This is a genomic window from Lysinibacillus sp. FJAT-14222 (genome assembly GCF_001278875.1).
Lineage (GTDB): Bacteria > Bacillota > Bacilli > Bacillales_A > Planococcaceae > Lysinibacillus > Lysinibacillus agricola.
Genome location: NZ_LIYL01000014.1, coordinates 1 through 57,671 on the forward strand (window position 1 = coordinate 1; position 57,671 = coordinate 57,671).

Here is a 57,671-nt window from a genome sequence, read left to right on the forward strand (position 1 = left end):
AGTCGAGCGATGCTTCTCCAAACAACGCAATGTATCACACTATTATTTTAGTCACGTTTTCCTTTATAATAAAAGAATTAATGTGCAGGTGGTGCCCCCGATGATTTCAAATCAAGAAACCCTTCATTTAAGTCCATATATGGCGATCTACGATATTGTTGTGCCAAAAGATAATATGCTTCGCCAAATCAATGAACTTGTTGATTTTTCATTCATTTTAGAAGAGTTAAAAACAAAATATTGTTTAGANTGGACGTAATGCCATTTCTCCAATTCGCATGTTTAAGTACTTATTATTAAAAGCGATTTATGATGTATCAGACGTCGACCTTGTAGAGCGTTCAAAGTACGATATGTCATTCAAATATTTTTTGGACATGGCGCCAGAAGACCCAGTCATTGATTCAAGTTCGCTTACAAAATTTCGTCGGATTCGTCTCCAAGACGTAAGCTTATTAGACATGCTCATTGGGAAAACAGTTGAGATCGCATTGGAGAAAAAATCATCAACAGTCAAACGATTATTGTGGATGCCACACATACAAAAGCACGTTACAACCAAAAAACGCCTAAAGAATTTTTACAAGAGAAATCAAAAAACGCTCGAAAAGCTGTCTACAAAATTGACGAATCGATGAAAGACAAATTCCCCGTAAAGACCACTTCTAACGAAGTAAAGGATGAATTAGCTTACTGTAAGGAAGTTATTTCAGTCATTGAAAAGGAACCACAAATTGCACAAATGCCAGCTGTCAAAGAAAAGCTGAATGTTTTAAAAGAAGCCGCAGAAGATTTCCAAGAACATCTAAATTACTCTTCTGATGCGGATGCGCGAAAAGGGCATAAGACGTCGGATTCTTCTTTCTTCGGGTATAAGACACATATCGCGTTGAGTGATGAACGTATTATTACAGCGGCTGTCATTACAACAGGTGAAAAAAGCGATGGAAAATATCTTCAAGAGTTAATTGAAAAAAGCACACAAGCAGGTATGAAAATTAATACAGTTATTGGAGACGCAGCTTACTCTGAAAAGGCAAACATCGAATATACTAAAGAAGAGAAAATCGCACTTGTGGCAAAGTTGAACCCTATTCTTACACAAGGACCACGAAAAGAAGAAGACAAGTTTGAGTTTAATAAAGATGCTGGAATGTTTGTTTGTAAGGCCGGTCATCTCGTGACAAGAAAAGCACGTACGGGTAAAAAAGGAACGAGTATGAATCAAAGTCAGACATATTATTTTGATATTGAAAAATGCAAAGTATGTCCAATGAGAGAGGGCTGTTATAAAGAAGGCGCAAAAAGTAAAACGTATTCTGTCACAATTAAGTCGGATACACATGCCGAACAAGAGGCATTTCAAAATACGGAAGCTTTTAAGCAATTAGCCACAAATCGCTATAAAGTAGAAGCGAAGAATAGTGAATTAAAAAACGGACACGGGTACGATACGGCATCGACTGCGGGTCTATTTGGCATGGAAATTCAAGGTGCTACAACGATATTCGCCGTCAATTTGAAACGGATATTAAAGCTACTAAACGAAAATGAATAAGGAATAGAGACAGAAATAAGGCACTTCCTGTTCAAAATTGAACAAGAAGTGCCTTATTATTATCTGAAAAAGGTTCGCTAATTTGAAAGCGTAAGTTTTTCAGTGCGCTCCATAACGGCTGCCCTTTTGGTAACAGGCTTTGTCGGGTTATTTAGTGAAACAGCAATCAATTATGCCTCGGACTGCCGTTTCACTTACGTTATATAAAACATCTGTACCTGTCGCTACGCTTTCGGCAAAAAACATTTGCTGAAAGATGTTAAAATTAGTTTAGTACTAGCTATGCTCAACGTTGTGCTTTCATTATTTATGAAGAAAACACAATAAACTGCCTTTTACAGCGCCGCTTATTAATCCAAAAACCAAAGTACCTTTTGTTCCAAGGTCTTTGGTTTTTGGATTACATTTCAATTCTTCTTCAAAACAAAGACTTTCGTTGTTGAATTTTACGCATTCTTCGGTACAATATTTATCAAAAGAAAATGTCTTGTTCCCTTTAATCTGAAAAAATATTTACCTATTAGTGAAAAAATTTGCTCATCTAGAGTTATTTGCATTACTTTGTTTCATATCCTGTATAATCATGTCATTATATTAAGAATAGGCGTTCCTATTCCTAGTAACTTTTTTAAGAAAAAAGCGTCAATACAACTAGATTATAAAGGAGAAAGTTTACTATGAAATATATCATCTTTGATTTTGATGGAACACTGGCAGATTCTACGGCTGTGTTTGCATCAGCTTGGAATACACTTGCGCAGAAATATAAATTTAAAGGAATAGAGTTAAAGGAAATTGAATCATTGAAAAAATTATCTATCGCGGATCGAAGTAAATTATTTGACTTTCCTATGTATAAATTGCCTATGATTTTACCACAGTTTTATCGATTATATCGACAGTCATTAAATGATGTTCATCTTTATGATGGTATTAAAGAAGTCCTTATGGAAATTGATAAAAGGGGCTATAAAATCCTTATTATTTCCTCCAATTCAAAGGAGAACATTTTAGAATTTCTAAAAATGAATGCCATTCATTGTGTGTCAAATGTTCTATGCTCAAACCGTATTTTCGGGAAGGATAAAGTGATTAAAAAATTTTTAAAGGACTCTAACATTACACCATCAGAAGTTTTATACATTGGTGATGAGCAAAGAGACATTGTAGCATGCAAAAAAGCGGGAGTACCTATTATTTGGGTTGGTTGGGGATATGACGCTATTGAAGTTATACAACAAGAGGAGCCCGAGTACAAAGTTGCTACACCACAGGAAATTTTAACTATCATATAAACGAAGAGGATAATGGCGATTCCCCCCCGCTATTATCCTTTTTAAATGTTAGGATTTTACCTCGCTAATATGCATTAATTTTTCTGCTGTGCTGTTAATCCCTTTATAAGCATCGGTTAATTCCTGCATACTCACAGAAAATTGTTGCGTAAACGTTGTGATTTGATTTGCTGATTCATTGACTTGATCAATAGATTGTTTAATGCTTTCTAATTGATTTGTAATGCTATTGGCACTTTCATTACTACTTTGCGACATTTTCTGTATTTCAGATGCTACTACAGCAAAGCCCCGTCCATGCTCACCTGAGCGAGCAGCCTCAATGGAAGCATTTAATCCAAGAATTTTAGATTTCATGGCTAAATCTTTTACTAAATTAACAATCGTATTGATTTGTTGAATATCGCCAGTCATTGATTCCGAAAACTTGGATAGCTCCTCCAAGCGATTTGATACATCTACACTTGCTACTGCTAACTCTTCATTCGTTGCGGTCATTTCTTCAACAGAACTAGAAAGTTCTGTCGCTAATAAACGCATACCATCCATTTTTTCATTGGAAATAATGGCACTTAACACACCAATTACTTTCCCACCATCAAAAATAGGCTGTGCTGAGGCAATATATGCCATTCCAAAATCCTCAGATCCTCGCTCTTCTCTAATAAACTTTTCTGAGCTAAGAGCCTTTTCAGTTGTTGTTCCACGATACTTCACTACAGGATCACCAACTCTAATCTTTAAGTCCACTTGTTTACCTGGCTTATAGGCAATGACTTTCTCAGTATCAGCAACTATAATACAAGCATCTTCTGGATATGTTACCTGATAAAAATCAATAGAATCTATTGTTGCCTGTAGTTTTGGGTGCATTGTTTTTCCCCTTCCTCATAACACAATTATACTGAAATACCTCAATTTAACTATATCATGACACCTAAAAAAAGACACCTGCGACATAAGTGTCTTAGAAAAAACTACTATGGCTTTTTTAAGATTTCTACATATTTTTCTGCTGTTCTTATTTCAACTGTAAGAGAATTTTTACCATAGTTAGCTTTTATTAAAAATGGAACGGCAGTTGTATTTTGAAATCTAAAATCTAAGCCACCATAGGAAACCGTGGCGTCTCTTCCTTTTGGAACATACCCAATATCCAAGGAATGGTGGTGACGTTCTACAAATTTTATTGGTATTTGATCAACCGCATTAAACAAGGTTGAAGACGTTTGACAAATACCTCCCCCAATGCCCATCACAACCTTTTTATTGATGATTTCGGGTGCGGGCTGATAACCATTCGCTTCATCTCTAGGCCCAACTACTGTGTTAAAGGAGAAATTATCTCCACTTCCAATGATAACATTATTGATTGCCTTTGCAGAAAGTTCAATATTTTTATTTCTTCCTACATCATAGGTATTGAAGTAAGTTGTATAAGATGCGACAATTACATCCTCCAAATAAGGAATATCTTCAAAATAATAACCGCTTTCTGTAATGTAAAGAGGCATCTCCACTTTACCACCGAGCGCTGATGCTTCTAAGATTCTCTCTACTAATTCACTTTCTTTTAAAACAATTAAAGGACTACCTTTAATTACTTTTCCTTGATTATCTAGTTTATCAAGTATCATACGCTTATCATAGCCGGCTGTTTTTTCATTTCCTCTCGCTAACTCTTTTGCCAATTGCTCAATTTGTTTTGTATACGATTGCATATCACTTTCATAGTCCATTTCTTTCGGTGAAATTGTCTGTATGATGGCTTTGGTAGAAGGGTCCACAATTTCAACAACGACGGGCTCTGCTTGTTGTTGTTCAAAAGTAACAGGCTTTTTTAATTCCTTATTTTCTTGCTCTAACTCTTGAACTTGTTTTTCTAGCTTTTTCTCATCCGCAGATTTCCACTGACAGCCAACTAGTCCAATTGTGCATACAATACACAGTGTGACCATCCACTTCTTTTTCAACATAAAACACCTACCTCTATCGTAATACTACAGAGACATCTTATTCGTGTATTGCTGATAGTGTGTTGCTTTTTGTTCATTTTTATTTGTCTATAAAGTGAAAACACTCTACAAAGTCGAGTGAATCACTTTGTAGAGTGTTTATTTTATAGTTAGTTTTGTAGTAAACGTGTTACTGGCTCGTCGAGGCTAAATTTACCGTTATAGCCAAGTGCAATACCGTAATCAGCTAATGCGGCAATATAATTATAGCTCCAATGCGTTGTTGGTACGTCTTGGAATGTGCTTGTCCCTCCTGCTGTTATAGCAAAGGCAAGAACTTTGTAAGACTTTGAAATCGAAGCATTTCTAGTTGCTGTGTATTTTGAAATGCATCTAATTGATTTATTATGTAAAACAGTAACTTGCTCATTTCTCTCCTGAGTCACCTTAAGCTGATTCGACATCCATACCACTTATATGAAAGAGTCCTACGGTAGCTACCGAAGATTTACCTGCACCCGTTAAAAACAGGTCTATTGCTACCCAGTAATAGTTTTTTTATCTTTCCATCTCCTTTTTCATTTTCACCAATGGTAAAACATAGATCCTTATATTTATTTTTATTCAAAGGTAAGCCTCCTTTCCTCTTCCAATATTAGAATAGAAAAAAACACTAGAATACTGAGGAATGTTAATGTTTTTCACTCCGAATTGTTAACAAAATAAGCAGGCTCATAAAAATGAACCTGCTTGCGTTTATTAAAATGGATTATCACTTGTAATAACTTCTTGATGAATCACAATTGGATCAGAAATTAAGCCGTATTTTGCATCTTCAGGATATGTAACGGCTATTGTTGGCTCACTCCCAGCAAAAAGATGGATAGCCTCCCACGATGACCAGACAGTACACAAAAAGAAATGTGCATAATGATCTTGCTCTATAATTTTTACATAAGCTCCTAGATTTCCATCTAGTGAAGTCGACTCTTCTATACCTGTTTTATGTAAATATGCTTCGAAATCTATCTTCTTTTCTAGCGGAACCATACCATGCCAAGTCCGTGATATCATAAATCCCCACTCACCTTTTATGAATATTTATAATAAAATAATTATTATTATTCATATATTATATGACGATATCGCTTACTCTACAAGAATAATGCTCTTTTGTTCTTAGGGTTTTGAACATCGCTGGTAGCACTAGCAATACCGCCGTTAGAATTCATAACGAAAAAAGAACTACCCTTCCCTCAGTAAAAGCTGAGTTCGAGGTAGTTCATCGTTGTTATTTTTGTATAAACATTTGTGCCCTGTAATTACCTTCTTTGACGTATCCTACACCGATATGTGTATAACTTTTGTTCAGGATATTCGCTCTCTGACCTGAACTGTTCATCCATGCTTTCACAACTTCCTCTGCTGAGCGTTGACCCATTGCAATATTTTCGCCAGCTGATATCGAAGTTTTTCATCACCGTAAATGGTGTACCGTAAGTTGGGCTTGTGTGATCAAAGTATTTTTTGTCATGCATGTCTTGAGATTTATATTTTCTACTCGCGCAGACTCCCAATCTTCTTTTAATGCTGGAATACCTGCTTTTGCTCGTTTAGCATTGACTAGTTTGACAACTTCTTGTTCTACACTTGCTTGTTCTTTAGTAGGTAGATAAATTTTTTTGGCCTGAATATATTTGATTTGGATTGGCTAGTTGAGGATTGGCATCTATAAGCGCTTGCACTCCTGTTTGTTTTTACAGCGATTTTCCAAAGAGAATCACCAGATACAACTGTATATGAATCGGCTGCCATAGCACCGACTGGAACTAATAATGATGCAGATAATACTGTTGCAAGTGCTGCTTAAATATAAGCCCTCCTCTCTTAAGGGTGGCTTCTACCGCAAAAGCGTGCAGATTTAAAGTTTTTTATTTAGCATATTTCACATAAAATCTATAGATCAGTACTATATAAACCCAATCATAAATAAAGATTGCAAGCGAAATAATAGTAATCAATGGTGTTCTAAAATACATATAGAAGCCAATTGCTGCAAACACAGTCCCGATCATTTTACAAACGGCTATGCCCATTGATTGGCCACTTAAGTTCCCTCTTTGTATGAATAAAGCGATAAAAAGCCCTGACATCATCAGATTTTGGAAAAATGCTGCATATATGCCTGCCTTATCATTGAATTCATGCATCAGCGCTAAAATCGTGAAAAAGCTTACTACGAGTGTTATGAAAAAAGATGAATAAAATATCTTTCTCGGAATAATTTTTTTATACTCCTTATAACCATAAAGTAAAAATTGCGCCATAATGAAGATATCCAAAAGAAACCATAGGAAAGTAAGGATCCTTTGCAAATCATTTAGCGGATACATAAATGAAAAAATAAATTCCCATGAAATATTGGCACAAATTGCGGCCATGGGCATCCCATATCTCTTATCCTTTATTCCCTGTTTGATGATTAATATATATGTAATAATCCAAAATAGCCACATGCCAAATTGGCAAATCAGTAGGAATTTTTCTTGAGTCATATTTACAAACTCCTTCCCTCTAATAATCATTCTTCGATACTATATGTGAAGAAATCTATTCTTTATGTCAAAAGAATGCAGGGGGAGTGTGAATATTTGGACTCTTAAAAATCTTAAGAGTAAGCGCCTATACATTCATTAACCAATCATATATAGTAAGATGAGGTGATGATATGAAAACTAAAATTTATTTTGATAATGACCAATTTATCTCAGGCACTACCTTAAAGGATGACATCGAGCTTGAACAAAACAACATGGCGCTACATACATGTGTGAATGCAACGGATGTGCTAGATAATCGAAAAAAATTAGCAGCTACTTTACATTGTGATTTAAATAATTTTATTTGCACTCAACAAACACATAGTGCTAATTTCCATAAAGTCACGATTTCTGATAAAGGACGTGGCGCAGAGCAAATGGACACTGCCATTGCTAATACGGATGCACTTTATACATTAGAGCCGAATTTACTTTTATGTAGTTTTACAGCAGATTGTGTACCTGTTATTTTTTATAATGAAGTCAATGGCCTTATTGGCGTGGTTCATTCAGGCTGGCAAGGCACTGTTAAGGAAGTAACATTAAAGCTTTTCCAACATTTAATGGAGCATGAGCATTGTAACCCACAAGATTTTCACGTACAAATCGGTATGGCACTCAGTCAGCAGAAATTTGAGGTGGATGCAGATGTTTATGAAAAATTTCATAAGCTAGGCTATGCTGAAGACTTTATGTATTACAATGCACAAACAAATAAATATCATATCGATAATCAACAAACTGTTAAAAAACAATGTGAGCTTACAGGCATTCCTTCTAAGCAAATTTTGATTGATTCAACCTGCACATATCTCAGCCCAGATGGCTTTTCCTACCGTCAAGATAAACAGGCAGGAAGACATTTAAGCTTTATTATGCGAAAAGAACAGTAATGAAAAGGGACAATTCTTAACGGATTGTCCCTTCATTTTATCACTATAAATTAGAGTGATATGCCAGAGGATACATGCTAAGTGGTTGATTGTAGGGAAGACTGGGCGATTCCTCGGGGATCAGCGTCACAGATAAGACCCTGGAGCACAGCGGATGTTTTCTATGCGAAAGCGTAGTGCTAACGTAGCGGCAGCAACAATGTTTTATCTGTGCGACAGCAAAGCGACAGCAACAATGTTTTGTCTGTGCGAAAGCGAAGCGACAGCAACAATGTTTTATCTGCGCGAAAGCGAAGCGTCAGCGGCAAAGCGCCCAGTCGGAACGGAAATCAACCCCACGTTAGGTGATGACCCTTATTTTTGGAATACATACACCCTTTTAACATTTCATTATTTATTAACTGGACGATCTTTTCCAATTCTAAAAACATAATAGCTAATGATAACAAGAGCTAAGAAAATAATTCCCACAATGAGAGAAACTCGTGTATCATCATTAAACCACATACCGAATAGCACCATGACTAAAAAGGCAATCGTTATATAGTTTGTAAAAGGTGCAAATGGCATTTTGAATGGGTGCTTTGACAGTTGCTCACCTTTTATTTTTCTAAAACGTATTTGACTTATTAAAATAACAAACCACGGAATCATCCCTGGTAATACACTTGCACTATATACATAAACAAATAAATTTTTTGGCGCAATATAGCTGAGAATAACCCCGATAACCAAACCAATTAGTACGCCTGCTGTACCGAATAACGGAACACCATTACTAGAAAGCTTCGCAAAAAATTTAGGTGCTTGTCCATTCATAGCAAGCGTATACAGCATACGTCCTGCACTATATACAAAAATGGAGCAAGAATTGCAAGGCATTTTTGTATTCTATCCGGCAGGTCGACTGTTCAGGCCGGTCTTGAAGGGTCTATCCATCACTTCGAAGGTTTCATTACAATCAGATTAGCTGTTGTAGCACGATTCTATCTTGCTTTATCCGAAAACGAATCAACGAAGAGTAAAGCTGTATTTTATTATATTAAAAAAACTCTATCCCATCATGTAAAGATGAATGGAATAGAGTTTACTTTGTTACTGTAATAACGTTTGTTCCTGGAGCTTTGCAGAGAAGTATTTGCGTGCATCTGCTGTTAGAATTTGCAACAGAATAACCTCTTCTTGACGCGCAAATTCTACAAACATTCCACTTAAATTTTCATAGACATTTTGGATTTTGAAGCCGCTATCTAAATAATGATCCACCTTTTTTATTTCCTCTGTGCTTTGTTGATATTCTGACATGCAATCACCTCACCTTTCCGTTAATCAACCTAGTGAAAATCTGTTTGGTGTCTTATTTATTCAGTACCTTTTATTTCTAACAGCGGATCTGGTTGCTCAACGATTTCTTCCTCATCTGGAACAACAGTTGGCACAGGCGTTTGTTGCTGTCCAAATAATTCATCTAAATTATGACCAACTGTAATCCCTAAATATTTTGCATCACTTGGATCTTCTAACTCAGCTTGAGGGTATTTTTTGAACCACCAATACTTCGCTAATACATAATATACAAGTGCCCCTACAAAGAACCCTACTAATGAAGAATAAGTGGAGAAAATATTTGCCACTACACCACCGATAATCCAAGCGAGTAAACCAGCTATGTTAAAGCCATTCCAATATTTAAATTGCCCATCTAAGTCATAAAGTGCTTTTACATGCACGCGACGTTTACGGATTAAATAGTAATCAGCAAATAAAATACCAACGATTGCTGTTAAAATTCCTCCAATAATTAAAAGTGCATTGACTAACACATCAAATAAGCTCCAAGGCTGTGCTAGAATACCAATTATTCCTGCAATAACAACCCCAACCCAAAACGGCACTTTTGGACCACCAATATTTGAGAAGATTGTTGCCGCTGGGATAACATTTGCAGAGGTGTTAGTTGACCATTGTGCTAATACAATCATTAACAGTAAAATCCCTAAAATAAAGCCACTTGCACTTTGCTGTAATGCATTGATAGGATCAGCTGAGGCAACAGCCATATAGCACACAGCACCAATTGTCACAATGAAAGTATTTGTAATCGGCATGACGATTAATGAACCAACCAGCTGTGTTTTGTTGCGTTTGAACCAGTTGCGTTCATTTTTTGGTGCTTTAAAGAAGCGTGAAAGTGAAGGCATGTCGGCAGCTAGCGTCGCCCAGAATCCCATATTTGCCATAATCACTACCATAAATGCAGTGAAGGCTGCAAATCCTGTTGTTGGCGCCTCTACCCACGTCCAAATATTTTTCCCTTGAGCTACTGCATGATCTGCCAGTGTATAATACATCCAGCAGGAAATTAAAATAATAACTGGCGCTGCTAAGTCTGCAAAACGTTCAATAGATTTAATCCCTAGAGATGTATTAAATAATTGAAGTGCTGCAAAGACAATGAAACAGATAAACCAATTATCAAAACTAAAAAGTAAATTCAAAATGCCGTTTATCGCTAATGCTCCAAAATAAGTGTTCAGACCGAACCAACAGGCAGCCGTTACACCGCGGACAAGTGACGGAATATGTGTGCCAAATGTACCGAACGGAGCACGCATATATACTGGGAATGATAAGCCATGCTCAATCCCTATATCACCAATTAACGTCATAAATACACCAATTAAACACGAGCCAATCAACGTTGCTAAAATTACCATTGGCAATGGTAAGCTCATGATTCCCGAACCACCGATTGCAAAAGCCGCTAAGACAATTGCCATCCCTATCCAAATTACTGCAAAACCAAATGTTCCAATATTTCTTTGTTGATGTGTCACTGGAAGTAAATCTGGGGATTTTAAATAATTCCCATCTCGTTCCATATAATCTCTCCTTCTTTTATCAAATTTCCGTGACAACTTACATTGGGGTTATTCCTTCCTCCAACGAAAATGCTGAAGGAAGGTGGAATTTCAGTTTATTTAAAGACATATCACTTAGATAGACTGCTAATCAGAGATTGACGTTCATTCCAGGTCATTGGCGGAACTGTAGATTTGCGTTCAACCATTGTAATAGCACCATCTACAGGACAAACAATTGAGCACAAATTACAACCTACACAGTCCTCTTCCCGAACTTTCAGAATTGGGCGACCATCTTCTGAATATAAGTCGATACATTGATGCGATGTATCCTCACATGCAATATGGCACTTGTTACAGTTAATGCAAACATCGTTATTAATTTCAGCCACGATTTTATAATTTAAGTCCAAGTCACCCCAATTGGAATATCTGGAAACTGATCGACCTACTAAATCCATGACAGAGGCAATGCCTTTATCATCTAAATAGTTATTGAGTCCATCGATCATATCCTCAACAATACTAAAGCCATGATGCATCGCTGCTGTACACACTTGCACGCCCGTAGCTCCCATTAATATAAACTCGGCAGCATCTTGCCAGTTGGAAATACCACCAATGCCCGAAATCGGTACATTGATTAATGGATTACGGGCACACTCTGCAACCATATTGAGTGCAATTGGTTTAACGGCAGGGCCACAATAACCACCATGGGCACCCTTTCCTGCTACATGAGGCACTGTATTCCATGTATCTAAGTCGACACCCGCTAAGCTGTTAATCGTATTAATCATACTAATAGCATCTGCTCCACCTCTTGTAGCCGCTTCTGCCGTTACCGTAATGTCGGTAATGTTTGGTGTTAACTTCACAATTACTGGTGTTTTCGCTGCCTCTTTCACCCAGTACGTTTGTTTTTCCACCAATTCAGGTACTTGACCAGAGGCAGACCCCATTCCTCGTTCTGCCATCCCATGTGGACAACCAAAGTTAAGCTCAAGACCATCAACACCCACATCTTCTACTCGTTTAACAATCTCATGCCACTTTTCTTGCTTTGGCTCCACCATTAAAGAAGCGATGATTGCGTGATGTGGAAACTTTTTTTTCGTTTCATAAATTTCTTGTAAATTTACCTCTAACGGACGATCCGTAATCAGTTCAATATTATTGAAGCCCGCTACTCTTTGTCCGTTAAAGCTAACAGCTGCAAAGCGTGAAGAAACATTTAAAATTGGATCACCTAATGTTTTCCATACAGCACCACCCCACCCCGCTTCAAATGCGCGTTGTACTTGATAGCCTGAATTCGTTGGTGGTGCTGACGCAAGCCAAAATGGATTCGGCGATTTGATGCCCGCTAAGTCAATGCGTAAGTCTGCCATATTAGTTCCTCCCTTATGCAATCTCACTTGGATTTCATCAATTATGCCTCGGCATAATTGTGTCTGGAATCGGCTTTGTGCAAGCACAAAGCACTCCTTTCCGATTCCATGACATCCGCCGGAGGCTTTGGGCCAACGTGATGTTGGTCACTCAGTCGTTGCCACAGGACGTGGCGTTCTTAGACTGAGTTCCTCTATTCAGCGGGTGTTTGGACACCTGCTGAAAAGTAGCTTAAACTTCTGTAGCTGACGCTTTGCTTTCGCTACAAAAGCGATTTGCTGAAAGAAGTTAAACGTTGATGGGTCTTGTATGCTGCGTCTTTTCCTTGCTGTACAGCTGTTACAACCATCGCCTCGCCCTGTCCATTTCCGAAGACGACATCTCCACATGCAAATACTTTGGCATTCGAAGTTTGCATTGTCGTTTCATCAATATCCACAACGCCATTTGTATGCTGCAAGCCAAAAGCTTCAATCAATGACACAAAACGTGTTTGCCCAATGGCCTTAATAACAGCATCCACTTCAATAATAAAGTTGGATCCCTCAATCTCTTCAGGTCTTTGTCGGCCATCTGCACCCGCTTCACCGAGCTTCATTTTCACACATTCAATGCCTACTACCACACCTGCCTCATTGCCAATAATTTTTTTCGGTGCTGTTAACCACTTAAACTCCACACCGTCCTGCTTGGCAAATTCATATTCAAATTTGTACGCAGTCATTTCTTTTTGTGTTCTTCTATAAAGAATTTGAACATTGTCAGCACCTAAACGCACTGCACTTGTAGCACCGTCAATCGCGGTATTTCCCGCACCAATGACAGCCACTCGCTTTCCAACAATATTTTTTGTAAGCGTTCCCATTTTTGTCTTTCTGACAAACTCTATCGCATCATGTACACCGTCTAAATCTTCTCCTTCAATGCCCAGATTTGGCACAGCTCCCATACCAACTGCTAAAATAACACTGTCATATTGCGCCAAGATATCTTCAGCAGAAATATCAACACCGACAGCTGTGTTCGTTTTGATTTCCACACCAAGTTTTTCAATCTGCTCAATCTCCCAATCAACTACTTCATTTGGTAGGCGGAACGATACGATACCATAGCTACCTAAGCCACCAGCTTTCGATTCAGCTTCATAGATTGTGACATGATAGCCAAAACGACTAAGTTCTCGAGCAGCCGATAAACCGGCAGGACCTGCACCAATAATCGCTACCTTCTGTCCATTGCTTTGCCCTTGCTTAAATAACTGAGCATTCGTTTCCATTGCCCAATCTGTTGCATAGCGCTGTAACTCTCCGATTTTAATTGGCTTTGTTGAGGAATTTAATACACACGCCCCTTCACATAGTTCCTCCGTTGGACAAACCCTTGCACAGCTTGCACCAATTGGATTTGCTTCTAATATAGTCGTAGCAGAGCCCTTCATATTACCAGAAGCAATTTTTTTTATGAAATTTGGGATTTGAATACTCGTTGGACAGGCTTTGATACATGGTGCATCATAGCAATAAAGGCAACGATTAGCTTCCTCAATTGCCTCATTCTTTGTCATCCTGCTAGTCAATTCCATAAAATTACGTTTTAACTGTTGGGACATTATATTTTCTTGATTCAGAGCCATTTCCACATCCCCCTCATGTGTTCATTTTTTCCTTCTTATCATGGCTCGTCACCATAATGTGTAGGTTGATTTCCGTTCCGGCTGGGCGCTTTGTTGCTGCCGCTTCGCTTTCGCACAGAAAACATCCGCTGCGCTGCAGGGTCTCGGGCCAACAGGATGTTGGTCACGAAGGCGTTATCACAGGACGTGATGCTTTTAGCCTTCGTTCCTCTATATCGCTGATCCCCAAGGAGTCGCCAGCCTCCACTCCAATCAACCTATATAAATGGCATACGTTTGAACATATGTCATCCACAACTTTTGGTGATGAGCCTTATTAGTTACACCATTGAAAAAAGAGCTACATTCAACATTCATCTCACCACGTATAGGGATAGATAGTCTTCTGTAGCTAAATGAAAATATTACGAAACCGATTGCTCTGCTCTCCATCCAAAGCAATCGGTCATAACGTTAACTAAATGTTTAGTGCTTCTGTAGCTGCTGTTTTTAATGGACGTTTTATATATTTCCCACTACCTAATACTCCTACAAATTCTTTATTTTTAATGACGTACTCTCCACGAACTAGTACACTGACTGGTTCACCAGTTACTTCCCATCCCTCATATGGGTTATAATCTACATTCATATGATGCGTTTTAGCCGATATTTCTCGTTTTGCCTCTGGATCAAAAATAACAATATCGGCATCAGAACCTATTGCAATCGTTCCTTTTTGTGGGAATAAACCAAATATTTTTGCTGCACTTGTGGAAATCATATCGACAAACTCATTAATAGAAATCTTCCCTTTAGCTACACCTTCTGAATATAAAATACTGAAGCGATCTTCAATAAATGGCCCACCGTTAGGAATTTTAGAAAAATCATTTAATCCTAACTGCTTTTTACCCTTAAAACTAAACGAGCATTGATCAGAGCCAATCGTTTGTAGTTGTTTTGCTTTTAGAGCATTCCATAAATGATCCTGATGGTATTTTGGACGAAGTGGTGGAGACCAAACATATTTTGCACCCTCAAAGCCAGGTTGTGCTAAAGCAGATTGATCCAAAGTTAAATAAGGTGGACATGTTTCACCGTAGACGTCATAGCCTTTTTCACGTGCCGCAATGATTTCGTCTACTGCCTCTTTACAAGTTACATGCACAACATAAAGCGTAGCACCAGCAATATGAGCTAATTCAATGGCACGCTTCGTTGCTTCGCCCTCCAATTCAGCAGGACGAGTGAGTGCATGATAAATTGGCTCCTTATGACCTGCACGTCGAGCCTCTTCCACAAGCTCATCAATAACAGAACCATTTTCACAGTGCACCATAACAACAGCACCAAGGTCTTTTGCTATTTTAAAAGCCTTAAAAAGGGTGCGGTCTGTTGCTTGAAATTCTTTTGCATAAGCCATAAATACCTTTACAGAAGTAATGCCCTCCTGCTCTAAAATTTGCGGTAATTCAACTTCCGTTTCAGGGGTTAAATCACCAATCATTAAGTGGAATCCATAATCGATGGCTGATTTTCCCTTTGCCTTGTCATGCCACTTTTCAACGGCAGCTGAAAGTTTTTCCTCACCTGCCGTTAAGCAGAAGTCCAAAATAGTAGTTGTTCCTCCAAAAGCCGCCGCAATCGTACCAGATTTCCAATCATCATCAGTCACAGTATTGTTAAATGGCATATCTAAATGTGTGTGCGGATCAATTCCTCCTGGCATCACGAACTTACCAGTAGCATCAATAATTTCTGCCCCTGCATCGGATAAATTTTTACCAAGTTGAACAATTTTTCCGTTTTCAATTAAAATATCTGCCTCAAAAACATCTGCAGCTGTCGCTACTCGTCCACCTTTAATAATTTTTTTCATTCTGCCCCTCACCCTTCGTAAAATAATGGAGAATGCTCAACCATGACAATGTAAGGAAAGATAATTCACAACACCCACCTTAATGTAACGTGTATGTCTCTCCCATACTGAATTTTGTTTGCAGCGTCAATACTGTTTCAAGTAATACATCTGCTCCTTTCGCACAATCCTCAAATGTTGTTTCCTCTTCCTCGCAATGACTTTTACCATTAATACTTGGTACAAAAATCATCGCTGAAGGAATGATGCTTGCAATATATTGCGCATCATGACCTGCCCCGCTAAACATTCGATGAGCAGTATAGCCGAAGCTTTGACAAGCCTTTTCCACTTCATTACAAATTTGTGTATCAAAATAGACTGTATCCCTACCCCAGAGCTTAACTGGCTTTATGCTACAGCCCATATCCTCTGTAGGAAGATTATTCAGTATATCCTCAACCTTTTGCATAATCTCTGGCTTTTGATGACGTGAATCAATCGTAAAAGTCACATTGTTCGGTATAACGGTATGAATATTTGGAGAGACATTCATTCGGCCAAAGGTAAACACTAGCTGTTCATCAATTTTTCCAAGCTCTTCATGTAAATACGTAATGATTTTTGATGACACAATCATCGGATCTTGACGCATTGTCATCGGTGTAGTTCCAGCATGATTGGACTGCCCTGTAACCGTAATTTCATAGCAAACCATGCCTAATACACCTTCAACGACTCCTATTTCCTGTTCCTTTGCCTCAAGAACAGGTCCTTGCTCAATATGCAATTCAATATAAGCAAGCGCTTCTTTTAAGCGATTTTCTTGATCTCCCTCATAGCCACTTGCTTGCAGTGCTTCTTTGAAACTAGTGCCATTTTTGTCGACAGATTGTAGCATTTTTTCTTTTTCAAATTTTGATGAGATGACACCAGAGCTCATCATTGCTGGATCAAAACGAGCACCTTCTTCGTTAGTAAAATTAACAATCATTAACGGTATATCTAGCTCAATCTCGTTTTCCTTTAACGTTCTTATTGCCTCTATGGCAGTTAAAACGCCTAATACACCATCGAATTTCCCACCTTTTTCAACGGAATCTAAATGCGACCCCATGACAATTGGAGGGACATCCTTTTTCCCAGGCAGAATGGCATAAATATTACCCATATCATCGACTTTGATGTCCATCTCTAATTCTCCGCAACACTCACCAAAATAGTTTCTTGCTAAAACATCCTCATTCGAAAGTGACAAACGAGTTACGCCACCATTTTCAGTAGCTCCAAATTGACTAAATTGTTCAATTAACTCTTGCAATCGTCTACTATTACACTTATACATATGCAAGTCCTCTCTTTCACAGTAGTTAATACACATTCTATAAGAGTTAAAAATTATGAGATATGGATATCAAACTAAAAAAATATGTGCATCTGCACATGATATATGGTAAGTTATGTTCATAATAAGGGGGGAAAAAAATGGGGACGATTCGCAAAATTGTAGAGGGAGTTCAATTCCCAATGCTAACATTAGTAGCTGGACATAGCGGAACGTATCGAAGAGTTACAGGGATTAACGTAGTAGAAAGCATCGATTTAATTATGTTTTGTAGACCTAATGAATTAGTCGTAACTACAGGTATTAATTTATCCTCACAAGGAGACTCCTTAGAGCAGCTTGTAAAACTAGCTTTCTCTAAAAAGGTAGCAGGTTTTATCATTAATACTGGCCCATACATTCCAGATATACCAGAATCAGTCATCATTTTTGCCAACGAACATGATTTCCCTATTTTTCACATGCCATGGAGTTATCGGGTAGCAGATCTATTAAAAACAACATTTCAATTTATCGCCAATCATCACCAAGAGCTTTCTATCGAAGAAAAGGTTCTTTACAACTTACTTTTTCACTACAAACCAAACGCCAACTATATTAAAGATCAATTAGCACTGCTAGGTTTTCCACAAGGTAGAGAGCTAGCCATCATTTCATGCACAGCAAATGGTGCGCAAGCTAATATTGACCGTTATGAGGTCATGATCCTATTTGCATTTCAAAATAGATATAAACGCTTCTTAAAACTAAAGCATAAAAATCACCTCATCTTTTTAATCGACAGAGCACAAATCAATACACCAAACACTCCCTTCTCAAAAATTGTTGAAGAAATATACGACAAAATTACACAAAAAAATGGTTACTTGGATATTATCATCGGTAAAGGAAATTATCATAAAGAGCTTGAAAATGTTCGCAAAAGCTATGATGAATCGTTAACAGTAATCCAATTAGCAAAACTTCATAACAATCGCTTCCTATACAAATATAAAGAAATTGGTGCCTATAAAATTATCATGGCCGTGCAAAATCAAACATTAATCAAATCATATAGCCAAGACATCTTAGGTCAGCTATATCGCTATGATGAATTGCATAACACGGATTATGTCCAATTTTTACGGATTTTTCTCGAGGAAAATGGTAGTACTGGCAAGATTAGTGAACGCCAATTTATTCATCGCAACACAGTCCTTTATAAAATTAAAAAAATAGAAACTCTATTAGATATGGACTTAAGTAACCCATTTACAAAAACAAATCTCTACATCGCATTTTTGATTGAAGATGTGTTAACACATCAATAAACGCAACTTTATATATCAGAATTTTCATTCAATAGATTTACCTTCTAAATCATTTTATGCATTCATATAAAGTACAAATGGGGTCGACTTTGCATTTTGTTGCTGTCGCTTCGCTTTCGCACAGAAAACATTTGTTGCTGTCGCTTCGCTTTCGCACAGAAAACATTTGTTGCTGTCGCTTCGCTTTCGCACAGATAAACAATGCGTCCGGATTTTAAATTGTGCCCAGGCCTGCACGAGGGCCGACACGATGTCGGTCATTTCGGTAATACCACAGGACGTGGCGTTTTTACCGATGCAGTTCAGTTAGCCGCTTTCGCAGGATGTGAAGGTTTTAGGCTAACATCCTATATTTATTCCTTTCAAAATCCGACAAGCAAATGAAAATCCGCTTCGTTATCTGGGTTTATGGATGTGTAACTCTACACGCCCCTTATATCTATGCGGATTTTTGCCTTATATTTTACTTCTAACCATAACGAAAAAACTGACGAACCAAAATGGTCACCAGTTTTTTTGTAAACTAGAGGTATTATTTTTTGTTTTTATTTTTGTTATGTGAATCTTTTTTTTCTACTTTTTTCACTTCTGTTGTTTTTACTTCAGTGAAATCTGCTTCTTCCCCAATCTCCATACCATAGCTTGGGTTTCGGTCTATGCGAGTATGAGGATCAAGGTCTTCATCCTCATCAAATCGCATAACAAGAATCGGTATAGATATTAGTCCGGCTAACCCAACGAATGCATAAATCCATCGTGACAATACCGCTGTTTGTCCACCGAACAAATAGGCAACTAAATCAAATCTAAAGAATCCTATGAGTCCCCAGTTGATTGCTCCAATGATGACTAACACTAATGCGACTCTATAAACTACGCTCACGTTTACACCTCCTTCAATTGTAAATACGAAGCCAGTTATACACTTGAAGATATTCTTCACATGTATGAAATGCGTCGCTACTGCAGAAAAACCTGTCATAACAAGTGATAAAATTACAAATACTTATTGTAATTCAATCGTCTATTTTGACGGTCTTATTTTTTGCAATAACCGCTGTTTTATACAAAAGGCATACCTAGGCTAAGTTATTATTACAAAAAAAGGAAATTATTATTTTTAGATTAGAGAATCAAAGGTATTAAATCACTTTTTTAATGGCTCCTCATCTTAGGCTTGCTAACAAAAATTTTTTGTACCTCCTCTAAATCGTCTTACTATTTGATTTTTCATGCTGAAGTAGCCATTCCTTTCTCCACATTCCACCGGCATAGCCAGTTAGCGTTCCATTCGAGCCAATTATTCGATGACAAGGAACTACGATACTTAATTTATTTTTGCCATTTGCACTTCCTACAGCTCTCACAGCTTTTTCATTGCCAATGGAAACGGCAGTCTCTTTATAAGTCGCTGTTTCACCATAAACGACACTAGTTAAAGCAGTCCATACCTCTTTTTGAAAGCTAGTTCCCTCAAATGCATAAGAAAATGTAAATTCATGGCGCTCACCGATGAAATATTCATGTAGTTGCTGTTGACATTCTAATAAAACTTGAGGTGTTTCTTTTTGAGGAGCATTTACTATTTGATCTTGCTCTGAAAACATTATTGAATATATCTCTGTATCAGAACCTACTATTTCAACAATGCCGATAGGAGAGTGATAATCTAATTTATATTGTTTCATCGTATAGTGACCTCCATAAATAAAAAGTGGCATAAGCCTGCCAGCCTTCCCAATGTGTTGCGATGCTCTTAATTTCTTCAATAGTCGGCTTACGATTTAATGCTAATTGATTTTTCAAGGCATTATGAAGACCGACATCTGCAATAGGAAATGAGGTTGGATCTTGTATGCATTTCATTAGCACATAATCAGCTGTCCATGCACCAACGCCTCGAATCGCCATTAAGAAATTTTTACTTTTTAAAAAATCTTCTTGTTGAAGCAAGATCTCTTTTGTCAATTGTCCGCTTGCCATGATTTTTGCAATATCTATAATGAACTCAGATTTTCTAAGTGTAAATTGCAAATTTCTTAAGTCATCCACCTGAATAGCGGCAACTCTTTCATATGTTGGAAACAGCCAATAAGTTTCTCCTTCAAATGTTAAGCTTTCTCCAAATTGTTCTACAAATCGTCTTTTTAATGTGTATGCGAATGTTAAATTAATTTGTTGTCCGATAATGGCCCATACGAGTGCTTCGAATAAATCTGGCATGCCTATTATTCGTAAACCATAATATTTTTTAACAAGTGGCTGCAAAATTTTATCTTCTTGAGCCATTTCATAAAAACTATTCAGATTTCTTTTTAAATCAAACCATTCACAAATGTACTGTACAATTTTTTCTTGAGTACTTTCAGATGGTGTGTGTACTGGAAATTCAACTTTGATAGAATTTGCTTGATATCCTATTTTACATAAAATATTCTGTCCATTCACTTTAAGCAATTTATATAAATAACCGTCTTTAATTCGATGAAGCACCTCTTGACTAGATCTATTTAAAAAAATTAAACACTCTCTATAATTAAATTCTAGAGGAGGGTAAATCTCAATATAGGTTTCATTATTGATCCAATTCATATCCTTAGCTCCTTATTGATCTTGGGTACGGTATTCACTAGGCGAACAATGTTTTAAATGCCGAAACACTTTGTAGAAGTTTGATGGACTTTGAAATCCCGCTTCATAGCAAATTTCAAGATTTGTATAGCTTGTATTTTTCAAAAAATATACAGCTTTATCTATTCTCACTTTTTCTAAATAGGTACGCGGTGTTTCACCAGTTTCTTGTTTAAATAGGCGTTCAAGATGGTATGGACTAATCCCAACATGATTAGCAATATCCTGTAATGTTAACTGTTGTTTATATTCATTTATTAAATAGGCTGTTACTTTTTTGATGAGTTGAGTATGTGGAGAGTGTTCCACTTCAGGCTGGCACCTTTTACATGCACGATATCCAGCACTCTCAACCATTTGAATATCATCGTAAAATTCTACATTTATTTTTTTCGGCTTTCTCGATTTGCATGAGGGACGGCAATAGATTTTAGTAGTCTTTACAGCTGTAAAAAATAGCCCATCATATGTTTGATCACAGGCCATAATTTTCACCCACATTTCTTCAAATGAAAGATTGATTTTGTTGTCCACTAAATTCCATCCCCTTTGCAGCTATTTCCCATTACTGGCCTGCCCCTAAGTATTTGCTCTATTCATTGTTTCTAAAATGGATACTGCATCTAAAAATTCCAACTCACCATTTGCCTATCTCCTTATTGTTTATTAGCCTCCATATTATCAGGAAATAGTTATTCATTTCGTCCTCATTCTTGCTCTTATGGTCTTTGATAATCGAAGGAATCCTAAACAATCTATCTTCTTTTGTTACTAATTGTCTTAACTTTTATTTTAATCTTTTATTTAGTATTCGTAAAAATCCTAAACATAGAATAAAGTGTGATATATTTACATAACACTCTATTTTAAGAGCACCTTATTTAACCTTACATCAGCATACTAGAAACTGAAGGATAGGGATTAGGATAGGAGAAAGAATACATGATGAAAAATAAAATTATTAAGACCAAACTGTTATTTTATTTTTTTATCGTACTTATATTTACTTTTACACAATTCAGCTTACCATGTCATGCTGCAGAACTATCTGAACCTATTATATTGGGACAGCATTATGATGTTTTTCGTGACTCGTCAAAAAAAACCACAATAGAAGATTTAGTAAGTGGTACATATGACAATTCCTTTGTTACTAGTAAAGAGAATTTTTTATTCTTTTGGCATACGAATGATACGATTTGGCTACGATTAGATACCGATGAACTATTAACGGATAAACAGGAGTCATACTGGTTAGAGGTAACAGACAAGCTTGATAGCATTGAAATGTTTATAGTGAAAGAAGATGGCTCCTATAGTGTTCAAAAGAGAGGCATTTCAAATATTGACGATCAAAAAATTCATTATCGCTCTAATTTATTTCAAATCCAAGACCCATCCGTCAAAGAAATTTATATAAAATTAGATGGCGAATTACCATTAAATTTAATTTCTTATCTTTTCACAACGGATAGCTTTGTCAATAAGATTATCGACTATAAATATTTAACAGGAATTTTTTATGGATTCTTATCAGCATTATTAATCTACAATTTATTTTTATTTTTTTCGTTAAAAGATAAGGCTTACTTTTATTATGTTTTGTATATGTTTAGTTTTATCCTCTATCAAGCTGCATTGAATTCTTTAGATATTGAGCTAATGGGGCACCTTTTGCCTAAATGGTATTTTATAAAATCCCCCGCGATAAGTGGAATTTTTTTACTATTGTTTATGCTTCTATTTTGCAAAGAGTTTCTTGAACTAAAAAAATATTTACCACAATTCCATAAAACCGCTAATCTACTACTATGGATCACTATACTTTCTTTAATTGCTTCCTTCATTGTCCCTGATGTTACGATTACAGATAATTTTACAATTATTTTTGCTGTAGTAGTCTTTATTTTTCTTTGGTTATCAGGAATATTTGTGTTATTAAAAGGTCAGAAAATGGCTAGATTTTATTTGGTAGGTTGGACAGTTCTACTTGGTTCCATCATTGTACAAGCATTGGCTTTTTTAAGTATAATTCCATTCCATCCAGTTATATTTGAGGATATTCCTGCAGTTGGTGCTATTTTTGAATCTATATTTTTGTCATTAGCATTAGGCGATAAAATCAATATTATAAAAAAAGAGCATCAAGAAATGCAAAAAATGCTAAATGAAACGCTCGAACATAAAGTAAAAGAACGAACACAAGAGCTAGAAAGGGCAAAACTTGAGCTTGAAAAATTAGCAAATACAGATCGCCTTACCCAAATCCCAAATCGTGTAAGGTTAGATTATGTATTAGAAGAAGCATTTGAACATGCTCAACATCAAGAGGTTCCGTTCTCTATTATTCTACTAGATATTGATTATTTTAAAGAAGTAAATGATGAGTTTGGCCATCAAGTAGGCGACTTGGTTTTAATGAACGTAGCAGAGATATTGCAAAATACGATTCGAGAGCAAGATACAATTGGCAGATGGGGTGGCGAGGAGTTTTTAGTTTTTTGTCCTCAAACTACACTAGATGATGCTGTAAAGCTTTCTGAAAAGCTACGTCAACAATTAGAAAATCATCAATTCCCTGTTGTGCAGAGAAAAACTAGTAGCTTTGGGGTAACTAGCTATGCAGATGGTGATACACTAAATACATTATTATCAAGATGTGATAAAGCATTATATCGAGCAAAAAAACGAGGCAGAAACTGTGTTGAATTTTTAAAAGATGATGTCAATGTCTCCTCTCAGTTGTAAAAAGCAAAAAAAGCGTCAATGACAGTTCTTGTCTTGACGCCTCTTTTTTTTCAATTATTCGATTATATCAGATGAGTATTTGCGGATGTGTGAAGGATTAACATCTTGAGGAATTGGATTTTGATAAATCTCATTTCCTAAACGTTCTTTTAGCTCTTGCTTTGCTTGTTCAATTAATTCCGGTTGCGCTAGCATCGCAGCTGCAGTGGCAGCCATAACTTTCCCAGCATGAAGCATCCCTTTATGAGCGATAGATGTCGTACCTGTAGCAACGGCCTGCCAAGAATGCAGTTGTGTCCCTTGTGCATGACATGTCGTTGTACATTGTGCAGTTGGGACAACCCAGCTTACATCCCCCACATCTGTTGAGCCTGGCATCGTGATAGTTGTAAATGCTTTATTGTAAGGGAATAACGTTGTTGATAATGCTGTATCCTTTTCCTTTGCAAGTAGCTCTCTAAATACTGGAATAGCGGCCAGACCTCCTCCATTCTTTTCCTGCTCAGAAAGAGTCTTTCTAATTTCCGTAGCAAATTCATAATCTTGTTCACTGAATTGTGGTGTACCAAGTTGTGTAAACTGTTCAAACATTATTTGCTGCATTGTATGGTTTGGAACTAGATTAGAGCATGCTTTGTCAAAAATAATTTCAACATTTGTACCTGTCATTAATGCGGCACCCTCAGCAATCTTACAGACACGCTCATAAATTTCATTGACTTGGTTCGTTTTTGGTGCACGTACTAAATAAAGAACACTTGCATCTGCTTGAACAATATTCGGCGATAATCCACCTGTATTGGTCACTGCATAGTGCACACGTGCTTCTGGAATTATATGCTCACGAAGATAGTTAACTCCCACGTTCATAAGTTCAACGGCATCTAGTGCACTGCGACCTAAATGCGGTGCCTGAGCTGCATGGGCAGAACGTCCAGTAAACTTAAAGGAAGCTTGAACATTGGCTAAGGAGCTCGTACACATCATTAAATTATGGTCAGCAGGATGCCAGCATAAAGCAAAATCTACATCATCAAAAAGACCTGCACGGACCATTAATGTTTTGCCAGAGCCCCCTTCTTCTGCTGGACAGCCATAAAATCTGATTGTACCAGGAATATTATGTTTTTCCATGTAATCACGTAAAGCTACTGCTGCTGCAAAGGATCCTGTACCGAGAAGATTATGTCCACAGCCGTGACCATTTCCCCCTTCTTGAGTAGCAGCTTTCATTGCTGCCCCTCCTTTTTGACTTAAGCCAGAAAGTGCATCATATTCTCCTAAAAAAGCAATAACAGGTTTCCCACTTCCATAGCTACCGATAAAAGCCGTTTCTAGGTCAGCCACTCCCTTCTCAACTTGAAAACCTTCACTTTCCAATGCCGTGCATAATAATTCAGCAGATTGAAATTCCTCAAAACGAATTTCGGCAAAGTTCCAAATTTTATCGCTGATATCTACATATTTATCTCGCTTATCTTCAATAATTTTGGATATTTCATTTATATAAGAATTAGACATAAATCGTTCACTCCATTTTCTATTTTTATTAAGCTGTTGGATTTGTAGTTATTGATGTTTTAGTTCTTAAAGTTGTCGCTGTTAGAATAGGAATTATAACCATAACCATTAAGAACAAGAATGCTGCTGAATAAGATCCATTAAATAGCGAGATGATGTACCCCATTATAGATGGAGATATTGCACCAGCTATCTGACCACCAAAATATATAAACCCTGTTGCCGTTCCAATAACATCATGTGAGAAATATTTAAGTGGTAAAGTTAATATCGTTGTTGTAGCAAACAAGCAGCCCGCCAATGTTAAAGCTTGAAATGTTACAATCATCGTAATTGAAGAAGCGTTCGTCATGAAAAATAAACTAATGCCTGCAATAAAAGCACCAAACATAATTAAATATTTCTCTTTACCAACAGCAAATTTATCAATTAGCCAGCCTGTAAGCACTACAGCAATTAATGCTGCTAACGCAGGAATTATTGCTAGTGCTCCCATCGAAACCATATCTAAATTTTTTTCCTTTACCATAAAAGTCGGCATCCACGATGTAAGTCCCCAATTGACAATACTGACGCCAAAGTACATCAACATTAACTGCCAGAGCATTGGCATTTTTAATAATTTTTTTAGTGGCACTTTCACTTTAATAGAATTTGCCTCTTCTCTGTATTGAGTGTTTGGCTTTAATAAAAAATAAAGGACAATCGTTAATAGGAATCCTAAAACACCAAAAATAAAGAATAAATTTCGCCAGCCAATAGAAATTATTAAAGCTGCAGCTACAATAGTCGAAATCATACTACCAATAGTAGTAGCAGCTGTAAGCGTTGACTTTGCACGACCTCGTTCTGATTTTGGAAAATTGTCCGCAATTGCTAATGTGCTAGCTGCAGGAAAACTTCCTTCGCCAATCCCAAAGAGTAAACGAATCACAATAAGTGATACAAATGACCATGCAAAGCCAGTCAAAATCGTAAAAATAGACCACAATAAAACCGAAATAAGAATCATACGTCTTGCCCCATATTTATCTGATAAATATCCCCCAACTAACTGCATCACTGCATAACTCATGAAAAAGACACTGATAATTAACCCTGCTTGCGTCTCATTTAAACTAAACTCCTCCGCAATAGGAATGATTGCTACATTCATAGATAGCTTATCCAAATAATTCACAATCCACGCTAAAAATAAAATCCCAAGAATTATGTACTTCTGCTTACTTGTGTTAGACCTTTCCAATAAGAGTCCCCCTTGTGTTTTTCTATTTTCGGACATATTAAAGACTGTCTTAAATGATTATAGAGGATACTTATGAAAAAAATCAACAATATTCAAAAAATAGGCTTCAATATTGCTATAAGATGCAAATGTCAAATATACTAGAGCTAATAGAAAAATCTAGGAGGAGAATTCATTTTGATTCGAATCGGTGTGATTGTAGCGCATAATTCTCTACAAGATGTTTTACCAATCAAAGAACAATTAAAAGAACGCTGCGAATTAACCTTTTTTACATATAAAAAGCTTTCTGAAATTAAACCATTATATTTAGAAAACTATTTATTTTTTGATGCAGTTGTTATGAACGGTCTAGCCCATTTAGTATTGCAAAGTTCAAATGTTATTTATCAAATACCTACCTACTACTACATGGCAAATGAGCGAGATTTTTATAAAAAGCTATTTCATATCAGTAGAAAATATCCTAACTTGGACTTTTCTAAAGTGACATTTGACTTTAGTGGATATACAGATTTAATTAAATTAGAGGAATTATATTTAAAAAATGAAGAGGCACATATTATCCATTTAGATATTACGGATAAATTTTATGAGGAATTATTAGAAAGACATATCGAATTAAATAGATCTGGAAAGGTAGATCTATCTATTACGGCTTTTAGTAATATATTAGACAAACTTTCTGAGCAAGATGTGAACGTAGAGCTTATCACAGCATCTCCAGAAACGATTTTAGAAGTATTTGAAAAAGTTATTTTAGAGGTCCGACATAAACAATTATCAGAAAGTATTATGGCGATTGGTGAAATAACAGGTGATGCCTTGATTCCTTCTAAGATTGAAAATACAAATGCAGAATTTAATCAAAGCTTGTTGCATACTACGCTATTGGAATATAGTAAAAAGAATCATTTAACGATGATTATACAAAAACAAAGTGTTCATTTTGAAATTTTCACCTCTCAAAAGGATTTACAAACGATGACTAATAACTTTTCACAAGATGCATTAGTAGAGGTTTTATCGGAAAACTTACCGTTTGCCATTAATATCGGGTGGGGAGTTGGTCAAAACATTGATGAAGCTCGGAAAAAAGCACATATCGCCAATCACGAGGCACAACAACAGGAAAAACCATCATTTATTATGACAGAAAGTGGTCAACTAATAAGCCCAAATACAGAAGAAAAAGTTGTTTTACAAATGACAGAGGAAACTCCTGAGCTACAACGCTTAAGTGAAAAATTAAATATTTCCCTCCTTTTAATCCAAAAGATTTTATCTGTCATTGAAAAAACAAATACAAATGAATTATCCTCTGCTGATATTGCCTTACATTTAGATATCACCATCAGAAGCTCTAATCGCATACTGAACGAGCTAGAAAGTAAAGGCGTCGCTGAATTAATTTATAAGAAGCATGAAAAACTTCGCGGCAGACCAAAGAAATTTTATAAGATTAACTTTCATCAAGGGGAATCGTAAAAAGAGATTGTGTGTAATTAAATAGCAACTAGCCCTCGCAGTCGCGTCCGTGTCGTCGTGGGCTTTCTTTGTGAGGTCAATTTTTATTCAGCTTTATAGCCTTTGTTGTTCTTGAAGGTTTTGTTTTTGCTCCTCTTGCTACACTATTCGCTCAGGTTGCCCAGTTTTCCGCTCCGCTTGAAGCACTATCCGCGTGGGTTGTCTCGCTTTTTGCTCGGCTTGCCCTACTTATTGCTCCGCTCAACACTCTATTCGCTCAAGTACTCATTTTCACTCCACTCCCAGCTTTCTTTGCCCAAGCACTACTTTTGGGGCTAAATTCCCAACTCTCTATCCCTCAAAAAAAAGCGTCAATGACAGTTCTTGTCTTGACGCCTACTCATTAGCAATTGCGGACAATTTCCCAAAATCAGAACGAGATCGTGCAAAGTCAAAAGTTAGGCTCTGCCTTACCCCACAAACATTTTTGGGGCACTTTTCCCTTATGCTCTTGTGTTTGTTTCAACAAAAAAGAGTAGCAATTTTACTCTTTTTTGTTGTGATTTTCTTTTTAGTTGTATCTGGTACATCCTATTATTATTGCTAAATCTAAATATGATTTGGTGGAGGAATTTAATTATTTTTATTCAATTCTTCTATAGGTTTTGACAATTCCATTTCGCTAACGCTTCATTTTGGTATATTCGACAATAATTGTATTTTCGTATTTTTTATTCTAAGCTCTTTTTCTCTAAATTAAATTTTTCTTTTTCTAAATTAAATTTTTCTTTTTCTAAATTAAATTTTTCTTCTTGAAATTTATAATATTTTTTAGTCGAAGAAATACCCATAACTAAACTAACAATTACAATTAGTGATAGTAAAACTAAAAGCAACTCCATAATTTCATCTCCCATTCACATTTTATTTAGACAATATTATAAGATATGATAATTTTAAATAAATTAACTACAAAATATTTACTATATAAATAACAAAAAAGACCTAAAAGGCCTTTTTTTGTTATTTAGCGCATTCAAAGCTATACGTATTCCCAATCTTCCACCAAGCTTTTTTAGGTTCTCCATTAAGACCAGCAGTATCCCCACTATCCAGAATAGGTCGTCCACCATGCTTATAACATGTATCAACTAAATACTTCTTTTCTTGCCAGTTCATATATTTACCTGTGAAATAGATTGCAGCTCCAGTTAATACACCAATAATTCCAGCTCCAACCCATACTATTACTGGAATTGCATATACCACAGGCTCATCATTATTTTGAATACTCATAGTAATTTCTTTTAATTCAGCTACTCTATCTTTAGAGATATTTTTTAATTGTGATTCAATACTATCTAACTCTTGTTGACTAAAATCATAATATACAAGAGCTCGTTCTTTATCAATATTCATTAAACCATCATTAGTAAAATAAACACTAAATCCTAAAGCTTCTATTTTTTCAGCTGTTAAATTATTTATTTGCAATTCATTTGTTGAATTGACACTTTGAGCCGAAACACCAGTAGTAATTGAGAAATTCACAAATAATAAAATGGAAGCAATAACAAAAAACCTCTTGATAATATTCTTCATAACAATAAAATACCCCCTAATATATTTAAAATATTAATACTTTCATTTCACTAGAAATATTATTATCCCTCCTCATCACTTTTTGAATATATAAAAATGTATAATTTTTACTTTTTATAAAAATATTACATTTTTATGTATATCATGTACATAATAACATTCATTTACATAAAAGGATAGTGATTGTAACTACTATCCTTTTATTATCATTTATTACCTTCTGACTTTTCAATAAATTCAGGCATCAGTTTCCCTATAAATTATGCAATATTTATACACGTTGTAGTCGGTGATTCAGCCGAAAAAAGCTGTCACGACAACAATGTATAGAATCTTGTATACACAATAATTGGTTATTGAATCAAAAAGGCAGTAATGACAAGGAGTTGTCCCTTGTCATTACTGCCTTTAATATCGGGTGGGGGATTGGTCAAAACATTGATGAAGCTCGGAAAAAAGTACATATCGCCAATCATGAGGCACAACAACAGGAAAAACCATCATTTATTATGACAGAAAGTGGTCAACTAATAAGCCCAAATACAGAAGAAAAAGTTGTTTTACAAATGACAGAGGAGACTCCTGAGCTACAACGCTTAAGTGAAAAATTAAATATTTCCCTCCTTTTAATCCAAAAGATTTTATCTGTCATTGAAAAAACAAATACCAATGAATTATCCTCTGCTGATATTGCCTTACATTTAGATATCACCATCAGAAGCTCTAATCGCATATTAAACGAGCTAGAAAGTAAAGGCGTCGCTGAATTTATTAATAAGAAGCATGAAAAACTTCGCGGCAGACCAAAGAAATTTATTAGATTAACTTTCATCAAGGTGAATCGTAAAAAGATTGGGTGTAATTAAATAGCAACTAGCCCTCGCAGTCGCGTCCGTGTCGTCGAAGGCTTTCTATGTGAGGTCAATTTTCATTCAGGTTTATAGCCTTTGTTGTTCTTGAAGATTTTGTTTTTGCTCCTCTTGCTGCACTATTCGCTCAGGTACTCATACTTTTCACTCAACTTCCAGCTTTCTTTGCCCAAGCACTACTTTTGGGGCTAAATTTCCCGCTCTCTATCCCTCAAAAAAAATAGAACAGCGACCTGTTTATCGCTGTTCTATTAACCTTTTATGTTTCTTGTACCTTGGCAAATGCTCTTTGCATTGCAATTTCTTTTCGTTTTTCTTGAGTTACTCGTTGCCAAATTACAACAGTAATCAAACCAATAATCGCTAAGGCCAATAGAATGGTAAAGAATACTTTATACCCTGTCGTTCCACCCCAGTAATCTAAACAAGCTCCTGCAATAATTGGCATAAAAATTTCTCCACTATATCCAATAATCATTAATGGCATAGAAATTGTTCCTGTTGTTTCTACAGGATAGTCTCCTTCCACTAATATTGCGAAGTGCAATGCTTGCAGAGCATACATTGACGTATAAATAACCGCAATGAAAACTAACAACATTAAGATTAAAGTAGCTTTTCCAGGTAAAACAATGAGTCCAACTAAACCGATTGTTAATATAACATATCCTATTAAGACCATATTTGAAACACCTATTCGATCCCCAATCATCCCTGCACTAAAACTTCCAATTGGACGGCAGTATTGAGAAAAATAGCCCAAAGCGGCAGCGATTAACGTAGAAGCACCAAATGCAGCTGTTGCATAAGGAGTAATATAATAGTAACTAATGATTATTGCATAGGATGTAAAAATAAGAATGGTTGCTAACCAGGTCGTTGGCATTTTAAGAATTTTCCAAAGCACCATCCAATCAAACTTTTTAGTATTTTCATTGGCTTGAGGATTTTCGTTATCTTGACTTGAATCCTTGTAGAGTAACATAATCATTATTCCTAAAAGAAGACAAATCACAGAATAGACAACAATAACGGCCGATAAAGCCATTTTATCACTCATTCGTTTTGCAAAAAAAGCAAATATCCCTAAAATCACTGCAGATTGAACGATGTTGGTTATGCCTCGTCCCCCTTCAAAAAATCCAAAAGCTTTTCCTTGTTCATTTTCAGAACCTAGCGAGCGTACAGCTTTTACCAATGCTCCCCAGAACGTCATAATAGACGTAATTCCCCAAGCCGCATGAATCAGTAGTAACACTGGATAAGGAGGATACAATAATAAAGTGAAACCTAATACTCCCGTAGCAACCAAGGAAATTGTTAATAAATATTTCGTTTTCCAACGATCTGCACAATATCCACCAAATATATAAGAAATCAAACAACAAATTCCATACGCACTTCCTAGTGTCCCCATTTGTGTGTTGGTTAATTGAAATGCTTCTAGAAAAACATCATAATAATAGTTTCTAAAATAGGGCAATGCGTAAATTAAGGCTCCTGAAACAGCCAATATAACTAACGTTGCTGTATTTTCCTTTAATTTAGCTTCCATCTATTTTCTCCTCTCATGTTATTTACAATCCAAAACGTTCAATTTTTTGATCCCATTTCTTCTGAAAGGCGTATCTGTCGTTTTCTTTAATATCCATATCTCCGACAATTCTGAAGTTTTCTTGATCCGATGTTTTAGTAATCGTAATATTAGCGTCAATCCACCAACCGTCACGGCCTATTTTCATTTTTTGATAAATCGTATACTTGGCAGAAAGTGGATCAGAATTGCTTAATGTCAACTCTCGCTTCAAATTGTGTTCAACTGTCACGTCAATCTCATCAAAGCGATAGATTCCTTCACCAAATACCCCACCAACACCGTCTGTTATACATGTCCAAGTATCACTTAAAATATCATACGAAATAGAACGATCGACTCTTCCTTCTTGAAGAATAGTGATCGGTGTTAATGGAGCACTTTCTGGATTCATATTTGGTCCAGTAATTTGATTGCCATTAAAGATTGGCAATGAGAACGTAGCAGTTTCTAAATTCAATGTAAGTGTTGCATCTTCAGGCATCGGCCAAAACATTGGCCAAAACGTTGTGGCAAGCGTTAAACGTATACGATGCCCTTCGTTAAACTGGTGCCCACAACAATCTAGATCAACAAACGCTTTTACTTTTTCACCAGGTGTTAATAAATCTACACGATCATGGCCATTTAAGTGTGTTAAATTCATCACGCCATAGGACACTCGGGTAACAGCCCCATCCGGTGCAACATCTGATAGTTGAGCAAAAAGCATCGCCTTTGATTTGTCGCTCATTAATTCTACTTCAAATCTTGGATAACCAACGATTTCTAATGGGGTTTCTAAAACTTCACTTTCAAATACCCTTGCCATACCATCATCTAAACGTTGGTCTGCAGGACTTTCTCCAATTACCCCAGCCCCCATCCATTCTCCTGATAAAAGACCATGGTTTAATGGCGTTTTCAACAGTACTTGCTCTTCTTTACCATTAACACCTTCCAATAATTTACCATAAGTCAGTTGATATCTCTTTGTCTTAACTTCCTTTGATGGCCATGATTCAAGTCCAACCCAATGTCCCTTGCTTATCGTTTTACTTACAGAAGGCGGCATACTTTCTTCTACCCACACATTTACCATTGGTCCATCCATAACATCATTGTCAATTCCTTTTAGCCAGCGGTCCCACCATTTCACTGCCTCTTGTAAAAAGCCCATTGCTGGACCAGGAACACCGTCATGTGGATAAACATGCGCCCAAGGTCCAATAATCCCTTTTCTAGGAACAGTAAGCCCTTTCATCAAACTTAATACTGTATTTGAATACGCATCTTCCCAACCGTCAATCGCGAGAACAGGAACTTCAATTTCATCGTAATTTTCACAAACTGATCCATGTTTCCAATACTCATCCCTTGACTGATGTTTTATCCATTGTGCCATCCATAATGGCATATTTTCTAATCGTTCCAACCATTTCTCACGCCAGCTTTCCCCGACAATATGAGGATCAAGAGGTCGAAGTTGATACGCTAACATAATAGCGCCCCACCAGAAATTATCGTTTAAGAGACAACCACCTTTATAGTGAATATCATTGTTATAACGATCATCTGTAAAGCCTACTGTAATAATTGCTTTTAACGCTTGGGGCCTTCTTGCTGCTACTTGAAGAGAATTAAATCCTCCCCATGATTTGCCCATCATTCCAATATTCTCATCACACCAATTTTGGTTTGCAATCCATTCAATTACTTCAAGGGCATCATCTTGTTCTTGCTTTAGATATTCATCTTTTAATAAACCATCCGACTCCCCAGAGCCCCTCATATCTACTCGGACTACCGCATAACCTTGTCCTGCAAAGTAACCGTGCATCGGTTCGTCCCTAGTTCTTGTTCCATCTGTTTTTCGATAAGGTATATACTCTAAGATTGCTGGCACTTTCTGACCTTTCTCAACTTCAGGTAGCCAAATACGACTTGCAAGTCTTGTTCCATCTTTTAACACAATCCACGTATTTTCAATGGTTTGGTATGTATACGGAAATTGTGTAATAATTTTTTTGTTCATTATCGAAATCCTCCTTTTTCAGGAATTGAATGGGTAAAAAAACTATAATAATCGCCATCATAATTATAAATATTCGCAGTTATTTTATAATCATGATTATAAAATAACTGCGTCTAGTATATCACTCGGTAATTTAAAGCGCAACTTAGAATATTCTGAATATTACAAGACCTATTTAACTTTGAGATGGTCATAGTTATGATATAATCAAGATTAAATTTAGCAATATTGGAAAAAATATTGATCATCACCAAAACGTGTAGTTGATTTTCGTTCCGACTGGGCGCTTTGTTGCTGACGCTTCGCTTTCGCACAGATAAAACAATTGTAGCTGCCGCTTTGCTTTCGCAAAACATTTGTTGTTGCTGTCGGAGCAAAGCTTCCTGGGGGCGTCCGACGAGCCGCTTGGGCCAAAAGGATGCTGGTCACGAAGGCGTTATCACAGGACGTGATGCTTTTAGCCTTCGTTCCCCTATTTGCTCGCTCCAGGTCTCATCTGTGACGCTGATCCCCAAAGAGTCGCCCAGTCTTCACTTCAATCAACTTATATACAGGGCATACGTTTTAACAAATGTCATCCACAACTTTCGGTGATGAGCCAAAAATATGAGCCTCTATAAAATGAACCCAAATCTTTATAAAACTTTAAATCGCTGAATTTTAATAGGAGAGAGTACTGTGAAAAAGAAAGAAATACAATTAAGCCGAATGTGGAAATACTTTGTGGACGCAACAGCGGAGATTATTGAAGAAGAAGGGCTGGAAAATGTGACAATCAGGAAAGTTGCAGATAAAGCAGGCTATAATAGCGCGACGATCTATAACTACTTTTCAGAAATCTCTCATCTAATCTTTTTTGCTTCCATGAAATTTATGAAAAGCTACACAAATGAAGTCGCTATTTACATTCAAAAAGGTAAAGATCCAATTGAAAAGTATTTATTGGCTTGGGAATGCTTTTGCCAACATTCCTTTCAAAAACCACAAATATTTCATGCCGTTTTTATTATGGACTTAGGTGAAACCCCTGAAAAATTACTACAACATTATTATCAAATCTATCCGAATGATTTAATTAACATTCCGGAAAATTTAACATCCATCCTATTTGAACATAATATGACAAAACGGGGCCGTTCCATGTTAGAAATTGCCTTGAAAGAAGGATACTTAAGTGAAGAAAATGTTGATTCAATCAATGAATTAACCATTTTAATTTGGCAAGGGATGTTTACCAATATTTTAAATAACCGAAAAAGTTATGATGCGGAAAAAGCAACTAGAATTGTGATGAACTATATATCTGAAATAGTCCTTAACGCTAACTTATTTTGTTTCCAAAACAAATAACTAAAAAATTGACATTCTTTCAACGGAAGTTAAATATTTCTATTTGTTTAATCCAAAAGATTTTCTGTCCTAGAGAAGAAAAGTTATTTTTATAAAAATGAATTATATTATTATAGTTTGCCCACGTAGTCACCTTAGGTCTACGTGGGCTTTTCTTATTTAGTATTAATTGGTTGTTGTATTGCTCGGGGTAACTTATATTTTGCTTCGCCATTTGCCCTCTTTCTCTGAGGAGATGACTTTTATCAAACCGACTTGGCATTCCACTCCCTATTCTCTCTGCCCAAGCCATACTTATAGGCTAAATTTAAACCCTACACAAAAACCCCCTTTAGCAAAACTGCTAAAAGGGATTCCATTTATTTCTGCCAATTATTAAGTTCCTTTATCAACTCAGGTAGCTGCAATTTCTTTACATCAATCGGTGGTAGAGCGTTGATAAACTCCTTACCGTACGACTTTGTTGAAATGCGGCGGTCCAAAACGATAAAGGCTCCTTTGTCCTGTGATGAACGGATTAAACGACCAAAGCCTTGTTTAAAACGCATGATGGCTTCTGGTAGTGATAACTCATTGAAGGAATTGCGACCTTGTGCGGTAATATGTTTTGCTCGTGCCTTAAATACAGGCTCTTCTGGTGAGGAGAACGGCAGGCGTACAACAATAACCGATGCAAGTGCATCACCTGGAACGTCTACACCTTCCCAGAAGCTGTTAGTACCAAAAAGAACGGAGTGACTAAACTTTTGGAATGATTTCAAGATTCGCATACGGCTACCACCTGTGACGCCTTGTGCAAAGAGCATATAGTCATCAAGGAGTTCACTATCTTGAATAAGCTCCACTGTTTTTCGAAGCATGTCCTGTGCGGTAAATAGGACAAAACAACGTCCTTCAGTCATCCGTACCGTGCGTGTAATGGCGTGCGCAACTGCTTCGATATATTCATCCTGTGACACATGTTGAATATCAGGCATATCTGTGACAATAAATGCCTTCGCTCCTGCATAATAGGATGGTGGCGCTTGTAGCTTTATCACTTGCACACTATCAGAAATACCAAGCTGACGCGTCACAAAACGCTCATTGCCTGGCACAGTTAATGTCCCTGACGTCCACACAATACTTGCCTGCTTACGAAGTGGCGCAAGTACTTCTTCGATAATAGGCGTGACATTAACAGGCTTTTTAAAGACATGCAAGCTTCCTGGAACACTACGTAAATCAAATTCTAGCCATACTGAATTATCATCATGTGACGATAGGAAAATTTCCTCCCACTCAGCGATTTTGACCTTCATTTCACGGATCCAATAATGCCACTCTGATAATATATAGAGCTCGTTTTTATTTAATTGCTCAATATTATTTTCGAAGGCCTGGCCTACTTCTGCAGCAAGATCAAGCCATTGTTGTGTGAGTTTGCTCACTTGTAAAAGCGGTTCTTTTGCTAGCGATATATCCTCCAAAAATAAGGTGTATTTGCTACTAACTTGTTTACCTTTTATTTGCTGCTGCATTTTTTGCACTGCTCGCTGAATTGTTTCATCAAATGTTCGTTGTAGGCGTATAAATTGTGCATCTAGTCGCTGCAAGCTTTGCATAGAAACACGTTGTTTTTTCTTAGCTGCCTGACTAAATTGTTGGAATAAGGCAGTTTCCTCCATTGTTCCAATTTGACCGAAAATGTACTTCCACTGCGTATAGGAGAAGACTATTTCGTCCTGCTGCATTGCGGATTGTACAAATTGATGTGCTTCATCAATGATCCATCCGTCGATTTGTGTAAAGATAGGTGTTTGACGGACTAAATCACTGAGTACCATGGAATGGTTGGTTACAATACAATCGGCAAATTCACTATTTTTTAACGCTTGCTCATAGAAATCAAAGCCCTTTGAAGATTTCTCATCAGGCATTTTGCGGATTTTCTCTAAAAATAGCTGTCCACCACCAGAAACATTGAGCTCACTTAACACACCAGTTTCTGTTTTCGTAAGCCAGACGAGAATCTGCAAAATCGTAAAGGTATCATCATAGGATTCATCAGCATAAGCCATACATTGCTCGAATCGTGCAACGTCAATATAATGCTGCATGCCCTTCAGAACAGCAATATTTACTTTAGTGCCAAGGATTTTTTCAATCTTTGGTAGTTCTTCTTCAACAAGCTGCTCCTGCAAGTGTGATGTATATGTGCTAATCGCAATTTTTTTATCGACTGCTCGAGCATACAAAATCGCAGGAAGTAGATAGCCCGCTGTTTTACCAATACCTGTTGAGGCCTCAATAACGCACTCTCTTTTGTCATTTAGCGCATGCCAAATAGTATCCATCATCTCGAATTGTGCAGGTCGTTGCTCAAAATTCGGCATCGCCTTTGTCATTAATGATGTTTTATCAACTGCTGATCGTGGGTACGATACAATCTCTGCATTATTTGAATGCTTTTTTCTTCCATCACAAATGGCCAAATTACGGTAGTAGGAGACATTCTCATTGGCAGTTATATGCTGTCGTTTAATTTGAAGAGCCTCGAAGAAAAGCTGGGATAAATTTGATTTTAATCTGAATGAACGCTTATGCATTTGTTCAAGAGTTAGCTGTGGGAGACCGAGTAGCTCCTTCCAGCAACGTTTAAAGAGCTCAGCCGTTGCACGCGCATCGTCGTCTGCTCGGTGTGCATTTGTTAGCTCTATATTTAAATCTGCCGCTAAATCACCTAGCTTAAAGCCGAGTGACATCGGGAACAATATTTTTGCAAGCTCAACCGTATCCATCTTTTTACCCTGCCATTTCGGTAAGCCTGCACGCTTGAATTCTGCTTGTAAAAAGGATAAGTCAAAATCCGCATTATGCGCGACAAATACACAATCAGCAAGCAGTTCATATATGTAGTCGGCATGTGCCTCAAACGGCAAGGCATCCTTTACATCCTCATTGGTAATATGCGTTAAATCCTGAATGAAAGTTGGAATGGCCTTACCTGGATAAATAAACTTCGTATACGTTTTTTCAATTTTCCAATCTTTCATAATAACAATTGCTATTTGAATCATTCGGTCCCCATTTGCCGGTGAATGACCAGTCGTCTCTAAATCTACAATTGCATACTTTTGACTTTCCATCATACATCTCAACTCACAGTTCACATTAGATAGATGAATTTTATCATATATTTGGCTCAGCGGCATCCCATCACCACTGTTGATTGGTCATAAAAAAGACTTCTGAACGATTATCAGGATTTATAGTAACAATTTTCAAATTAATATATAATATTTGTAAAAACATGGCCCGTCACCATAACGTGTGATTGATTTACGTTCCGACTAGGCGCTTTGTTGCTGCCGCTTCGCTTTCGCACAGATAAAACATTTGTTGCTGCCGCTTCGCTTTCGCACAGATAAAACATTTGTTGCTGCCGCTTCGCTTTCGTACAGATAAAACATTGCCGCTGACGCTTCGCTTTCGCGCAGAGCAAAGCTTCCTGGGGCGTCCGATGAGTCGGTAAATCTCATATTTAACTTTTTTCACTACAACAAAAAAGTGTACATCATTAAAATTAATTTAGTAATGTACACTGTTTTAATATATTGTCTTTAAAGTTACAAAGTAGTACCCACTTTTATCACACTACATCACTGTTGCTTCTGGCTCATAGGATATCATTTCTTTAATAGTATTACCTTCTCCCATAATGGCTACTGTTGGCTGATGATCTTTTGCCTCTTTATTATCTACATACACATAAGAAATAATAATTACAATATCTCCCCGTTGTACTAGTCGTGCTGCTGCACCGTTAACACAAATAACGCCTGATCCACGCTCCCCTGCAATAATATAGGTTTCAAAGCGTGCCCCATTGTTGTTATTAACGATATGCACCTTTTCGTTTGGTAGCATACCTACTGCATCTAAAATATCCTCATCAATCGTAATGGACCCAACATAGTTTAAATCTGCCTGTGTCACTGTAGCACGGTGGATTTTACTGTTCATCATCATTCGTAGCATTTTACAGCCCTTCTTTCACATTAAAGATACAATTATCAATTAAACGAGTTTTACCAATAAAGACGGCCGCTGCCAACAGGACTTGCTCCGTTTCAGCTGTTACTGGTGTTAAATCTGGATACGCTAATAGCTCAATATAGTCAATTTCCCCATGTGTACGGGCTGCAATATGTGCCTTTGCTTTAGCAAGCGCATTCGCTGCATCACCATTTGCTAAAAAGCTATCACGAGCAAGCTGTAACGCTTCATTAATTGCAGGTGCTTCAAGACGCTCCGCTTCACTTAAATAGACATTACGAGAGGATTTGGCTAAACCATCCTCCTCACGTACAATGGGTACTACTCGCATTTCTAACGAGAAGTTAAAATCGCGTACCATCGTTGTAATAATAGCCACTTGTTGTGCATCCTTTTGTCCGAAATAAGCTCGTGTTGGCTGTGCTACATGAAATAATTTTGATACGACCTGTAAAACGCCATCAAAATGTCCTGGTCGGCTCGCCCCACAAAGAATTGTTGCCTGATCACCCGCATGAATACGAATGCCACCATCGTGAGGATACATTTCTTCAACACTTGGTGCGAAAATAATATCTACACCGACAGACTCTGCCAATGCAGTATCCCTTGGCAAATCACGCGGATAGCTTTCAAAGTCTTCGTCTGGCTCAAATTGTGTTGGGTTTACAAATATACTCATAACGACTAAATCATTTTCGGCACGAGCCGTTTTTGCCAACGTTAAATGACCCTCATGTAAATAGCCCATTGTTGGAACTAGTCCAATTGTTTTTTGGGCTTGCTTAGCTGCTTGGACTTCTACAGTTAATGCTTCTATAGTAGTTACGACTTTCATTACTTTACGCCCCCATATAGCTGATCCAATGCTTCTTCTTTCATCGTGAAGAAATGCTTCGGTGCAGGGAATGTACTTGCTTTTACCGCTTCCACGTAACTAGCAATTCCACGGCTTGCTTCTGAGCCCATATTAGCAAACTGTTCCACAAATTTCGGTACATGATGTGAACCGTAGCTTAACATGTCATGATAAACCAATACTTGTCCATCAGCCTCCACTCCAGCTCCAATACCAATCGTTGGAATAATAAGATTAGCGGATACCATCTCTGTTAGCTGATGCGGAATACATTCTAAGACGACTGCACACGCTCCAGCCTCTTGACATTTTTTTGCATCTTCAATGAGTTTCGTTGCCTGTTCAGCTGTTTTACCCTGAACTTTGTAGCCACCAAGCACTCCTGCTGATTGAGGTAATAAACCTAAATGAGCTACCACCGGAATGCCAGCTGACGTTAATTTACGAATTGCTGGTAGAACATCGTCTGCCCCCTCTAACTTTAGTGCATCTGCTCCTGTTTCCTGCATCATAAATACCGCTGTTTTCAACGTCTCGTTTACATCACCATGGTACGAACCAAATGGCATATCAACAACAACAAACGTATTCTTTGCCCCGCGGCGCACTGCTTTTGCATGATGAACCATATCGGCTACTGTTACTGGCATTGTAGAATCATAGCCTAGTACTACCATACCTAGTGAATCTCCCACTAGAATCATATCTACGCCTGCTTCCTCGGCAAATTTTGCAGCAGGATAATCATATGCAGTTAGCATAACGATTTTCTCACCTGCCGCCTTCATCTTTAAAAAATCTGAAGTCGTTTTCATCATGTAGTCCTCCTTTTTTAAGGAAAGAAAACAGAAAAACCCCTCTGTTCCTAAAATGGACAGAAGGGTAGTGTTTCGTTCGTCATCAAAAATCACCTCACGTTTTTGAATAGAGGCCATAACTTAATAAAGGGGGTAATCAAGTGAATTGCCCATTCCATTAAATTAAGTTATATTTTTGAACGCTTGTTTTCTTCCGTCCCTGTCATTAAAAGATCAAGGCAGATATTTATTGTAAATAGTTCTGACGTTTTGAAGGTGCCGTTCACAAAAGGATACTGCCCTTCGCACATACTATAACAGATTCCCCTAGTAATCTTCAAATATTATTTTCTAATAATTACGATTTATAAATATTTCCAGATTCAAACCATTCGTTTCTGAAGGCTTGATTTTCGATAAACTTCAAACACTGTAAATAGGAACAGAGCCAATAATAATGTTAATAAACCAGACATTACATTTGTAACAGGTACAAAGACATTCCATAATGAATTGATGAAAGCGTGGAAAATAATACAGAGAAAAATACTTTTAGTGGATAGGTAAATGATCGTCAATAAAAAGGATAGCGCTAAAGCTGTTAGGGAAAACCATAGGAAGTTCATATTCATTTGGTTTGATCCAATGACAAACCATAATGGCAGATGCCAAACTGTCCAAATTACACCAACAATTATTGTACTTATGAAGGGAGACCATCTTTTTTGTAATGAAGGCTGTAAAAAACCACGCCAGCCGATTTCTTCCAACCCACCACCAATAATCATGATCGGCAATTCAAATAACGCCAAATACATTGGATTCTCCATAGTTGCTCCGCCCCATAGAGTTGGTAAAAAACAAGCCAAAAATGCTAATCCGATTGCAAATATGTACCAAGATACAGGATGCTTAGGATTTTTCACATTATGGATAAATGATTTGAACTCGTCTTTAGTCGAATATTTCTTTTTTAGCCAAATCTCACAAATTGCTGGAGTAATTCCGCCAAGAATAAATAATAACATTGATATCGCATTGCCAAACTTCAGCAAATCTAGCTGCGTTAATAAGGCTAAACTCCCCCATATTATCCAAGACGTTGCAAAGGTATAAAATAGAAATCTTCTTACCTCTATTCCCAACTTGTATCCTCTCCTTCTTTCGTACCCAATAGTAATAATACGGATTTGCAAAGTGTCTTCATCAAACGAATCTCATCAAACTGCACTTGATCATTTGAAAACACCCCGTAACATTTTTGCAAGACAACGTCCCTCACAATGCCATCAATGGATGTCATCATAAAAGTAGATAGATTCTCTATCGAAATCTCTGGCTGAAAGCACCCTAAAGAAATCCCCTCATGAATTGAATGAAGAATTTGCTGCATCAAGTATTGTCCGCTTTCATTCTCAGCAATGTTCGATAAAATTTTCTTTTGTCTATCTGGATGGTTTGCACATAAAATTGTGAGCTCAAATTGGATTTTACCAACTGTTGATAAGTTTTCCATAATGTACTCACCAAGAAAAGTAAATAAATTAATGATCGTTTTTGTGGGAGAATTACTCGTAATTATAATTTCATCGATAACATGTTTATAGTCTGCCTTAGCATTTACCTGATTAATGACATCAACAAGTATCTCGTCCAAATCTGAATAATAACGATAAATCCCACCTTGACTTACTCCTGACGCTTTTATAATGTCTCTCATCGTAATGTCATAGAGCGGCTTAACACTTTTATTTTCCGCATAAACTTTTTAATAAAATTTGACAATTAATGCTATACGTCATATACTATCAAAATACTATACGACATATAATATAAAACCTCGTATAGGTAATAAAATGTGAGGTGAGAAAAGATGACATTTCAGCTTGGCTCAGCTTTACTTGACGCTTGTGTACTGGCCATCGTCGATAAAGAGGATGCTTATGGCTACTCATTAACACAGCAAGTACAATCTGTGATGGATATATCAGAATCTACGCTGTACCCAGTATTACGTCGCTTACAAAAAGCAAATTATTTAACAACCTACGATCAGCCCTATCAAGGCAGAAATAGACGCTATTACCAAATTACCAAGCAAGGTCGAATACGATTACTGGAGCTATTAAAGGAATGGCATATGTATAAAGAAAAGGTTGATTATGTACTTTTAGGAGGGAAATAAGATGAATAGAGCAAGCTATTTAAAAAAGCTACGGGGGAAATTACAACGTCTTCCAGCGCATGAGGTTGATGCTGCGCTTGCCTATTATGAGGAATATTTCGATGAAGCAGGAGAGGAAAACGAACAGCAGGTTATTCAACAGTTAGGCTCCCCTTCTCATGTTGCATCACAAATAATGGCGGACTCTGCATTAAAAGATTTAGAAGCAACCTCGACTTCGACTAAGAAGAATGTGACTGCTATTTGGCTCATCATTCTAGCAATATTATCTGCCCCACTTTCATTACCATTACTCGCAGTTGCTATAGCACTTATCTTTTCTTTTGGTGCAGTCATTTTCAGCTTTATCATTGCGATTATAGCAATTGTACTTAGTATCTTCTTCGGTGGAATTGTTGCACTTATTTCAGGCTTCTTCATTTTAACTCAGCATTGGCCAACAGCGTTACTCTTTATGGGTGTTGGCTTTATTGTAACAGGTTTGGGCATTCTGCTTTTCCCAATCGTTGCTCGTTTTATCAAAAAAATCGTTGTTGTTTGTGTTGAAGCATTAGGTAAACTATTCCATAAAATAATGAAGAAACGTAAGGAGGGATACTAATGACGTCTCGCCATACACATATCGCTATGACTATGATTGCTTTCGGCATACTGTTAGCCCTAGTTGGTTATTTCTCTGGTGGAAAATGGAGCTTTGTGTTAAATGATGAAGGCATTCAATTGCCAGAGAACAATAAACTAGTAAACAATTCCTATAAACTAGATGATTTCACTAATCTCAATATTTACAATCACTATGGAGATGTTGAAATTGTTACTAGTGATCGTTATGCATTAGAAACAAATGTTGTTAAAGATGGTGATGTGACGTACAGTATTAAAGATAATACATTAACTGTTGAAACAAAGGTTAAGAAGAAGAATGGTTTTCAATTCGGGTTTGGTAGCTTTAGAACTCCTTCTATTAAAATCTATGTTCCATCAGATGTAAAATTGAAAACCGTTGTCCTTGATAGTAATTTTGGGGATACAACCATTCGTGGCCTGAATTATCAGCGGTTAAATTTAATTGAAGATTTCGGAGATATACTATTTAAAAACACTACTGGTGATAAAACAGAGATTTCACAATCGTTTGGTGATATGAAGCTACAGCAATTTTCAAGTAATGGCTTCATTGCCGAAAGTGAACATGGTGATATTAACATTGATGGAACATTAAATGGTCAATCCACTATTACGTCTGACTTTGGAGATGCTACACTTCATTTACAAAATAAAAAAAGTGAACTTGGCTTTGAATTAGAAACTGACTTCGGGGATCTTACAGTCGATAACAAGGATCAAAACAGCAAAGTATCGCAATCTTACAACGGTGATAACCAACTAAAAGTAACACTTTCATATGGTGACTTACAGTTAAGGTTTAAATAAAGAAGGCTATAAAAATCATCTATTTATTATGATGATGTTAAGGCAGAATCACACTGTGATTCTGCCTTTATGATATGATGCCATATTAAAAAAGTATGGCTCTTGGCAAAACGAGGGGTTGATTTCCGTTCTGACTGGGCGCTTTGCCGCTGACGCTTCGCTTTCGCGCAGATAAAACATTTGTTGCTGTCGCTTCGCTTTCGCACAGATAAAACATTTGCCGCTGACGCTTCGCTTTCGCGCAGAGTAGAGCTTCCTGGGGGCGTCCGATGATCCCGAGGAGTCGCCCAGCCTCCACTCTGCCTTTTTAGTTTATATGATTCAGTTCTTCCCTCTGAATATTAGTAAGAATTTTCCGTTTATTGCACAATGATTCTGTACCCATATTTTAGAAATATAAATTAAATTCGAGCAGATGGATAGGAATTTTCATCAGAGCAATCGGTTCTTGTAAGTTAAGGCAGAATCTGAGGTGAATCAGGTCAGTTACGGCGTCAGCTTAGTCATAAAATACAATTTTTGAGGTGATCAATATGAAAATTAGAAAAGCAAATATTCAAGATGCTCAAGGTATAGGAAAAGTACATGTTGATAGTTGGCGAACAACATATAAAGGCATTCTTCCAGATGATTTTTTGAATAATTTATCTTACGAGCAGCGAACAGAGCTTTGGAAGAAGAATATTTCAGATGCTACGAATTATGTACTGGTGGCGGAAAATGAACAAGATGAAATAATCGGTTTTGCAACTGGTGGCACACGAAAAACTAATTCAGTACCGAATGCAATTGATTTAACTTCTATATATCTTTTAGAAGAATATCATGGAAAGGGTATCGGTAAACAACTACTCAAAGAAATATTCACTTATTTTAAACAAAAAGGATACGAAAAAGTATTTGTCTAAGTATTAGCAGAAAATAAAACACGTAATTTCTATGAATATTATGGAGCACAATATATCAATAACATCGAAATTAAAATTGGCGGAAAAATAGTAGAAGAGCTTATTTATGTATGGAATGATATTGATAAGGTTAAAGAAAAAATAAAGTAGAGAACTATTTAGATAATGGGGGGCTTGTAATGAAAACTATAGCGGGAACAATCTCTTTATCTGTTTCTTTTACTTTATTCATTTATTTGTTCGGACTAAAAATGGAGCATTCAGTTAAATATGACTCTGGATTCTTTTTTCTTCCAATAATTTTACTAATACTTTCTCTTGTTTTCTTTAGACAAGACTACAAACGAGAAAAAAATTAAAAATTTACGGAGCTAAATGTATTTCGAAAAATACGAAAGAACGTATATTTTCGGATTCGAAAATATACGTTCTTGTAAGAGTATGCTTGTCATTTATGTTACTATAAAATTTTTATATCTCCAGCATAAATTGTTCGGACAGTGCCATCATCCTCTGTTAGCTGTAGTACACCTTCATCGGTAATCCCACTGGCAATGCCTTCAAAGCGACCGCGTAAAGTTGTTACTTCAATACGTTGTCCAATGGTACATGACATTTGTTCCCATAGCATTTTAATGCTAGCAAAGCCCTCCTTCACGTATAATTCCGTGAATTGTTCTAAGTATTGTAAAATTGATGCGACAAGGGCAGCACGATTAATTTCCTCACCCGCTTCTAAACGTAAAGATGTCGCAATATCAGCAATTTCTGGTGAGAAATCTGAGTCGACTTGGTTTGCATTAATACCTATGCCTACTAGCAATGCTTGTACACGGTCCGCTTCAGCCTGCATTTCTGTTAATATACCAGTACATTTCTTACCTTTAACGAGTAAATCATTTGGCCATTTAATGGCTGGCTCAACATGTTTATATAATGTTTTAATAGCCATTGTAACCGCAACTGCTACGACAAGCGTATACGATGAAGCTTGCTGAGGAGTAACATCCGGTCTAACAATAATGGTCATCCAAATACCTGTACCATTTGCAGATTCCCACGGACGCGCCATACGACCACGACCAGCAGTTTGCTCTTCCCCGATTATGATGGTGCCATGCGGAGCGCCTTCCTGTGCAAGCTTATGGGCAATTGTTTGTGTTGAATCTACAACATCAAAATAATGAATTTCACGTCCAAAGCGTTCCGTATTTAAAAACAGTTCAATTTGTGTTGGACTTAAGCTATTTGGCACGCCAGTCAGCACATAGCCTTTTTTCTTTACAGTTTCAAATGTATAGCCTTCCTCCTGCAGTGTTTGCATATGTTTCCATACAGCTGTACGTGATACTCCAAGAGAATCTGCTAGCTCCTGACCTGAAACCGCTTCACCATTAGCAGCTAATATTCTTTTTAAAATTTCATCCTTCATGGAAATACTCATGCTAATCAATCCTTTATTAAACTCTGCTATATTTTTATTTGCTTACATAATATTGATTCAATTGTATTTATCATACTGTAAATTATGACAATTGACCACAATCTATCATCAAATATCTTTTAGCTATTCGTTATTCGTTATTTTTAACTATCGTTGGATCACCGTCATAACGAGTGGTTGATTTCCGTTCCGGTTGGGCGCTTTGTTGTTGCTGTCGCTACGCTTTCGCACAGAGAAAAGCTTCCTGGGGGCGTCCGATAAGCCGCTTGGGCCAAAAGGATGTTGGTCACGAAGACGTTATCACAGGACGTGATGCTCTTAGCCTTCGTTCCTCTATCGCTGATCCCCAAGGAGTCACCCAGCCGGAACGAAGGTCAACTTATACACATGGTAAGCGTTTAAACAAATGTCATCTCCAACTTTTGGTGATAAGCAAAAAAATTATAGAAACAAAAAATAGAGCTTAAATTAATAATAAGGAGCCGTCTCATTCATTTTTTGAGACCGGCTCCTCATTTAAAAATCGATGTTTATCATTCTTTTTTGAAATAATAGTGTTCTATCCAATTCTTTATCTGTTGTCGGTCATTTTCAAGCTTGCCATTCACAACTGCTTCAAGCATCGCCTGCAACGCTTCTTTTACCCAAGGTCCACCTTTTTGTCCAGACCATTTTATTAAATCTGTACCGTTTACAATGAGCTCTCGCTTGTGTCTAATGGGAAGCTTCGTCTGTATTTCATGAATACTTTGCTGTGGCATTTGAACGTCAAGCTGTCTCAGCTCCGCAAAATAACAAGCTGCCTCAAGTTCCTGTTGTGCATACAAAAAGTAATCCATATTCGTCCAGCCATTTTTTAATGCTTTTAAAGCTTCTAACACAGCTTTTACAAACGCCATCTCTTTATTCGATAAACGATAGCTACCTAGAACCTCTCGCCAATGATCGCCCTGTAGCAATGCAAAATATGCCCAGCCTAATAGCTTGTCCTGAGCGTTAAACTCATACCAGTAATTAGCTTGAAAATTACCATTCAAATAATTCCCTAAGCTACTTTCTTCAAGCTCTCTTATGCCATTAAAAACAGCTTTCCCTATCCATAGCTTATCGAGCTCTGCTTTTATGCGTTCTTTTGCAATCCAAGAAATATCAGCAGCTTTGTTCCGCATTGCTTGTAAGGTCTCTGATTCAATCTCAAAACCAAGCTGTGCTGAAAAACGCACAGCCCGAAGCATTCGTAAAGCATCTTCTGTAAAACGGATCTGTGCATCACCAACAGCTCGAATTATACCAGCCTCAATATCTTGGCGTCCTCCGTAAAAATCAACAAAAGAGCCATCACGACGCATAGCTATGGCATTCATTGTAAAGTCTCGGCGTTGTAAGTCTTCTTTCAATGAACGTACAAATTGCACTTCCTCGGGTCTACGGTGATCCGTATATTCTCCATCTGTGCGATATGTCGTTACCTCCACAGGTCCAGCTGGCACGATAACAAGTACCGTCCCATGCTGAATTCCTACATCAACCGTGTTATTAAAAATAGACTTTACTTCTTCTGGCATGGCAATAGTTGCAACATCTACATCGTGGGCAGGTCGACCGAGGATTGTATCTCGTACCGCACCACCAACGACCACTGCCTCAAAGCCAGCGTTTTCTAGTTGTTCAATAACTGAATAGGCTGCTTGCCATTCTTTATTGTTTTGCATGATTTCTTTCAGCAACCTTTTCGTACAATTTTTCATATTGCTCTACAATTTTAGATGAGTGGAATTTTTCATCAACAGCACGGATAGCTGCTTCTCGGAAACGTTGTAATTTCTCTTCATCATGCAATAGGTTCACTGCATATTCTGCCACTGCGTCCGTATCACCTAATTCCACTAAATAGCCATCTACACCATGCTCAATGACTTCTGGAATACCGCCTACAGCCGATCCAATACAAGGTACACCACAAGCCATTGCTTCAAGTAAGACAAGCCCGAATGATTCCTGCTGTGAAAGCAATAATTTAAGGTCACCTATGGCATATAATTCAGCCAAGTTTTCTTGTTTGCCTAAAAATAGAACATCCTTCATGTAGGGACTTTCCTTTACTTGATCCATTACACGATGCTTTTCTGGACCATCTCCTACAAGCAACAATTTTGCCTTCATGTTTGCACGAATCTTCATAAAAGAATCAACAATATCTGGAAGATTCTTAATTTTACGGAAGTTAGATACGTGAATAATGACTTTTTCATCTTCTTGAATCCCAAATTGTTCTTTTAAGTTCCCTGAATTGCGCGGGAAGTATTCACGTTCATCAACAAAGTTGTAAATCGTGTCAATTGGTTTTACCGTATCAATAAGCTCGTAGGTTTGTTGCTTTAATGCATCTGACACTGTTGTAACGATATCCGATTTGTTAATGCCATACTTAATTGCCTGTGAAAGGGTGGAATCTTGCCCAAGCACTGAAATATCTGTACCATGTAGCGTTGTGACAATCCCAACGTCACGACCACTCATTTCACGTGCTAAAACAGCACAGACAGCATGTGGTATTGCATAATGTACATGAAGCACATCTAGTTCTTCATCCTTAATCACGTCCGCCATTTTACTCGCTAATGCTATATCATATGGCGAATATTGAAATACTGAATAATTATTAACTTCTACTTCATGGAAAAAGACGGTTGGATAAATTTTATTCAATCGAAATGGTACGCTTGAGGTGATGAAATGAATTTCGTGTCCTCTCTCTGCTAGCATTTTTCCTAATTCTGTTGCAATAACACCAGAGCCTCCAACTGTTGGATAACAGGTAATGCCGATTTTTAGCTTTTTCATTCGATTATCATCCTTTCTAAATCACGTCTTTTTTAGTTTCGTCTTTCTTGAATCAGTCTCCAATCCACAAAGCCCTCTTGTAGGCCTTTTAGTAATATTTCTGCAGTTCCCATATTTGTGGCCAGTGGCACTTGATAAACATCACAAAGACGAATAAGTGCAGAAACATCTGGCTCATGTGGTTGTGCTGTTAAAGGATCACGGAAAAAAATGACCATGTCCATATCATTATTGGCAATCATTGCGCCAATTTGTTGGTCTCCACCTAGTGGACCTGAGCGAAAACGTGTTATCTCTAAGCCTGTAGCTTCAATAACACGTTGCCCTGTTGTACCTGTAGCATACAGCTTGTGCTCATTTAAAATATTTCGGTAAGCAATAGCAAACTGTACTAAATTATCTTTTTTACGATCATGTGCAATTAATGCGATTTTCATAAAGTTCCATCCCAATCTTTAGATGATGTTTTCTAAACCATATACAAGTTGATCCATTTTCATAACCTCTTCTACGCAGAATGCTACACCAGACATAAAAGAATTACGATTTAATGAATCGTGACGAATTGTTAATAGCTGCCCATCCCCACCAAATAACACTTGCTGGTGTGCCACTAAACCAGGTAAGCGAACAGAGTGAATGCGCATGCCATCAAATTCTGCCCCTCTTGCACCCTCAATTGTTTCCTTTTCCTCTGGATGTCCTTGAATTTTTGATGTTCGCACCTCTTGAATCAATTGTGCCGTTTTAACTGCTGTTCCAGATGGCGCGTCTAGCTTTTGATCGTGGTGCATTTCAATGATTTCAACATCAGGTAAATATTTTGCCGCTTCTTTGGCAAATTTCATCATCAGGATTGCTCCAATCGCAAAGTTTGGTGCAATAATACAGCCTAGCTCTTTTTCTTTAGCCATTGCTGATAATTCGTCTAGTTGTGCATCTGTAAATCCTGTTGTACCAATTACAGGTCGAACATTTAAATTTAAGGCTTCTTTAGTATGATTGTAAACTGCATGCGGGTTTGTTAAATCCACTAATACGTCTGGCGCAGTTGCCTCTACAAGTTCATGCATATCTGTAAAAATCGGTGCCGTATAACTTGCTGGAAACATTTCTAAATCAGCTAATGTTTTTCCTACTTCCTTATAATCTAGTACAGCTACTAATTCCATTTTGTCATGTTTCATAACTGTATGTACAGCTTCAGCCCCCATTTTTCCTCTAGGTCCTGCTATTGCTACACGAATCGACATCATTCTTCATCCTTTCTAGTCCAGCGACCCTTATCTCTTGTTTCAAATTTATGTATGACGCGTAAAAGTGCTTCATCCAATTTAATACCTTGTGCATTTGCAAAGCAAACTAAAACAAAGAAAAAGTCACCTAATTCTTCTTCAATACTATTCGCTTCCTCTGTACTCTTTTTCTTTTTTTGCCCGTAGACGTCCTGCACCTCGCGAGACAATTCTCCAAGCTCCTCTGTTAAACGTGCCAGCAACTCGAATGGTGGGAAATAGCCTTCTTTAAATTGCCCAATATAATCATCAACACGCTGCTGTAAAGCTTGCATTGTTACTTGTTCAGTCATCGAAATCACACTCCTACTTACCATCGTATAAAATTTACACCATTGTTGTCAAAAACAATAAAATGTCAGATAATAGATAGCACTACTTCATTTGTTTGGAACTCCAGGAGGTCATATGCTAAAACAGATCAAAATCCGCAATATCATTGCAATAATGCTCGGAGCAGCAATTTTTAGCTTTGGATTCGTCCACTTCAACATGCAAAATCAACTTGGTGAAGGTGGATTAAGTGGGATTACTCTCATACTTTATTTTACACTAGGCTGGGACCCTGCTTTAATGAATTTACTATTAAACATTCCAATGTTTATTATTGGTTATCGTTTACTTGGGAAAAAATCATTTATTTATACGCTTGTCGGAACTTTATCTGTTTCAGTTTTCCTTAAAGTTTTCCAAAAGTATCAATTTACCATTCATTTAGAGGACGATCTGTTACTTGTTGCTCTTTTTGCTGGGATTTTTGTTGGACTTGGGCTCGGTATCGTCTTTCGCTTCGGTGGTACAACTGGTGGTGTAGATATTTTGGCTCGCCTTGGGCATAAATATTTTGGCTGGAGTATGGGCAAAACGATGTTCATCTTTGACGCTATTGTCATTATCCTATCATGGCTAACGTTTTTAGATGCACGCTCTATGATGTATACCCTCGTTGCGGTATTTGTTGGCGCGCGTGTCATTGATTTTGTTCAAGAAGGAGCATATGCAGCACGTGGAGCACTTATTATATCTGAAAAATCTAGTGCCATTGCTGAGATGATTGCATTACGAATGGAACGCGGTATTACTATACTAGAAGGTCATGGCCATTTTACAAAGCAACCAAAAGAAGTGATTTATTGTGTCATTGGCCGCAATGAGGTTGTGCGCTTGAAATCTATTGTTCATGAGGTTGATCCACACGCTTTTGTATCTATAATAGAAGTCCGAGATGTTGCGGGAGAAGGATTCACGCTTGACGATCAAAAACAACCGCTGCATTAAAAATAAATACTAACAGTCGTTTTGCTCTCCTCAAATAAAAAAAGTTGATTACCACCTTACTTTTTCGTTGGAGGTGAGCATTTTCTAAATGTTAAATTGTAAAACCATAGTTCAGCGGATTAAAAAACTTGCTATAGTGAAATACCACTACAACAAGTTTTTTTTTAGTCGTCACTTCGCATATTTGTAAAGATTAACACTAAACGTAGTAATTCTAATACAGCTACTGCTGCTGCGGCAACATATGTTAATGCTGCGGCACTTAACACTTTACGTGCTGGACGCTCTTCTTCATTTGTAATAATTCCTAGAGAATTCATTTGCACTAACGCACGCTTTGATGCATCAAATTCTACTGGTAATGTTACTAATTGGAAAACCACACCAGCTGCTAATAATACGATACCTAAAAGTAAAAATTTTGGATTAGTTGCAAAAATACCAATCATTACAAATATCCAAGACATATTTGATGAAATATTTGCAACTGGAACTAGCTTACTACGTAATGTCAGCATTGAATAAGCTTCTTTATGCTGAATGGCATGGCCAACCTCGTGGGCAGCAACTGCAGCACCTGCAATACTTGCCTCATAGAAGTTACTTTCCGATAAAGCAACTGTTTTTGTTGCCGGATTATAGTGATCAGACAACACACCTTGCGTAGGAACAACTCGTACATCATATAAGCCGTTCGCATCTAAAATCGCACGCGCTACCTCTGCACCTGTTTGTCCCTTCATAGTACGTTCTTTTGCAAACTTATTATACGTGCCCTTTACTTTCATTTGTGCATAAAGTGGCAATAGCATAATAATTGCAAAATAAACAATATACATGCTTGTTGACAATTTTCAAACCCCTTTCTACCTCGATACTATAATTCTATAATCAATTACCTAATTCGGCAAATATTTGCGCCACCTAATTGAGAAGATGGCTAGAAAAATGCATGCTACTGATAACCAAAAAGTAAAATAACCAATATAGCTTGTATAATCTGCCAAATCACGGTACATTGGCATTTGTCCAAATACATAATCAATCACATCATTATGCAGTGTCCATACCGCTGCTACGGCAATATGCCAATATTTAAATACATATTTACCGAGATAAAGGATTGCTTGTACAGCCATCGCAAAATGTGAGCCCACAAGCATCCAGCCTTGCCAGCCAATAGATCCAGTTTCAAACAGTGTCCAAATATTCATAACATCAGCCCATAATCCATACTTCACTAGTGTGACAAGTGCTAGCACTTCCATCAGCGGCCAACTTTTGCCCATAATCCAAGCTAACAATACAAAACAAAAGAATAAGCTGGCTGTCGGACTATCCGGCACAAATATATAAAAAATTGGTTCCGTGACGGCAAGCTGTCCTCCATACCAATAATAACCGTAAATCGTTCCAAATAGATTGATAATAAGTAATAGTATTAAAAATGATTTATGTGTAAGGAGATACCAGATGTTTGCACGTGTAATTTGCATGATTTAAACTCCTTTATCTTCCGTCTTTACTAAGATGCCTTTTTCAACTGTTATTATGTATCAATAGTTTTTAATTTGCCACATTCTTTCTATTAATGAATATTAGCAGTGTTTTTTTGCTCATAACCATAATGCCGGGTTGATTTCCGTTCCGACTAGGCACTTTGTTGCTGTGCGAAAGCGTAGCGACAGCAACAAATGTTTTCTGCGCGAAAGCATAGCGTCAGCACAGGACGTGATGCTTTTAGCCCTCATTCCTCCGCCTGCTCGCTCCATGGTCTCATCTGTGACGCTGATCTCCAAGAAGTCGCCCAGTCTTCACTCCAATCAACTTATATATATAGCTTATGTATTAACCAATGTCATCCCTAAATGTTGGAGTATTACACACTATGTAGCACTACATAAATTCCGGTGAGTCCCCAGCCTCCTCGGTTTGTTCACACAAACACTGTTGGGTCTTGACTAGCCATTTTTTCGGCAGGAGTGACCGAGCATTTGCCTGTAACTTAAATAGTATGTATATCCTAATAAATATTATCAGGCGTGTTGATTAGGAAAAAAATAGGTTTATTATTGAGCGATAAAAGGATTTTTTCGTTACTATTTTGCTATTATATTTCCATTTTAACTGATTTCCGCTACGGGCTACTCTACTCCCGCAGGAAAGTGAGTAGCCCGTAGCGGAAATCAGCCTCTTCGAATTAATTCGAATGTATAAAATGGTTAATCAACACACCTGAAATATTATAGAAGTATTTTGCGGGAACTTTTTTGAAGCTGTAACAGTCACATTATTATAAGGTAGAAAAAAAGAGCCAGTTTCCTGACTCTTTTAAACTAGGCTTATTCTTTAGCCTTTAAGCTCGCAATAAATTCAGCTAATTGCTTCGCTTCTTCATCTGTACCTTGGAATTGACCACCTGGCATATTGCCGCGACCATTATGGATAATATCTTCAACTTCTTCAGCTGTTAGCTCGTTACCAAGTAATTTCGGAGCAGCTGGACCACCATTTAAGTCAGCGGCATGACAGCCGATACAAGTTTTAGCTTGTTCACCAGTGTCACCGTTCCAAATTGCAAATCCTGGAAGTGATTCATCAATATCAACATCAACTTCTTCTACGATTGCACCCATTGCTTTTTGAGCTTCCCAGTCATGGTTAACAACTGACTCCCATGTTAAGTAGAACATAGCAGCTAAAGTTAATAACATAAACGCTGTTGGTAACGGACGTTTAGATGGACGGCGTTCTGGACCTTTGTCTAAAAATGGCATTAATAATAGCGCCCCAAATGCAAGACCTGGAATTACAATTGCTCCAATAACATTGTATGGACCAGAAGCATATGAGTATTTTAATAATTGGTACATGAATAAGAAGTACCAGTCCGGTAACGGCACGTAAGCTCTTGTTGGATCAGCCGGCCCTTCAAGTGGTGATGGATGAGCAACTGTTAATAATAAATAAGCAATTAAAAATACAGCACCAACCATCCATTCTTTAAGTAAGAAGTTCGGCCAGAAAGCTTCCGTCTTACCTGGATATTCGGAATAATCCTTTGGAACGTTCGGCATTTTGTGATTCGCTTTAATACGAGAATCACCAACAAATTTCATTCCTTTTCCGCGATGCATTATGTCCCCTCCTTTAAAAAATCATCGAACCGTCAAGAACTATTACAACGGCCCTGAAATTCCTTGACGACGAATCATGATAAAGTGTGCTGCAAGTAACCCAAACAATACTGCAGGTAAGAAGAATACATGAATCGCAAAGAATCGTGTTAGCGTTTGAGCTCCAAGAATAGTTGAGTCTCCCGCTAATAAGATTTTAATCAGCTCACCGATAAACGGTACTGATGCAGCAATTTCGATACCTACTTTTGTAGCGAATAATGCTTTCATATCCCATGGTAATAAGTATCCTGTAAAACCAAGACCCATCATTACACCAAAAATACCTACACCAACCATCCAGTTTAATTCACGAGGTTTCTTATACGAACCCGTAAAGAATACACGAAGTGTATGTAAGAACATCATTACGATTACTAATGAAGCCCCCCAGTGGTGCATACCGCGTACGATTTCACCGAATGCTACTTCGTTTTGTAAATAATAAACTGATTTCCATGCATTCACTACATCTGGTACATAGTACATTGTTAAGAACATACCAGATAGTATTTGAATTACTGTGATGAAGAAAGTTAATCCTCCGAAACAGTAAACGAATGCTGAGAAATGATGTGCAGGGTTTACGTGCTCTGGCACTTCGTGGTCGGCAATATCACGCCAAATCGGTGTAATATCTAAACGTTCATCGACCCAATCATAAATTTTATTTAGCACTGTTTTGTACCCCCTTACTTAACTAGAGTATTTGCTTTAGTTGGACCAAGCCATAAGAAACCGTTTTTTTCTTGTACTTCATATTCATCCAACGGACCTGTAGGTGGTGTACCTGGAACGTTTTTACCGTTTTTCTCGTAACGTCCAGCGTGACAAGGACAGAAGAATTGATTCGGATGTGATGAATCTTCTTCCCAGCCAACCATACATCCTAAATGCTTACAAACAGGAGATAATGCAACTATTTGATCGCCTTCTTTGAAAACCCATGCTACGTTTGTTACATCTGATTTGTACCATGCGTCAACTTGTTCAAATTTTAAGTCAACTTTAACAGGTTTATCAGTAATATCAGCGATTTTATGCTCTGTCTGTACAAAATCCCCACCACCATGCTTTTGTAGTACTGGGTCTATTGCAAAACGAACCATCGGCATCAGCATACCTGCCGCCATAAAGCCACCTACACCAGTTAATGTATAGCTTAGGAATTGACGACGTGAAACTCGATTATTACTCATTTTTTTCCCCCCTCTAACTTAAAGGTCAGTCCAACGGACATGCTTTTACAAATAGTAATACTAGGACATATCTATGATATATCAAGTCCATAGCTTGGTCAATATAGCATTCTGTGGAAAGCTGGAGAATGTGAACATTTATTGAAACAAATTGTTAAATTTGTGCCCATTTGGTCGAAAGTATCGGAATCAATTGTCGCAATTGATCTTCGAGAATGGAGCTTTTCACACCTTTATCCATACTTTCTAACGGAATCGCTGGTAGCCAAATAATATTTACTTCATCTCCAATATTTGTCCAAGAATGGTCACAAGTAATGAAGAACACATGCTTAAAACCAGCATTATGTAATTGTGCCTCTAATTGCTTTGGCATTTCTTCGTCTTTTAACGTTGCACTATACGAAAATGGTGGCATTAATAATAGACGGCCTTTAAATTGTTGTTCGATAAAAGATGTGAGCGACAACAAAAAATCCGCCTCCGT

Annotated in this window: 57 protein-coding genes and 4 pseudogenes (1 of these 61 running past the window's edge); 15 read left to right on the forward strand and 46 right to left on the reverse strand. The window is 37.3% G+C overall.

All coding sequences use genetic code 11. The features are described 5' to 3' along the window. Nucleotides 1–100 precede the first annotated feature (100 nt). From AN161_RS30520 to AN161_RS06280, 3 genes and pseudogenes are all read left to right on the forward strand, one after another. A pseudogene (locus tag AN161_RS30520) lies at nt 101–249 on the forward strand (IS5/IS1182 family transposase); the annotation flags it as partial. Nucleotide 250: 1 nt separating this feature from the next. Continuing rightward, nucleotides 251–1,558: pseudogene (locus AN161_RS06275) on the forward strand (IS1182 family transposase); the annotation flags it as partial. A 677-nt stretch (nt 1,559–2,235) separates the two neighbouring features. After that, nucleotides 2,236–2,853 (forward strand): HAD hydrolase-like protein, encoded by a 618-nt coding sequence (locus AN161_RS06280; protein WP_053593515.1) that lies wholly within the window; start codon nt 2,236–2,238, stop codon nt 2,851–2,853. A gap of 48 nt (nt 2,854–2,901) precedes the next feature. Here the strand turns inward: AN161_RS06280 and AN161_RS06285 are convergent, their stop codons facing one another. The 6 genes and pseudogenes from AN161_RS06285 to AN161_RS06310 form a co-directional block, all read right to left on the reverse strand. Next, entirely contained in the window at nt 2,902–3,726 is an 825-nt protein-coding gene (locus tag AN161_RS06285) for a methyl-accepting chemotaxis protein (protein ID WP_053593516.1), read from the reverse strand. A gap of 107 nt (nt 3,727–3,833) precedes the next feature. Beyond that, complete coding sequence (locus tag AN161_RS06290) at nt 3,834–4,826, reverse strand: VanW family protein (RefSeq protein WP_053593592.1); 993 nt, start codon at nt 4,824–4,826, stop codon at nt 3,834–3,836. A gap of 152 nt (nt 4,827–4,978) precedes the next feature. Next, the gene (locus tag AN161_RS06295; protein WP_053593517.1) at nt 4,979–5,272 is read right to left on the reverse strand and encodes an S-layer homology domain-containing protein; all 294 of its coding nucleotides are present in this window, start codon (nt 5,270–5,272) and stop codon (nt 4,979–4,981) included. Between the two features lie 295 nt (nt 5,273–5,567). Continuing rightward, nucleotides 5,568–5,882, reverse strand: coding sequence for a hypothetical protein (locus AN161_RS06300; RefSeq protein WP_053593518.1), 315 nt, complete (start codon nt 5,880–5,882; stop codon nt 5,568–5,570). A 217-nt stretch (nt 5,883–6,099) separates the two neighbouring features. Continuing rightward, a pseudogene (locus AN161_RS06305) lies at nt 6,100–6,623 on the reverse strand (CAP domain-containing protein). 116 nt (nt 6,624–6,739) lie between these two features. After that, complete coding sequence (locus AN161_RS06310; RefSeq protein WP_053593519.1) at nt 6,740–7,363, reverse strand: hypothetical protein; 624 nt, start codon at nt 7,361–7,363, stop codon at nt 6,740–6,742. Between the two features lie 173 nt (nt 7,364–7,536). Here AN161_RS06310 and pgeF point away from each other — a divergent pair, with 173 nt between their 5' ends. Next, nucleotides 7,537–8,301 (forward strand): peptidoglycan editing factor PgeF, encoded by a 765-nt coding sequence (gene pgeF / locus AN161_RS06315; protein WP_053593520.1) that lies wholly within the window; start codon nt 7,537–7,539, stop codon nt 8,299–8,301. Nucleotides 8,302–8,455: 154 nt separating this feature from the next. After that, nucleotides 8,456–8,734, forward strand: a complete 279-nt coding sequence (locus AN161_RS27380) for a hypothetical protein (RefSeq protein WP_075807193.1) — start codon at nt 8,456–8,458, stop codon at nt 8,732–8,734. Here the strand turns inward: AN161_RS27380 and AN161_RS06320 are convergent. The 7 genes and pseudogenes from AN161_RS06320 to AN161_RS06350 form a co-directional block, all read right to left on the reverse strand. Next, nucleotides 8,692–9,156, reverse strand: a pseudogene (locus AN161_RS06320) (amino acid permease); the annotation flags it as partial. The gene AN161_RS27380 and the pseudogene AN161_RS06320 sit on opposite strands and share 43 nt — an antisense overlap. A 240-nt stretch (nt 9,157–9,396) precedes the next feature. Continuing rightward, complete coding sequence (locus AN161_RS06325; protein ID WP_053593522.1) at nt 9,397–9,606, reverse strand: hypothetical protein; 210 nt, start codon at nt 9,604–9,606, stop codon at nt 9,397–9,399. Nucleotides 9,607–9,662: 56 nt separating this feature from the next. Then, nucleotides 9,663–11,183, reverse strand: a complete 1,521-nt coding sequence (locus tag AN161_RS06330) for an NCS1 family transporter (protein ID WP_053593523.1) — start codon at nt 11,181–11,183, stop codon at nt 9,663–9,665. Between the two features lie 110 nt (nt 11,184–11,293). Next, entirely contained in the window at nt 11,294–12,556 is a 1,263-nt protein-coding gene (preA, locus tag AN161_RS06335; protein WP_053593524.1) for an NAD-dependent dihydropyrimidine dehydrogenase subunit PreA, read from the reverse strand. Nucleotides 12,557–12,819: 263 nt separating this feature from the next. Continuing rightward, entirely contained in the window at nt 12,820–14,190 is a 1,371-nt protein-coding gene (locus AN161_RS06340) for an NAD(P)-dependent oxidoreductase (RefSeq protein WP_082339850.1), read from the reverse strand. 457 nt (nt 14,191–14,647) lie between these two features. Further along, on the reverse strand, nt 14,648–16,051 hold the full coding sequence (hydA, locus tag AN161_RS06345) for a dihydropyrimidinase (protein ID WP_053593525.1): 1,404 nt from the start codon (nt 16,049–16,051) through the stop codon (nt 14,648–14,650). 79 nt (nt 16,052–16,130) lie between these two features. Continuing rightward, nucleotides 16,131–17,375 carry a Zn-dependent hydrolase gene (locus AN161_RS06350; protein WP_053593526.1) on the reverse strand — a complete coding sequence of 415 codons (1,245 nt, stop codon included), beginning with the start codon at nt 17,373–17,375 and terminating at the stop codon, nt 16,131–16,133. A 140-nt stretch (nt 17,376–17,515) separates the two neighbouring features. Between AN161_RS06350 and AN161_RS06355 the strand changes: the two genes are divergently transcribed. Next, nucleotides 17,516–18,685: a PucR family transcriptional regulator gene (locus tag AN161_RS06355; protein WP_053593527.1), complete on the forward strand. Its 1,170-nt coding sequence runs from the start codon at nt 17,516–17,518 to the stop codon at nt 18,683–18,685. A 54-nt stretch (nt 18,686–18,739) separates the two neighbouring features. Here AN161_RS06355 and AN161_RS28620 read toward each other — a convergent pair whose 3' ends face one another. The 5 genes from AN161_RS28620 to AN161_RS06375 form a co-directional block, all read right to left on the reverse strand. After that, a complete protein-coding gene (locus tag AN161_RS28620) occupies nt 18,740–18,946 on the reverse strand; it encodes a hypothetical protein (protein ID WP_143114641.1) in 207 nt (68 codons plus the stop codon). A 271-nt stretch (nt 18,947–19,217) separates the two neighbouring features. Then, nucleotides 19,218–19,568: a DUF378 domain-containing protein gene (locus AN161_RS06360; protein WP_053593528.1), complete on the reverse strand. Its 351-nt coding sequence runs from the start codon at nt 19,566–19,568 to the stop codon at nt 19,218–19,220. A gap of 322 nt (nt 19,569–19,890) precedes the next feature. After that, nucleotides 19,891–20,373 carry a methylated-DNA--[protein]-cysteine S-methyltransferase gene (locus AN161_RS06365; RefSeq protein ID WP_053593529.1) on the reverse strand — a complete coding sequence of 161 codons (483 nt, stop codon included), beginning with the start codon at nt 20,371–20,373 and terminating at the stop codon, nt 19,891–19,893. Further along, nucleotides 20,360–21,277, reverse strand: coding sequence for a DNA-3-methyladenine glycosylase (locus AN161_RS06370; RefSeq protein ID WP_053593530.1), 918 nt, complete (start codon nt 21,275–21,277; stop codon nt 20,360–20,362). Before AN161_RS06370 ends, AN161_RS06365 begins: the two co-directional genes overlap by 14 nt. Before the next feature lie 12 nt (nt 21,278–21,289). After that, nucleotides 21,290–21,850, reverse strand: coding sequence for an Ada metal-binding domain-containing protein (locus AN161_RS06375; RefSeq protein WP_082339864.1), 561 nt, complete (start codon nt 21,848–21,850; stop codon nt 21,290–21,292). A 408-nt stretch (nt 21,851–22,258) separates the two neighbouring features. On the opposite strand from AN161_RS06375, the gene AN161_RS06380 reads away from it, so the two are divergent. Then, entirely contained in the window at nt 22,259–24,064 is a 1,806-nt protein-coding gene (locus AN161_RS06380; RefSeq protein ID WP_241774513.1) for a diguanylate cyclase, read from the forward strand. Nucleotides 24,065–24,118: 54 nt separating this feature from the next. Here AN161_RS06380 and AN161_RS06385 read toward each other — a convergent pair whose 3' ends face one another. Together AN161_RS06385 and AN161_RS06390 are read right to left on the reverse strand one after the other, a co-directional pair. Continuing rightward, complete coding sequence (locus tag AN161_RS06385) at nt 24,119–25,585, reverse strand: M20 family metallopeptidase (protein WP_053593531.1); 1,467 nt, start codon at nt 25,583–25,585, stop codon at nt 24,119–24,121. A gap of 28 nt (nt 25,586–25,613) precedes the next feature. Beyond that, entirely contained in the window at nt 25,614–26,831 is a 1,218-nt protein-coding gene (locus AN161_RS06390) for an MFS transporter (protein WP_241774514.1), read from the reverse strand. A 177-nt stretch (nt 26,832–27,008) separates the two neighbouring features. Between AN161_RS06390 and AN161_RS06395 the strand changes: the two genes are divergently transcribed. After that, nucleotides 27,009–28,319, forward strand: coding sequence for a hypothetical protein (locus AN161_RS06395; protein ID WP_053593533.1), 1,311 nt, complete (start codon nt 27,009–27,011; stop codon nt 28,317–28,319). A 710-nt stretch (nt 28,320–29,029) separates the two neighbouring features. On the opposite strand, the gene AN161_RS29500 is transcribed toward AN161_RS06395, so the two are convergent. Next, a complete protein-coding gene (locus AN161_RS29500; RefSeq protein ID WP_158002987.1) occupies nt 29,030–29,200 on the reverse strand; it encodes a hypothetical protein in 171 nt (56 codons plus the stop codon). Between the two features lie 121 nt (nt 29,201–29,321). Next, entirely contained in the window at nt 29,322–29,900 is a 579-nt protein-coding gene (locus AN161_RS06400) for a hypothetical protein (RefSeq protein WP_053593534.1), read from the reverse strand. 356 nt (nt 29,901–30,256) lie between these two features. Here AN161_RS06400 and AN161_RS06405 point away from each other — a divergent pair, with 356 nt between their 5' ends. Further along, entirely contained in the window at nt 30,257–30,766 is a 510-nt protein-coding gene (locus tag AN161_RS06405) for a hypothetical protein (protein WP_143114643.1), read from the forward strand. A 262-nt stretch (nt 30,767–31,028) separates the two neighbouring features. On the opposite strand, the gene AN161_RS06410 is transcribed toward AN161_RS06405, so the two are convergent. From AN161_RS06410 to AN161_RS28625, 3 genes are all read right to left on the reverse strand, one after another. Beyond that, nucleotides 31,029–32,324: an MFS transporter gene (locus AN161_RS06410; protein WP_053593536.1), complete on the reverse strand. Its 1,296-nt coding sequence runs from the start codon at nt 32,322–32,324 to the stop codon at nt 31,029–31,031. A gap of 22 nt (nt 32,325–32,346) precedes the next feature. Further along, nucleotides 32,347–34,377: a CocE/NonD family hydrolase gene (locus AN161_RS06415; RefSeq protein ID WP_053593537.1), complete on the reverse strand. Its 2,031-nt coding sequence runs from the start codon at nt 34,375–34,377 to the stop codon at nt 32,347–32,349. Nucleotides 34,378–34,596: 219 nt separating this feature from the next. Next, a complete protein-coding gene (locus AN161_RS28625) occupies nt 34,597–34,806 on the reverse strand; it encodes a hypothetical protein (protein ID WP_143114645.1) in 210 nt (69 codons plus the stop codon). Between the two features lie 249 nt (nt 34,807–35,055). Here AN161_RS28625 and AN161_RS06420 point away from each other — a divergent pair, with 249 nt between their 5' ends. Then, nucleotides 35,056–35,727 (forward strand): TetR/AcrR family transcriptional regulator, encoded by a 672-nt coding sequence (locus AN161_RS06420; RefSeq protein WP_241774515.1) that lies wholly within the window; start codon nt 35,056–35,058, stop codon nt 35,725–35,727. Nucleotides 35,728–36,086: 359 nt separating this feature from the next. Here AN161_RS06420 and dinG read toward each other — a convergent pair whose 3' ends face one another. The 7 genes from dinG to AN161_RS06455 all read right to left on the reverse strand — a co-directional run bounded on the left by dinG (nt 36,087) and on the right by AN161_RS06455 (nt 43,141). Next, nucleotides 36,087–38,858 (reverse strand): ATP-dependent DNA helicase DinG, encoded by a 2,772-nt coding sequence (dinG, locus tag AN161_RS06430; protein WP_053593539.1) that lies wholly within the window; start codon nt 38,856–38,858, stop codon nt 36,087–36,089. A 201-nt stretch (nt 38,859–39,059) separates the two neighbouring features. Continuing rightward, nucleotides 39,060–39,248 carry a hypothetical protein gene (locus tag AN161_RS28635; protein ID WP_201406673.1) on the reverse strand — a complete coding sequence of 63 codons (189 nt, stop codon included), beginning with the start codon at nt 39,246–39,248 and terminating at the stop codon, nt 39,060–39,062. Nucleotides 39,249–39,363: 115 nt separating this feature from the next. Then, entirely contained in the window at nt 39,364–39,747 is a 384-nt protein-coding gene (panD, locus tag AN161_RS06435) for an aspartate 1-decarboxylase (RefSeq protein ID WP_053593540.1), read from the reverse strand. Between the two features lies 1 nt (nt 39,748). After that, complete coding sequence (gene panC / locus AN161_RS06440) at nt 39,749–40,603, reverse strand: pantoate--beta-alanine ligase (protein ID WP_053593541.1); 855 nt, start codon at nt 40,601–40,603, stop codon at nt 39,749–39,751. Further along, nucleotides 40,603–41,439, reverse strand: coding sequence for a 3-methyl-2-oxobutanoate hydroxymethyltransferase (gene panB / locus AN161_RS06445; RefSeq protein WP_053593542.1), 837 nt, complete (start codon nt 41,437–41,439; stop codon nt 40,603–40,605). The genes panC and panB overlap by 1 nt, the downstream gene beginning before the upstream one ends. Before the next feature lie 365 nt (nt 41,440–41,804). Further along, on the reverse strand, nt 41,805–42,566 hold the full coding sequence (locus AN161_RS06450) for a CPBP family intramembrane glutamic endopeptidase (protein WP_053593543.1): 762 nt from the start codon (nt 42,564–42,566) through the stop codon (nt 41,805–41,807). After that, nucleotides 42,557–43,141, reverse strand: a complete 585-nt coding sequence (locus AN161_RS06455) for a TetR/AcrR family transcriptional regulator (RefSeq protein ID WP_075807194.1) — start codon at nt 43,139–43,141, stop codon at nt 42,557–42,559. The genes AN161_RS06450 and AN161_RS06455 overlap by 10 nt, the downstream gene beginning before the upstream one ends. A 153-nt stretch (nt 43,142–43,294) precedes the next feature. Here AN161_RS06455 and AN161_RS06460 point away from each other — a divergent pair, with 153 nt between their 5' ends. From AN161_RS06460 to AN161_RS06470, 3 genes are read left to right on the forward strand one after another with little or no spacing between them, the layout of a single operon-like run. Next, a complete protein-coding gene (locus tag AN161_RS06460) occupies nt 43,295–43,606 on the forward strand; it encodes a PadR family transcriptional regulator (RefSeq protein WP_053593545.1) in 312 nt (103 codons plus the stop codon). Between the two features lies 1 nt (nt 43,607). Then, nucleotides 43,608–44,207 (forward strand): DUF1700 domain-containing protein, encoded by a 600-nt coding sequence (locus AN161_RS06465; RefSeq protein WP_053593546.1) that lies wholly within the window; start codon nt 43,608–43,610, stop codon nt 44,205–44,207. Then, a complete protein-coding gene (locus tag AN161_RS06470) occupies nt 44,207–45,040 on the forward strand; it encodes a DUF4097 family beta strand repeat-containing protein (protein ID WP_053593547.1) in 834 nt (277 codons plus the stop codon). Before AN161_RS06465 ends, AN161_RS06470 begins: the two co-directional genes overlap by 1 nt. A gap of 85 nt (nt 45,041–45,125) precedes the next feature. Here the strand turns inward: AN161_RS06470 and AN161_RS28640 are convergent, their stop codons facing one another. Then, complete coding sequence (locus tag AN161_RS28640) at nt 45,126–45,338, reverse strand: hypothetical protein (RefSeq protein WP_143114650.1); 213 nt, start codon at nt 45,336–45,338, stop codon at nt 45,126–45,128. 235 nt (nt 45,339–45,573) lie between these two features. Here AN161_RS28640 and AN161_RS06475 point away from each other — a divergent pair, with 235 nt between their 5' ends. After that, nucleotides 45,574–45,948 carry a GNAT family N-acetyltransferase gene (locus tag AN161_RS06475; protein WP_343069260.1) on the forward strand — a complete coding sequence of 125 codons (375 nt, stop codon included), beginning with the start codon at nt 45,574–45,576 and terminating at the stop codon, nt 45,946–45,948. A gap of 460 nt (nt 45,949–46,408) precedes the next feature. Here AN161_RS06475 and AN161_RS06485 read toward each other — a convergent pair whose 3' ends face one another. From AN161_RS06485 to AN161_RS06515, 7 genes are all read right to left on the reverse strand, one after another. Then, nucleotides 46,409–47,392: a biotin--[acetyl-CoA-carboxylase] ligase gene (locus tag AN161_RS06485; RefSeq protein WP_053593549.1), complete on the reverse strand. Its 984-nt coding sequence runs from the start codon at nt 47,390–47,392 to the stop codon at nt 46,409–46,411. 164 nt (nt 47,393–47,556) lie between these two features. Beyond that, nucleotides 47,557–47,682, reverse strand: a complete 126-nt coding sequence (locus tag AN161_RS30955; protein ID WP_277815925.1) for a hypothetical protein — start codon at nt 47,680–47,682, stop codon at nt 47,557–47,559. Between the two features lie 243 nt (nt 47,683–47,925). Then, entirely contained in the window at nt 47,926–49,104 is a 1,179-nt protein-coding gene (locus tag AN161_RS06495) for a CCA tRNA nucleotidyltransferase (RefSeq protein ID WP_053593551.1), read from the reverse strand. After that, on the reverse strand, nt 49,091–50,236 hold the full coding sequence (gene bshA, locus AN161_RS06500; protein WP_053593552.1) for an N-acetyl-alpha-D-glucosaminyl L-malate synthase BshA: 1,146 nt from the start codon (nt 50,234–50,236) through the stop codon (nt 49,091–49,093). The genes AN161_RS06495 and bshA overlap by 14 nt, the downstream gene beginning before the upstream one ends. Nucleotides 50,237–50,268: 32 nt before the next feature. After that, nucleotides 50,269–50,673, reverse strand: a complete 405-nt coding sequence (gene mgsA, locus AN161_RS06505) for a methylglyoxal synthase (protein ID WP_053593553.1) — start codon at nt 50,671–50,673, stop codon at nt 50,269–50,271. Nucleotides 50,674–50,691: 18 nt separating this feature from the next. Further along, nucleotides 50,692–51,489 (reverse strand): 4-hydroxy-tetrahydrodipicolinate reductase, encoded by a 798-nt coding sequence (dapB, locus tag AN161_RS06510; RefSeq protein ID WP_053593554.1) that lies wholly within the window; start codon nt 51,487–51,489, stop codon nt 50,692–50,694. Next, nucleotides 51,489–51,824 (reverse strand): nucleotide pyrophosphohydrolase, encoded by a 336-nt coding sequence (locus tag AN161_RS06515; RefSeq protein WP_053593555.1) that lies wholly within the window; start codon nt 51,822–51,824, stop codon nt 51,489–51,491. Before AN161_RS06515 ends, dapB begins: the two co-directional genes overlap by 1 nt. Before the next feature lie 115 nt (nt 51,825–51,939). Between AN161_RS06515 and AN161_RS06520 the strand changes: the two genes are divergently transcribed. Further along, on the forward strand, nt 51,940–52,809 hold the full coding sequence (locus AN161_RS06520; RefSeq protein ID WP_053593556.1) for a YitT family protein: 870 nt from the start codon (nt 51,940–51,942) through the stop codon (nt 52,807–52,809). A gap of 164 nt (nt 52,810–52,973) precedes the next feature. Here AN161_RS06520 and AN161_RS06525 read toward each other — a convergent pair whose 3' ends face one another. The 6 genes from AN161_RS06525 to AN161_RS06550 form a co-directional block, all read right to left on the reverse strand. Continuing rightward, nucleotides 52,974–53,648 carry a zinc metallopeptidase gene (locus AN161_RS06525; protein ID WP_053593597.1) on the reverse strand — a complete coding sequence of 225 codons (675 nt, stop codon included), beginning with the start codon at nt 53,646–53,648 and terminating at the stop codon, nt 52,974–52,976. Between the two features lie 60 nt (nt 53,649–53,708). Beyond that, complete coding sequence (locus tag AN161_RS06530) at nt 53,709–54,305, reverse strand: DUF1405 domain-containing protein (RefSeq protein ID WP_053593557.1); 597 nt, start codon at nt 54,303–54,305, stop codon at nt 53,709–53,711. A gap of 846 nt (nt 54,306–55,151) precedes the next feature. After that, a complete protein-coding gene (locus AN161_RS06535) occupies nt 55,152–55,946 on the reverse strand; it encodes a menaquinol-cytochrome c reductase cytochrome b/c subunit (protein ID WP_053593558.1) in 795 nt (264 codons plus the stop codon). 42 nt (nt 55,947–55,988) lie between these two features. Continuing rightward, nucleotides 55,989–56,663, reverse strand: a complete 675-nt coding sequence (gene qcrB, locus AN161_RS06540; protein WP_053593559.1) for a menaquinol-cytochrome c reductase cytochrome b subunit — start codon at nt 56,661–56,663, stop codon at nt 55,989–55,991. A 14-nt stretch (nt 56,664–56,677) separates the two neighbouring features. Next, nucleotides 56,678–57,184: a ubiquinol-cytochrome c reductase iron-sulfur subunit gene (locus AN161_RS06545; protein ID WP_053593560.1), complete on the reverse strand. Its 507-nt coding sequence runs from the start codon at nt 57,182–57,184 to the stop codon at nt 56,678–56,680. A 154-nt stretch (nt 57,185–57,338) separates the two neighbouring features. Continuing rightward, on the reverse strand, nt 57,339–57,671 hold the 3' portion of the coding sequence (locus tag AN161_RS06550) for a DUF2487 family protein (RefSeq protein ID WP_053593561.1). Its footprint extends 117 nt past the window's final position; only the last 333 of its 450 coding nucleotides appear in the window; its start codon lies beyond the right edge, outside the window; the stop codon is at nt 57,339–57,341.

Bases quoted from the DNA above. Each gene is read 5' to 3' on its own strand.
- AN161_RS06280 (WP_053593515.1), top strand. From the start codon at position 2,236: ATGAAATATATCATCTTTGATTTTGATGGAACACTGGCAGATTCTACG.
- AN161_RS06285 (WP_053593516.1), bottom strand. From the start codon at position 3,726: ATGCACCCAAAACTACAGGCAACAATAGATTCTATTGATTTTTATCAG.
- AN161_RS06295 (WP_053593517.1), bottom strand. From the start codon at position 5,272: ATGTCGAATCAGCTTAAGGTGACTCAGGAGAGAAATGAGCAAGTTACT.
- AN161_RS06300 (WP_053593518.1), bottom strand. From the start codon at position 5,882: ATGATATCACGGACTTGGCATGGTATGGTTCCGCTAGAAAAGAAGATA.
- AN161_RS06310 (WP_053593519.1), bottom strand. From the start codon at position 7,363: ATGACTCAAGAAAAATTCCTACTGATTTGCCAATTTGGCATGTGGCTA.
- pgeF (WP_053593520.1), top strand. From the start codon at position 7,537: ATGAAAACTAAAATTTATTTTGATAATGACCAATTTATCTCAGGCACT.
- AN161_RS27380 (WP_075807193.1), top strand. From the start codon at position 8,456: ATGTTTTCTATGCGAAAGCGTAGTGCTAACGTAGCGGCAGCAACAATG.
- AN161_RS06325 (WP_053593522.1), bottom strand. From the start codon at position 9,606: ATGTCAGAATATCAACAAAGCACAGAGGAAATAAAAAAGGTGGATCAT.
- AN161_RS06330 (WP_053593523.1), bottom strand. From the start codon at position 11,183: ATGGAACGAGATGGGAATTATTTAAAATCCCCAGATTTACTTCCAGTG.
- preA (WP_053593524.1), bottom strand. From the start codon at position 12,556: ATGGCAGACTTACGCATTGACTTAGCGGGCATCAAATCGCCGAATCCA.
- AN161_RS06340 (WP_082339850.1), bottom strand. From the start codon at position 14,190: ATGGCTCTGAATCAAGAAAATATAATGTCCCAACAGTTAAAACGTAAT.
- hydA (WP_053593525.1), bottom strand. From the start codon at position 16,051: ATGAAAAAAATTATTAAAGGTGGACGAGTAGCGACAGCTGCAGATGTT.
- AN161_RS06350 (WP_053593526.1), bottom strand. From the start codon at position 17,375: ATGTATAAGTGTAATAGTAGACGATTGCAAGAGTTAATTGAACAATTT.
- AN161_RS06355 (WP_053593527.1), top strand. From the start codon at position 17,516: ATGGGGACGATTCGCAAAATTGTAGAGGGAGTTCAATTCCCAATGCTA.
- AN161_RS28620 (WP_143114641.1), bottom strand. From the start codon at position 18,946: ATGACCGACATCGTGTCGGCCCTCGTGCAGGCCTGGGCACAATTTAAA.
- AN161_RS06365 (WP_053593529.1), bottom strand. From the start codon at position 20,373: ATGAAACAATATAAATTAGATTATCACTCTCCTATCGGCATTGTTGAA.
- AN161_RS06370 (WP_053593530.1), bottom strand. From the start codon at position 21,277: ATGAATTGGATCAATAATGAAACCTATATTGAGATTTACCCTCCTCTA.
- AN161_RS06380 (WP_241774513.1), top strand. From the start codon at position 22,259: ATGATGAAAAATAAAATTATTAAGACCAAACTGTTATTTTATTTTTTT.
- AN161_RS06385 (WP_053593531.1), bottom strand. From the start codon at position 25,585: ATGTCTAATTCTTATATAAATGAAATATCCAAAATTATTGAAGATAAG.
- AN161_RS29500 (WP_158002987.1), bottom strand. From the start codon at position 29,200: ATGGAGTTGCTTTTAGTTTTACTATCACTAATTGTAATTGTTAGTTTA.
- AN161_RS06400 (WP_053593534.1), bottom strand. From the start codon at position 29,900: ATGAAGAATATTATCAAGAGGTTTTTTGTTATTGCTTCCATTTTATTA.
- AN161_RS06410 (WP_053593536.1), bottom strand. From the start codon at position 32,324: ATGGAAGCTAAATTAAAGGAAAATACAGCAACGTTAGTTATATTGGCT.
- AN161_RS06415 (WP_053593537.1), bottom strand. From the start codon at position 34,377: ATGAACAAAAAAATTATTACACAATTTCCGTATACATACCAAACCATT.
- dinG (WP_053593539.1), bottom strand. From the start codon at position 38,858: ATGATGGAAAGTCAAAAGTATGCAATTGTAGATTTAGAGACGACTGGT.
- AN161_RS28635 (WP_201406673.1), bottom strand. From the start codon at position 39,248: ATGAGATTTACCGACTCATCGGACGCCCCAGGAAGCTTTGCTCTGCGC.
- panD (WP_053593540.1), bottom strand. From the start codon at position 39,747: ATGCTACGAATGATGATGAACAGTAAAATCCACCGTGCTACAGTGACA.
- panC (WP_053593541.1), bottom strand. From the start codon at position 40,603: ATGAAAGTCGTAACTACTATAGAAGCATTAACTGTAGAAGTCCAAGCA.
- panB (WP_053593542.1), bottom strand. From the start codon at position 41,439: ATGAAAACGACTTCAGATTTTTTAAAGATGAAGGCGGCAGGTGAGAAA.
- AN161_RS06455 (WP_075807194.1), bottom strand. From the start codon at position 43,141: ATGAGAGACATTATAAAAGCGTCAGGAGTAAGTCAAGGTGGGATTTAT.
- AN161_RS06460 (WP_053593545.1), top strand. From the start codon at position 43,295: ATGACATTTCAGCTTGGCTCAGCTTTACTTGACGCTTGTGTACTGGCC.
- AN161_RS06465 (WP_053593546.1), top strand. From the start codon at position 43,608: ATGAATAGAGCAAGCTATTTAAAAAAGCTACGGGGGAAATTACAACGT.
- AN161_RS06470 (WP_053593547.1), top strand. From the start codon at position 44,207: ATGACGTCTCGCCATACACATATCGCTATGACTATGATTGCTTTCGGC.
- AN161_RS06475 (WP_343069260.1), top strand. From the start codon at position 45,574: ATGAAAATTAGAAAAGCAAATATTCAAGATGCTCAAGGTATAGGAAAA.
- AN161_RS06485 (WP_053593549.1), bottom strand. From the start codon at position 47,392: ATGAGTATTTCCATGAAGGATGAAATTTTAAAAAGAATATTAGCTGCT.
- AN161_RS06495 (WP_053593551.1), bottom strand. From the start codon at position 49,104: ATGCAAAACAATAAAGAATGGCAAGCAGCCTATTCAGTTATTGAACAA.
- bshA (WP_053593552.1), bottom strand. From the start codon at position 50,236: ATGAAAAAGCTAAAAATCGGCATTACCTGTTATCCAACAGTTGGAGGC.
- mgsA (WP_053593553.1), bottom strand. From the start codon at position 50,673: ATGAAAATCGCATTAATTGCACATGATCGTAAAAAAGATAATTTAGTA.
- dapB (WP_053593554.1), bottom strand. From the start codon at position 51,489: ATGTCGATTCGTGTAGCAATAGCAGGACCTAGAGGAAAAATGGGGGCT.
- AN161_RS06515 (WP_053593555.1), bottom strand. From the start codon at position 51,824: ATGACTGAACAAGTAACAATGCAAGCTTTACAGCAGCGTGTTGATGAT.
- AN161_RS06520 (WP_053593556.1), top strand. From the start codon at position 51,940: ATGCTAAAACAGATCAAAATCCGCAATATCATTGCAATAATGCTCGGA.
- AN161_RS06525 (WP_053593597.1), bottom strand. From the start codon at position 53,648: ATGTATATTGTTTATTTTGCAATTATTATGCTATTGCCACTTTATGCA.
- AN161_RS06530 (WP_053593557.1), bottom strand. From the start codon at position 54,305: ATGCAAATTACACGTGCAAACATCTGGTATCTCCTTACACATAAATCA.
- AN161_RS06535 (WP_053593558.1), bottom strand. From the start codon at position 55,946: ATGCATCGCGGAAAAGGAATGAAATTTGTTGGTGATTCTCGTATTAAA.
- AN161_RS06545 (WP_053593560.1), bottom strand. From the start codon at position 57,184: ATGAGTAATAATCGAGTTTCACGTCGTCAATTCCTAAGCTATACATTA.